Annotated in this window: 49 protein-coding genes (1 of these 49 only partly in view); 29 read left to right on the forward strand and 20 right to left on the reverse strand. The window is 62.0% G+C overall.

The window, feature by feature from the left end:
- Positions 1-1,025, reverse strand: the 5' portion of a protein-coding gene (locus ACOYJL_RS02795; protein ID WP_433568690.1) for a LacI family DNA-binding transcriptional regulator. 10 nt of this gene lie to the left of the window's left edge; only the first 1,025 of its 1,035 coding nucleotides appear in the window; it begins with the start codon at positions 1,023-1,025; its stop codon lies off the left edge, out of view.
- Positions 1,026-1,190: 165 nt separating this feature from the next.
- On the opposite strand from ACOYJL_RS02795, the gene ACOYJL_RS02800 reads away from it, so the two are divergent.
- Genes ACOYJL_RS02800 through ACOYJL_RS02810 form a run of 3 tightly spaced genes read left to right on the forward strand, consistent with a single transcriptional unit; the run spans position 1,191 to position 3,482 of the window.
- Entirely contained in the window at positions 1,191-2,351 is a 1,161-nt protein-coding gene (locus tag ACOYJL_RS02800; RefSeq protein WP_433568691.1) for an iron-containing alcohol dehydrogenase, read from the forward strand.
- Positions 2,352-2,381: 30 nt separating this feature from the next.
- Positions 2,382-2,885 carry a flavin reductase gene (locus ACOYJL_RS02805; protein ID WP_433568692.1) on the forward strand — a complete coding sequence of 168 codons (504 nt, stop codon included), beginning with the start codon at positions 2,382-2,384 and terminating at the stop codon, positions 2,883-2,885.
- Positions 2,886-2,903: 18 nt separating this feature from the next.
- Positions 2,904-3,482 (forward strand): sugar O-acetyltransferase, encoded by a 579-nt coding sequence (locus ACOYJL_RS02810; protein WP_433568693.1) that lies wholly within the window; start codon positions 2,904-2,906, stop codon positions 3,480-3,482.
- Here ACOYJL_RS02810 and ACOYJL_RS02815 read toward each other — a convergent pair.
- Positions 3,479-4,906, reverse strand: coding sequence for a PLP-dependent aminotransferase family protein (locus tag ACOYJL_RS02815; RefSeq protein WP_433568694.1), 1,428 nt, complete (start codon positions 4,904-4,906; stop codon positions 3,479-3,481). The two genes, ACOYJL_RS02810 and ACOYJL_RS02815, sit on opposite strands and share 4 nt — an antisense overlap.
- 185 nt (positions 4,907-5,091) lie before the next feature.
- Here ACOYJL_RS02815 and ACOYJL_RS02820 point away from each other — a divergent pair, with 185 nt between their 5' ends.
- Positions 5,092-6,339, forward strand: a complete 1,248-nt coding sequence (locus ACOYJL_RS02820) for a PTS transporter subunit EIIC (RefSeq protein ID WP_433568695.1) — start codon at positions 5,092-5,094, stop codon at positions 6,337-6,339.
- Here ACOYJL_RS02820 and ACOYJL_RS02825 read toward each other — a convergent pair.
- From ACOYJL_RS02825 to ACOYJL_RS02840, 4 genes are all read right to left on the reverse strand, one after another.
- Complete coding sequence (locus ACOYJL_RS02825; protein ID WP_433568696.1) at positions 6,317-8,248, reverse strand: subtype A tannase; 1,932 nt, start codon at positions 8,246-8,248, stop codon at positions 6,317-6,319. The two genes, ACOYJL_RS02820 and ACOYJL_RS02825, sit on opposite strands and share 23 nt — an antisense overlap.
- 884 nt (positions 8,249-9,132) lie before the next feature.
- On the reverse strand, positions 9,133-9,975 hold the full coding sequence (locus tag ACOYJL_RS02830) for an N-acyl homoserine lactonase family protein (protein ID WP_433568697.1): 843 nt from the start codon (positions 9,973-9,975) through the stop codon (positions 9,133-9,135).
- Complete coding sequence (locus ACOYJL_RS02835; RefSeq protein ID WP_433568698.1) at positions 9,972-10,817, reverse strand: SDR family NAD(P)-dependent oxidoreductase; 846 nt, start codon at positions 10,815-10,817, stop codon at positions 9,972-9,974. Before ACOYJL_RS02835 ends, ACOYJL_RS02830 begins: the two co-directional genes overlap by 4 nt.
- Before the next feature lie 78 nt (positions 10,818-10,895).
- Positions 10,896-11,537, reverse strand: coding sequence for a TetR/AcrR family transcriptional regulator (locus tag ACOYJL_RS02840; RefSeq protein WP_433568699.1), 642 nt, complete (start codon positions 11,535-11,537; stop codon positions 10,896-10,898).
- A gap of 163 nt (positions 11,538-11,700) precedes the next feature.
- On the opposite strand from ACOYJL_RS02840, the gene ACOYJL_RS02845 reads away from it, so the two are divergent.
- The 5 genes from ACOYJL_RS02845 (at position 11,701) to pflA (ending at position 16,061) form a co-directional block, all read left to right on the forward strand.
- Positions 11,701-12,471, forward strand: a complete 771-nt coding sequence (locus ACOYJL_RS02845) for a ChbG/HpnK family deacetylase (protein WP_433568700.1) — start codon at positions 11,701-11,703, stop codon at positions 12,469-12,471.
- A gap of 151 nt (positions 12,472-12,622) precedes the next feature.
- Positions 12,623-13,519 carry a pyridoxal 5'-phosphate synthase lyase subunit PdxS gene (pdxS, locus tag ACOYJL_RS02850; protein WP_433568701.1) on the forward strand — a complete coding sequence of 299 codons (897 nt, stop codon included), beginning with the start codon at positions 12,623-12,625 and terminating at the stop codon, positions 13,517-13,519.
- A complete protein-coding gene (gene pdxT, locus ACOYJL_RS02855) occupies positions 13,520-14,074 on the forward strand; it encodes a pyridoxal 5'-phosphate synthase glutaminase subunit PdxT (RefSeq protein WP_433568702.1) in 555 nt (184 codons plus the stop codon).
- A gap of 419 nt (positions 14,075-14,493) precedes the next feature.
- A complete protein-coding gene (locus ACOYJL_RS02860) occupies positions 14,494-15,201 on the forward strand; it encodes a Crp/Fnr family transcriptional regulator (RefSeq protein ID WP_433568703.1) in 708 nt (235 codons plus the stop codon).
- 104 nt (positions 15,202-15,305) lie between these two features.
- Positions 15,306-16,061 (forward strand): pyruvate formate-lyase-activating protein, encoded by a 756-nt coding sequence (gene pflA / locus ACOYJL_RS02865; protein WP_433568704.1) that lies wholly within the window; start codon positions 15,306-15,308, stop codon positions 16,059-16,061.
- A gap of 42 nt (positions 16,062-16,103) precedes the next feature.
- Here pflA and ACOYJL_RS02870 read toward each other — a convergent pair whose 3' ends face one another.
- Positions 16,104-17,144, reverse strand: coding sequence for an NAD(P)H-dependent amine dehydrogenase family protein (locus tag ACOYJL_RS02870; RefSeq protein WP_433568705.1), 1,041 nt, complete (start codon positions 17,142-17,144; stop codon positions 16,104-16,106).
- A gap of 288 nt (positions 17,145-17,432) precedes the next feature.
- Here ACOYJL_RS02870 and pflB point away from each other — a divergent pair, with 288 nt between their 5' ends.
- Positions 17,433-19,703 carry a formate C-acetyltransferase gene (gene pflB / locus ACOYJL_RS02875; protein ID WP_433568706.1) on the forward strand — a complete coding sequence of 757 codons (2,271 nt, stop codon included), beginning with the start codon at positions 17,433-17,435 and terminating at the stop codon, positions 19,701-19,703.
- A gap of 162 nt (positions 19,704-19,865) precedes the next feature.
- On the opposite strand, the gene ACOYJL_RS02880 is transcribed toward pflB, so the two are convergent.
- Positions 19,866-20,708 carry an arginase family protein gene (locus ACOYJL_RS02880; protein ID WP_433568707.1) on the reverse strand — a complete coding sequence of 281 codons (843 nt, stop codon included), beginning with the start codon at positions 20,706-20,708 and terminating at the stop codon, positions 19,866-19,868.
- A 150-nt stretch (positions 20,709-20,858) separates the two neighbouring features.
- On the opposite strand from ACOYJL_RS02880, the gene ACOYJL_RS02885 reads away from it, so the two are divergent.
- The 5 genes from ACOYJL_RS02885 (at position 20,859) to ACOYJL_RS02905 (ending at position 26,656) form a co-directional block, all read left to right on the forward strand.
- Entirely contained in the window at positions 20,859-21,629 is a 771-nt protein-coding gene (locus tag ACOYJL_RS02885) for an ABC transporter ATP-binding protein (RefSeq protein WP_433568708.1), read from the forward strand.
- Positions 21,619-23,718 (forward strand): ABC transporter permease, encoded by a 2,100-nt coding sequence (locus ACOYJL_RS02890; RefSeq protein WP_433568709.1) that lies wholly within the window; start codon positions 21,619-21,621, stop codon positions 23,716-23,718. Before ACOYJL_RS02885 ends, ACOYJL_RS02890 begins: the two co-directional genes overlap by 11 nt.
- Before the next feature lie 547 nt (positions 23,719-24,265).
- The gene (locus ACOYJL_RS02895; RefSeq protein WP_433568710.1) at positions 24,266-25,129 is read left to right on the forward strand and encodes a transporter substrate-binding domain-containing protein; all 864 of its coding nucleotides are present in this window, start codon (positions 24,266-24,268) and stop codon (positions 25,127-25,129) included.
- Positions 25,130-25,155: 26 nt separating this feature from the next.
- A complete protein-coding gene (locus tag ACOYJL_RS02900; RefSeq protein ID WP_433568711.1) occupies positions 25,156-25,935 on the forward strand; it encodes an amino acid ABC transporter permease in 780 nt (259 codons plus the stop codon).
- The gene (locus ACOYJL_RS02905; protein WP_433568712.1) at positions 25,925-26,656 is read left to right on the forward strand and encodes an amino acid ABC transporter ATP-binding protein; all 732 of its coding nucleotides are present in this window, start codon (positions 25,925-25,927) and stop codon (positions 26,654-26,656) included. The genes ACOYJL_RS02900 and ACOYJL_RS02905 overlap by 11 nt, the downstream gene beginning before the upstream one ends.
- Here ACOYJL_RS02905 and ACOYJL_RS02910 read toward each other — a convergent pair.
- From ACOYJL_RS02910 to ACOYJL_RS02940, 7 genes are all read right to left on the reverse strand, one after another.
- Complete coding sequence (locus tag ACOYJL_RS02910) at positions 26,653-29,187, reverse strand: excinuclease ABC subunit UvrA (RefSeq protein WP_433568713.1); 2,535 nt, start codon at positions 29,185-29,187, stop codon at positions 26,653-26,655. The genes ACOYJL_RS02905 and ACOYJL_RS02910 overlap by 4 nt on opposite strands.
- A 509-nt stretch (positions 29,188-29,696) precedes the next feature.
- Positions 29,697-31,001 carry a phosphopyruvate hydratase gene (eno, locus tag ACOYJL_RS02915; protein ID WP_433568714.1) on the reverse strand — a complete coding sequence of 435 codons (1,305 nt, stop codon included), beginning with the start codon at positions 30,999-31,001 and terminating at the stop codon, positions 29,697-29,699.
- A 207-nt stretch (positions 31,002-31,208) separates the two neighbouring features.
- Entirely contained in the window at positions 31,209-31,817 is a 609-nt protein-coding gene (locus ACOYJL_RS02920; RefSeq protein WP_433568715.1) for a DUF2200 family protein, read from the reverse strand.
- Positions 31,818-31,864: 47 nt separating this feature from the next.
- On the reverse strand, positions 31,865-33,376 hold the full coding sequence (locus ACOYJL_RS02925) for a DNA-3-methyladenine glycosylase 2 family protein (protein ID WP_433568716.1): 1,512 nt from the start codon (positions 33,374-33,376) through the stop codon (positions 31,865-31,867).
- A complete protein-coding gene (locus ACOYJL_RS02930; RefSeq protein ID WP_433568717.1) occupies positions 33,373-33,882 on the reverse strand; it encodes a methylated-DNA--[protein]-cysteine S-methyltransferase in 510 nt (169 codons plus the stop codon). The genes ACOYJL_RS02925 and ACOYJL_RS02930 overlap by 4 nt, the downstream gene beginning before the upstream one ends.
- 198 nt (positions 33,883-34,080) lie before the next feature.
- Entirely contained in the window at positions 34,081-35,247 is a 1,167-nt protein-coding gene (locus ACOYJL_RS02935) for an SPFH domain-containing protein (protein ID WP_433568718.1), read from the reverse strand.
- Positions 35,248-35,256: 9 nt separating this feature from the next.
- Positions 35,257-35,865, reverse strand: a complete 609-nt coding sequence (locus ACOYJL_RS02940; RefSeq protein WP_433568719.1) for a hypothetical protein — start codon at positions 35,863-35,865, stop codon at positions 35,257-35,259.
- Positions 35,866-36,050: 185 nt separating this feature from the next.
- Here ACOYJL_RS02940 and ACOYJL_RS02945 point away from each other — a divergent pair, with 185 nt between their 5' ends.
- Genes ACOYJL_RS02945 through ACOYJL_RS02955 form a run of 3 tightly spaced genes read left to right on the forward strand, consistent with a single transcriptional unit; the run spans position 36,051 to position 37,128 of the window.
- Positions 36,051-36,221 carry a hypothetical protein gene (locus ACOYJL_RS02945; RefSeq protein ID WP_433568720.1) on the forward strand — a complete coding sequence of 57 codons (171 nt, stop codon included), beginning with the start codon at positions 36,051-36,053 and terminating at the stop codon, positions 36,219-36,221.
- A 12-nt stretch (positions 36,222-36,233) separates the two neighbouring features.
- Positions 36,234-36,947 (forward strand): DUF6591 domain-containing protein, encoded by a 714-nt coding sequence (locus ACOYJL_RS02950; protein ID WP_433568721.1) that lies wholly within the window; start codon positions 36,234-36,236, stop codon positions 36,945-36,947.
- Entirely contained in the window at positions 36,910-37,128 is a 219-nt protein-coding gene (locus ACOYJL_RS02955) for a DUF6591 domain-containing protein (RefSeq protein ID WP_433568722.1), read from the forward strand. Before ACOYJL_RS02950 ends, ACOYJL_RS02955 begins: the two co-directional genes overlap by 38 nt.
- A gap of 64 nt (positions 37,129-37,192) precedes the next feature.
- Here ACOYJL_RS02955 and ACOYJL_RS02960 read toward each other — a convergent pair whose 3' ends face one another.
- The 4 genes from ACOYJL_RS02960 to ACOYJL_RS02975 are packed head-to-tail and all read right to left on the reverse strand — an operon-like array spanning position 37,193 to position 40,701.
- On the reverse strand, positions 37,193-38,095 hold the full coding sequence (locus ACOYJL_RS02960; protein ID WP_433568723.1) for an alpha/beta hydrolase: 903 nt from the start codon (positions 38,093-38,095) through the stop codon (positions 37,193-37,195).
- 3 nt (positions 38,096-38,098) lie between these two features.
- Complete coding sequence (locus tag ACOYJL_RS02965; RefSeq protein ID WP_433568799.1) at positions 38,099-38,665, reverse strand: YdcF family protein; 567 nt, start codon at positions 38,663-38,665, stop codon at positions 38,099-38,101.
- Positions 38,666-38,702: 37 nt separating this feature from the next.
- Positions 38,703-39,434 carry an HAD family hydrolase gene (locus ACOYJL_RS02970; RefSeq protein ID WP_433568724.1) on the reverse strand — a complete coding sequence of 244 codons (732 nt, stop codon included), beginning with the start codon at positions 39,432-39,434 and terminating at the stop codon, positions 38,703-38,705.
- Positions 39,435-39,486: 52 nt separating this feature from the next.
- A complete protein-coding gene (locus ACOYJL_RS02975; protein ID WP_433568725.1) occupies positions 39,487-40,701 on the reverse strand; it encodes an NADP-dependent isocitrate dehydrogenase in 1,215 nt (404 codons plus the stop codon).
- A gap of 246 nt (positions 40,702-40,947) precedes the next feature.
- Here ACOYJL_RS02975 and ACOYJL_RS02980 point away from each other — a divergent pair, with 246 nt between their 5' ends.
- Positions 40,948-42,909, forward strand: coding sequence for a heavy metal translocating P-type ATPase (locus ACOYJL_RS02980; RefSeq protein WP_433568726.1), 1,962 nt, complete (start codon positions 40,948-40,950; stop codon positions 42,907-42,909).
- A 374-nt stretch (positions 42,910-43,283) separates the two neighbouring features.
- On the opposite strand, the gene yfbR is transcribed toward ACOYJL_RS02980, so the two are convergent.
- Positions 43,284-43,847, reverse strand: coding sequence for a 5'-deoxynucleotidase (gene yfbR, locus ACOYJL_RS02985; protein WP_433568727.1), 564 nt, complete (start codon positions 43,845-43,847; stop codon positions 43,284-43,286).
- Between the two features lie 189 nt (positions 43,848-44,036).
- On the opposite strand from yfbR, the gene ACOYJL_RS02990 reads away from it, so the two are divergent.
- The 10 genes from ACOYJL_RS02990 to ACOYJL_RS03035 all read left to right on the forward strand — a co-directional run bounded on the left by ACOYJL_RS02990 (position 44,037) and on the right by ACOYJL_RS03035 (position 57,075).
- Positions 44,037-44,639, forward strand: a complete 603-nt coding sequence (locus tag ACOYJL_RS02990; RefSeq protein ID WP_433568728.1) for an N-acetyltransferase family protein — start codon at positions 44,037-44,039, stop codon at positions 44,637-44,639.
- A gap of 117 nt (positions 44,640-44,756) precedes the next feature.
- Positions 44,757-45,449: a TetR/AcrR family transcriptional regulator gene (locus ACOYJL_RS02995; RefSeq protein ID WP_433568729.1), complete on the forward strand. Its 693-nt coding sequence runs from the start codon at positions 44,757-44,759 to the stop codon at positions 45,447-45,449.
- Positions 45,446-50,143, forward strand: a complete 4,698-nt coding sequence (locus tag ACOYJL_RS03000; protein WP_433568730.1) for an acyl-CoA dehydratase activase-related protein — start codon at positions 45,446-45,448, stop codon at positions 50,141-50,143. Before ACOYJL_RS02995 ends, ACOYJL_RS03000 begins: the two co-directional genes overlap by 4 nt.
- Positions 50,144-50,593: 450 nt before the next feature.
- Positions 50,594-51,214: a bifunctional 4-hydroxy-2-oxoglutarate aldolase/2-dehydro-3-deoxy-phosphogluconate aldolase gene (locus ACOYJL_RS03005; protein ID WP_433568731.1), complete on the forward strand. Its 621-nt coding sequence runs from the start codon at positions 50,594-50,596 to the stop codon at positions 51,212-51,214.
- A gap of 25 nt (positions 51,215-51,239) precedes the next feature.
- On the forward strand, positions 51,240-51,704 hold the full coding sequence (locus tag ACOYJL_RS03010; protein WP_433568732.1) for a PTS sugar transporter subunit IIA: 465 nt from the start codon (positions 51,240-51,242) through the stop codon (positions 51,702-51,704).
- A gap of 79 nt (positions 51,705-51,783) precedes the next feature.
- Complete coding sequence (locus ACOYJL_RS03015; RefSeq protein WP_433568733.1) at positions 51,784-52,071, forward strand: PTS sugar transporter subunit IIB; 288 nt, start codon at positions 51,784-51,786, stop codon at positions 52,069-52,071.
- A 51-nt stretch (positions 52,072-52,122) separates the two neighbouring features.
- On the forward strand, positions 52,123-53,502 hold the full coding sequence (locus tag ACOYJL_RS03020) for a PTS galactitol transporter subunit IIC (RefSeq protein ID WP_433568734.1): 1,380 nt from the start codon (positions 52,123-52,125) through the stop codon (positions 53,500-53,502).
- 87 nt (positions 53,503-53,589) lie between these two features.
- Positions 53,590-55,230: a dihydroxy-acid dehydratase gene (gene ilvD / locus ACOYJL_RS03025; RefSeq protein ID WP_433568735.1), complete on the forward strand. Its 1,641-nt coding sequence runs from the start codon at positions 53,590-53,592 to the stop codon at positions 55,228-55,230.
- Positions 55,231-55,243: 13 nt separating this feature from the next.
- Positions 55,244-56,068, forward strand: a complete 825-nt coding sequence (locus tag ACOYJL_RS03030) for a Cof-type HAD-IIB family hydrolase (RefSeq protein WP_433568736.1) — start codon at positions 55,244-55,246, stop codon at positions 56,066-56,068.
- 26 nt (positions 56,069-56,094) lie between these two features.
- Positions 56,095-57,075, forward strand: coding sequence for a phosphoglycerate dehydrogenase (locus ACOYJL_RS03035; RefSeq protein ID WP_433568737.1), 981 nt, complete (start codon positions 56,095-56,097; stop codon positions 57,073-57,075).
- Positions 57,076-57,098 lie beyond the last annotated feature (23 nt).

The raw sequence follows: 57,098 nt of genomic DNA on the forward strand, positions 1-57,098 counted from the left end.
CTCAGCGTCTTCACGCTCTTGCGCTCCACGATGGTAGAGCCCACCGTGGTCACCGTGTGCGCCGCCATGGGGTAGCGTATGCGGCGCACGAGGGCCTGCATGGCGAGAAGCCCGCAGTCAGAGCGGTTGATGCGCGTGGTGGTAAGCGATGGCTGCGAGGCTGTCGACAGGGCGATGTCGTCATAGCCAATCATCGAGACGTCGTCCGGCACCGCATAGCCTGCCTCTTGCAGGGCGCGCATGGCGCCGATGGCGATGTAGTCAAGCTGAGCGATCCAGCAGGTGGGCATCTGGAAGGCGAGCGGCCTTCTCGCAAGCTGGGCGCGCATGGCCGTATAGGAGTCTTCCACGGTGTTCCCAAGCGTGATGAGGGGGCAGTCCTTGGGGGTAAGGCCATGCTCGCGCACGCCCTTGAAGAAGCCGTCGCGATGGTGCGCGAAGTTCTGGATGCGCGCGTCTCCGGCCAGAAAGCCGATGCGGCGATGGCCCTTGTCCCAGGCATAGGAGAACGCGCGATAGACGGCCGTGGTGTCGTCGAGCGTCACGGCATCGACGTTCTCGAGGTCGAAGTAGCCGTCCATGAGCACCATCGGAAGGTCGAGGCCCTTGTAGGCGTCAAGCTCCTCCTGCGTGAGCTCCGTTGCCTCGACGATGATCCCCGCAGCGTCAATGCCGCGCAGGTAGTCGAGGTACTCCTTGAGGTCTTGGCCCGGCACGTAGTGCGCAAGCGCCACGAGGTAGCCCTCGCGCATGGCCTCCTGCTGCACCGACTCGATCAGGTTTGCGAAGAAGGGCTTGTCGTCGATGATCTTGCCCGTCGACTTGTGCACCGACAAGATCACGGTCTGCGTCTCGTGACCGGCTCCCTCGACGCTGTGGTAGGCGCGCCCAGCCGCGTCGTTTGCGATGGCGAGCACCTTCAGCCTCGTCTCGTCCGAGACGCCTGGCTTGCCATTGAGAGCAAGCGAGACGGCGGTGGGGGATATGCCGAGCATGCGAGCGATGTCCTTGTTGCGCAGTCGCATTGAGTTCCTCTAAGTGCTTGGGCGTAGTGCCATCCATTGAATTATCAAATTGCCTTACTTACAAAAATAAAGTAACAAATGTATTGACGTAAGTAAAGAGGAAAGATATTTTGTAATCAAGCACTAACGCAGTGTCAGTAGACTTTCAAAAATTTAGGAGGAACCATGATCGAGCAGTTTGTCTTTGACATGCCCACCCGCGTCCTCTTTGGCGCAGGCCAGCTCAAGAACCTTCACAAGGAGCAGCTTCCTGGCAAGAAGGCGCTCATCGTTATATCCCACGGCGGCTCTATGAAGCGCCATGGCCAGCTCGCCGCCGTGGAGGCAGAGCTCGACAAGGCGGGCGTCGAGCACGTGCTCTACGAGGGCATCCGCCCTAACCCCACCAACACCTCCGTCGACGAGGCGGCCAAGATGGCAAACGACGAGGGCTGCGACTTTGTGGTTGCCCTGGGCGGCGGCTCTACGATGGACGCCTCCAAGGCCATCGCGCTCGTGGCGACCAACGAGGGCTCTTGCTGGGACTATAGCCCCAGCTCCACGGGTGGCCAGAAGACCCCGACGGAGAAGCCGCTCCCGCTGATCTGCATCACCACCAGCGCAGGCACCGGCTCTGAGGTCGACATGTGGTCAGTCATCACCAACGACCAGACCAAGGAGAAGACCGGCTATGCCTCGATGTTCCCCACCATGGCCGTCGTCGACTCCGACCTCATGATGAGCGTTCCTGCCAACTTCACCGCATACCAGGGCATGGATGCGTTCTTCCATGCGGCCGAGTCCGTCATCAACGTGAACGAGCACGTCGTGGGCGAGATGTTCGCCCTCAAGGCCATCGAGCTCATCGCCAAGTACCTGCCGCGCGCCGTTGCTGACGGCTCCGACAAGGAGGCTCGCAACAACATGGCCATCGCCAACACCCTGGCAGGCTACTACATGCTCTGCACCTCCGAGCACACGATGGAGCACGCCCTGGGAAGCGCCCATCCCAAGCTCGTGCACGGCGCGGGCCTCATCATGATCAGCCACGAGTACTTCAACTTCTTCGCGGAGCGCAAGGCCTGCGAGGAGCAGATGGTCAAGATGGCCAAGGCAATGGGCGTTGCTGACGCCACCAGCGGCAAGGACTTCGTCGCCGCACTCGACAAGCTGATTGCCGACGTCAACTGCTCTGACCTCAAGATGAGCGACAATGGCATTACCCGCGAGGAGCTGCCGGGCGTCGTTGACGTGTACCACAAGGTGTGGGGCGGCAACAATGACGCCGACCCCGTCAAGCTTTCTGACGAGGATGTTCTCGGCATGTTCCAGCGCTCCTACAAGTAAGTCACTGAGGACGTAAGAGAGGAGCAGGCCATGGCAATAATTACCGACAAGCACCAGATTGAGCAGATCCAGTCAGAGCTGGTGCCGCGACTGGTGAACGACTGGGCGTTGCTGACCGCAGGCGACGCAGACGACTGGAACACGATGACCATCGCGTGGGGCTCTTTGGGTGACATCTGGTGGAAGCCTGTCGTGGACGCCTATGTTGTGCCCTCTCGCTACACCTATGGCTTCATGGAGCGCCACGACTGGTTCACCGTGAGCTTCTTCCCGCCCGAGTACCGCGAGGACCTGCAGATTCTTGGCAGCAAGTCCGGTCGAGACGGCAACAAGGTGGCGCTCACCAAGCTGACGCCCAAGGCGCTCGATCATGGCGTTGGCTTCGAGCAGGCCGACACGACGCTCGTCTGCCGCAAGATCTACCAGCAGCCGCTTGACCCTGCGGCCGTTCCTGCAGAGGTAATGGCCTCTACGTATGCCAACATGGGCACTCACACGCTCTTCATTGGCGAGATAGTCGAAGTCGTTAGATAGGGGAGATAGGGGAAGGACATGGCAGACGTCGAGATGACCGAGCTGCAGAAGCTCGAGGCGGGGCTCGAGTACCACTACGACGATCCCGAGGTCGCCGCGCGCAAGACGCAGGCCGTTACCGCCTGCGCGCGCCTTGCGGCAACTGACCAAAACGACGCAGAGGCGTACGAGGCAGCGGCCCGGGCGATTTTGGGGTCGGCGGGCACGCACTTGGACATCCAGCCGGGTTTCCACTGTGACTACGGTAAGAACATCCATGTGGGAGACGAGTTCACTGCCAACTACAACGTGACGATCTTGGACATTGCCCCGGTCACTATCGGCGACCACTGCATGCTGGGGCCAGGCACGCTGATCACCACCGTTGGACATCCGGTAGACGGCGCGCGTCGTCGCGGCCACGTGGCGTTTGCCAAGCCCGTCACCTTGGGCGACGACGTGTGGGTGGGCGGAAGCGCCTCCATCATGCCGGGAATCACCATTGGCAGCAACGTGGTGGTCGGCGCCGGCGCGGTGGTCACCCACGACGTGCCCTCCAACTGCGTCGTGGCTGGCGTGCCCGCGCGCGTTATCCGGCAGCTCGAGCCCGAGGGCTAGCGCTCAAGGGCCCATCCAATCACGCGGGCAACCTCGCCTATGCGATCCTCCTCAAGGCCGTCGTACTGCATGACGAACCGTGCGCGACCGTCCTTGGGGAGGCTTTCTTCTCTCGCGGCATAGCGCGAGAGCGGGGCAAGCTTGACGCCTTTGCCCAAGGCGCGCGCCGCGAGCTCCTCCTCGCTTCTTTCGGACTCTACGGCGAGGACGAAATGCAAGCCCGAGTCAGCTTCCTCGGCCTCCATGCGCCCCTCAAGGCCGCTCGCGGCCAGGGCGTCAAGAAGCTTGTCTCGAACCATGCGCGACTGGGTGCGGTAGCGCGACACGTGCCTCTCGTAGTCGCCCGACTCCAGAAGACGGGCGAGCGCGATCTGGTCGATGGTGGGGACCGTGGCTGCGGCAAAGCCAAGCTCTTCTCGCCAGTCTTCCAAGGGCTGGTCGGGAAGCGCCATGAAGGCGATGCGCAGAGCGCTCGAGAGGCTCTTGGAGAAGGTGCTCACATAGATGACGCGACCCGCAGCGTCAACGCTCGCAAGCGAGGGGATGGGTCGCCCTGCCAGGCGAAACTCCCAGTCATAGTCGTCTTCGACGATCCAGCGGCCGGTCTCCGCGGCCCAGCTCAGGAGGTCGTAGCGGCGCGAGACGCTCGTCACCTTTCCTGTTGGGAATTGGTGCGAGGGCATGATGTGCGCCAGGGTTGCCCCGCTTTGCCGAAGCCCCTCGATGGACATGCCCTCCTCGTCGAGCGAGACGGGCGCAACAGAGACGCCGTGCGTGCGATAGACGCGCGATAGTGCCGGCCAGCCTGGGTCTTCGAGCGCGACGGTGCTGCCGCTTCCTGCGAGAAGCGCGATGCTTCCGTAGAGCAGCTGCGCGCCGGCGCCAACCACGATGTTCTCCTCGCGCACGTCCATGCCGCGGGCCCCGTGAAGGTAGGAGGCAATGGCGCGCCGAAGGCGACGCGTGCCCTGGGCTTCGGGCGGGGCGTAGAGCTCGTCTTGGGGCTCTTGCGCCAAGGCCTGCCTGAGCGCCTTGCTCCAGAGCGCGGAGGCCGGAGCGCCAGCGCGAAGCGACGGCCGCGAGAAGTCGGCGAGAAGCGCGCGGTCTTCTCTCTCGGAATGGGCGCCCCTGTCGCCGAGCGCCTTGGGCCTGGCCATCTGGGCAGGGCGCTCTTTTGGGAGTGAGAGCTTGGCCACGTAGTAGCCCCGGCGCGGCCGCGCCACAACGTAGCCTTCGGCGACGAGCTGCGAATATGCCCCATCGACGGTGATCAGGCTCACGCCAAGATGCTCGGCAAGCTTCCGACGCGAGGGGAGCCGGTCGTCTGGCGCAAGGCGTCCAGAGACGATGTCGTCGCGAATGCAGCGATACAGGTATTCGTAGAGGCTGAGCGGTCCGCGCTCGTTCATGTCGTAGCTCAGCATTTGGTCCTCCCCAGCATCATCTGGTTATAGAGAATATGCCACTACAGCGATAAGCAGGCATGCCAGTGACGCCATCTTTACTACGGCTTTACATGAATTTTCAACATGTTGAACCTATGGTGTTGTAAACAGCACACTGCGAGAAGGACTTTTCTTGCAGTCAGAAAAGAAACGGAGGCATGCCAGTGGGCGACACAGCTGAGTCTGAAGAGATGCAATCATCCAAGATCGACGAGAAGGAGCAAGGGCGAGGGCCAGTCCGCAAGGCCTTGCTGGCGGCGCTCGACTTTCTTTCCGGAGCCATGGCCAAGATGATTCCCATCCTTCTCGTCTCGGGAATGTTCAAGACCGCGCAGACGCTCCTTGGTCCTACGATGCTCGGCCTGACGTCGGAGGGAGACGACCTCTACGTCCTGCTGGGCATGGTCTATGACGCGGGATTCTATTTCATGCCCATTTACCTGGGCTATTCGTGCGCGCAGATGATGGGCGGCACGCCTGTCTTGGGCTCGCTTCTGGGTGGCATCATGATGGTTCCGGCGTTTGCCGAGCTAGCCGCCAATGGGTCGTCCTTCTCGGTGTATGGCATTCCCTGCACGCCTGTCGACTACAGCAGGACGGTCATACCCATCGTGCTCTCTGCCTCGCTGCTCGCGGCGCTTGAGGTGCGCCTGCGCAAGGCTCTTCCCGAGGTCCTCTCGTCCATGTTCGCCCCGCTTCTGGCCATGGCGATCACGCTGCCTGCGGCGCTCTGCGTTCTGGGTCCTTTGGGCTCGTGGTGCGGCGACGCGCTTGGCGCTGCCCTCTTCTCCCTGGGCGACGAAGGCGGTCTCGTGACGGTACTCGGCGTCGGAATCATTGCGGCTGGCTGGGAGTTCCTCGTGATTGCGGGCATGAGGTCGCTCTTGCTTGCGCTGGGCTTGGCAAACATGCTGGCCGTGGGCACCGACTCGTTCGTGCTCGTGGGCGCGGGAGTTGCCATCTGGGCTGCGTATGGAATGGCGCTCGGCGGTTTTCTGAGGCTGCGCAACACCAAGGAGGGCGGAACCGCCTTGGGCTATTTCATCTCTGGCATCGTGGGAGGAGTCACGGAGCCCGCGCTCTATGGGTTGGGGCTCCGCTATAGAAGGCCGCTCATCGGGCTTGCGATTGGCGGGTTTCTCGGCGGCCTTTGGGCGGGCGCCACAAACGTGACGGCCTATATCATGGGATCCTCGAGCTTCCTCTCCATCCTGGGATATGTGGGCGGAGGGGCGCTCAACACCGTCAATGCGGCGATATCCGACCTGATAGCGATGGGCGTCGCGACGGTCGTCACCTATGCCATGTGGCGCGAGCCGCAAGGAGAGGACGGCGACGGGCAGGGTGACCAGGCGCGCGCACAGGATGCCCTGGGGGATGGCGCTGCCGCTAGCCCTGAACGCACTGCTTAACCCAGCTGATGAAGTTGTCGTCCGCATCGCCCGTGCGCTCGGCGGTTGTGTGGCCGAGCCCCCAGACAGTTGCGAAGTCCACGTCGCTGACGGCGTCGTTTGCCTGGAGCGCCAGCGCAAGGTTGACCTCGGTCGTGAGCGCGGTGTCGCCCTGCTCGATGCCTGTCCGGATGCGCCAGTGCGGCGCGATGGTCGAGGTTCCGGCAAGCTTGTAGCAGCTGCAGAGGTAGCTCATGGGGTTGTAGGCAGAAACGCGGCTGGTGACTGTCTCGCCAAGAGCATCGGTCAGCTCAAGGTCTCCCGCGTAGGCGTCCGGCAGCGTCGAGTCCCAGTCGTCGCACTCGGCGTAGGAGTCCGCATTGGCGCTCAGGAGGTCGGAGAGCTCTTGGTCAAAGTGCAGGTAGTCAGAGTCGTCGTTGCCGAAGAGCTGGTTTTCCGCCTGGCTCCTGTCGGTTGCGTCAAAGGCGCCGACGTCCTTGCTCGCACTCTTGCAGGCGCTTACGAAGCCAGAAAGCGACGAGACCGTTGCGGTGTTGCTGGACTCGTCGTAGGCGATCCACTCCCCGTTGGCGTTGAGCGAGTCGATGTAGTCGGCCGCCGTTTCGTAGGTCGTGGAGTCGCTGCTCGAAGAGGCGCTTGTGGAGTCTGTGGGCGCCGTGCCGGAGGGGGCGCTTCCCGCATCCGACGGGAGCGACCCGCTGTCTGTGGGTGCCGAGCTGCTGTCGGTGGGCGCGCCGCTCGGGGCGCTGCTCGTGCTGTCGCCGGTCAGCCCGCCGCCGAAGCCGCCGTCTGCCATCGTGGAGGTAGACGGCGTGTAGGGAAACTCCGTGTCCTCGAGGAAGTTGTTGAGCGAGGTCTGGATTACCGAGACGATGTAGTCGTAGTAGGAGCCCGCGAGGTAGATGCCGTCATCGGAGCTCTCAAGTGCGAGCTCGTTTCCGTTCTCGTCCACAAGGCCGAGCTTGTCGATGAGCTCAGGGAAGCGCGCGGCGAGATCATCTGAGAGCAGCTTTGTCCATGTTCCGTCCGCGCGCGTCCCGCTGGTGGAGAATTGCCCCATGTTCCATTCGTAGGCGCAGTCCGCCACGTCGAGAGCCGTGATGGGGCACCAGCACATGCTGCCCGCTACGGCATCGGACAGGGCTGAGCCGTCGCTGTACGAGTCGGCCGCGCCGATGGACTCAAGGTAGGGCTCGAACTGGTCGGAGTCGCCGGTCGCCCCCATGATTGCCGACTGGGCGCCGCCGCCTGAGTGGCCGAACGTGTAGATCTGGCTCATGTCGCCCGGGAGAAGCGCCGCGTTGTAGCGCAGGTAGCGCACCGCGGCCTTGAGGTCGGTGGCTCCCCATGGGGCGCCGCCGGAATAGACGAGTGTTCCCGACGAGTCATAGCCGTTTGCGCGGCCGCGGCAGCCGGGGTAGGCGTAGATGAGCCCGGCCTCGAGGTAGGCGGAGAGCGAGTCGTAGGAGTAGCTGGTCGGCGCTTCCTGCGCCGAGTAACCCGCCGTATTGACGGGGATAACGATGGGCGCGGTCGTGGCGGTGTAGTCGCCGGCTGCGCCGTCCTGCGCGAGCTCGCAGGTGTAGGTGCCGTCGCCGTTGTCGGTCCCGGTCAGGTACGCGCCGGGAACGTAGAGCCCCATGGTCTCGTAGTCGGTCGTGGCGGGGCTCTCGCAATAGGCGATGCCGACCTGCCACCACACGTCGTTGCCGTCATCGTGGTTCCAAGCAGCCATGTCTATCGCGAGCGCGCCGGTGGGCTCGGGAGCGTTCGACGAGGAGGCCACAGAGATTGCCTCGGTGGCAGTGGCTGTCGAGTCTGAGGCAGAGCTCGTCTCTTCTCCGCTTGAGCACGCGGCAAGCGCAAGCGCCGCGACCCCCGCCGTGCCCATGAACGCCCTTCTCGTCATGCAGGTTTTCGTGCTCTGGCCTTCATGAAACGCGCTCTTGTTCCGCATAATGTGCCTCCGCTCTTGTTGTTGATGACGGGCGCATTATGCCTACTCGAACCTAAAGGTTTCCAAAATCCGTCTGTGCCGCTCAAGCGGGGGCTGCAGTGCCTCTCGACTGCCAGGTTGCGCGACCTTTGATGCCCACACAACGGCGCCCTGCCAAGTTGCGCGACCTCTGATGCCCGTTTTGCCAGGTTGCGCGACCTCTGATGCCCGACCTGCCACCTTCCGCGACTTCTGATGCTGCAAAAGTCGCGCAACCTGGCACCGGCGCGTCGTGTGGGGCTGCAAAAGAAATGATGACGCCATTGTGTGGGGCGCACTTCTCGCCCAGCTCGTCTACCTGCGGCTTCTTCTCGCTCGCAATTCTATCGTGTGGGTCTTGGCAAAGGGGACTGGGAGCCCCTTGCGTTGTGTGGGGATTCTCGCTGCCGAGAAGGACTTCCGGCGAGGGAGCCTCCGCAAAACCGCAGGTAGGAAAATGGCACATGCTCAGTAGCATCCAGAGCAGCCCCACACAATGGAGCTACGCCGCCCCGCGCTTCGGGCAGTCCCGCACTATGAGAAGCGCCACCTGCGGAAACGTTGCGGACCCCCACACTACAGGCGGGGTCACTTCGGCGCCGGTCCCACACTTTGGGAGCCAGCCCCTCTCCTGCTACCTTCCGCGACTTCTGATGCCGAAAAAGTCGCCCAACCTGGCAGCGGCGCGTTGCGCGGGTCGCCCAACCTGGCAGCGGCGCGTTGCGCGGGTTGCCCCAACCTGGCAGCGGCGCGTTGCGCGGGTTGCCGAACCCATCGTGTGGGACCGGAGCCGTCGCCACCATCGCGAGCGTTTCGGGCTACAGCTCAATCACGTGCGGCTTTACCTTCTGGTCGTGGTTGGCAAGCGACTCTACGCACTTGGGGTCGAGCGACTGCTCGCGAATCCACCTCAGCGACGTCATCTGGTCGGCTCGGTTGTTGGCAATGCCGCTGGGAATCAGCTCGCGCCAAGACTTCTCGCCGTAGCCGCCGTCGGAGAACAGCAGGACAAAGCGACCGTCGTCAGCGCTTACGCGCACCGCGCACAGGCCGTCGGAGTGTCCGGGGATGGCGATGCACACGATGGACCCATCGCCAAACAGGTCGTAGGACTTGTGGAAGGGGCCCTCCGTGCCGTTCCAGTCGAACGTCTTCAGGCCGCTTCCTTCCCACCACTTGCTCTGGTAGCGAATGCGGGCCATGACGTTCTTGTTAATTGAGGCAAGCTCGTCGGCCGAGGTGACGATGTGCCTGGCACCGACAATCTGGGGGACTCCGTTTGCGTGGTCGCAGTCGAGGTGCGTCAGAATCACATAGTCAAGGTCTTGCGGTTTTATGCCCATGGCCGCAAGCTGCTCGCCGATGGCCATCCCCTTGGCAATGACGCCTTGGTTGGTGAGGTAGAGCGCGCGCGATCCCAGCGACGCTATCTGCGCCTCCTTGTCCAGCGTGCCGTTAGGGCTCATCGAGCGGTCCCAGCCGGTGTCAACAAGCACGAGGCCGTGGTCGCTCTCGATGAGATAGGCGGAGACGGGAAGCCAGATTCGCTCGGAGCGCTTCTGGAAAATGCCCGACGCCTTGATTGGGTTGCAATCCTCGCCACCAAACGGAAGGTTGGGGGAGACGCAAACTGCGCCCGTGTGAAAGACGTGCACTCTCATGCGAGCCCTCCTCCCTTGCTTTCGGTGCCCTTCGCGGCGAACGGCTTCGGCTGTGGCTGGGACTTGGGCTGGGGCTTGCCGTCCACCTTGGCGGCGACTGCGGTCATGACGTTGCGCGGCAGGAGCCGGGCAAGCACGTTGGCGACGTGGGTGGTCGGCGAATGGTATGCCACCGGCTTTCCGGAAAGCATGGCGCGATACCCGTACATCGCAACGTCAGCTGCGCTCTGGGGGTGCGCCTGAAACATGAGGGAGCCTCCCATATGCGCGTTTCGCTCGAATCCCGTGGAGGTGGGCCCCGGGCACAGCGCCGTCACCGTCACGCCGGTCCCGCGCAGCTCGTAGGAAAGCGCCTCTGAGAATTGCAGCACATAGCCCTTGGTGGCGTAGTAGAGCGACATGTATGGTCCGGCCATGAACGCGGCGACCGATGACAGGTTGAGGATGTGCCCTTCTCCGCGCTCGCGCATGTCGCGCCCAAACTCGTAGCAAAGCTGCATGAGCGCGACGACGTTGAGCTGCACCATGGCGTACTGGCGGTCCCAGTCCGCGTCGAGAAACGCAGTCTGGTCTCCAAAGCCGGCGTTGTTGATGAGGTTGTCAACTTGGATGCCCTGCTCGCTGCACCACTTGTGGAGCTTGACGGCGGCGTCCTTCTCGGTAAGGTCCTGCGCGTAGCAGGCACATCTCACCCCAAAGAACGAGTTGAGCCCCTCGGCAATCTTCTCGATCTTGTCCTTAGAGCGCGCGACAAGGACGACGTCTTCTCCATGCACCGCCGCCTGCCGCGCAAGCTCGGCGCCGATGCCGCCCGACGCTCCGGTTACTAATGTCCAGCCCACGTTGTCTCCTTTCCTCGGCTTCGAGAAAAGTGTTCCATTCACGGAAATCCGAGGACCGGACATACTTGCCCAGAGTGTCTAGAGTCGCGTCTTCAGATCGTTGTCCAATGCGGAGAGAAACGACCTCACGACATTGAGCACCTGGTCCCGCGACACGCGGGTTGGATGGTCAAGGTAGTAGGCGTAACCTGCAATTACGGCCGATGACAGAATTTCAAGCTCAAAGTCGCTGGGGACGGCCGTGCCCCTTCGCTCCGAGCGGTCCCAAAGATGCATCTTGATGGCGGTTTTCCATTGCGTCGCGAAACGCTGGCCAGGGGATCCAGAAAGCAGCACGCGCACTGCGCGCCTATTGTCCGTGACGTAGTCGAAGGTTTTCTCGTAAAAGGAGAGGTCGTTGCTCGCTGCGTCGGATACCTTTGAAATCGGCGAGCTCAGGCGTGAGATGTTGGCAACGTGGAAGGTCTCGAGCTCCTGCAAGAGCTCATCCACTCCGTGATAGTGCGAATAGAACGTGGAGCGCGAGACGAAGGCTCGCGAGCAGAGCGCGACGACGTCCACATGCTCGTATCCTCGCTCGTCCATGAGCTCGACAAGGGCCTCGCGAAGCGCCAGCTGCGACGGGGCCAGGGGTTTGGGCCCTGCTGGTTCGAGCGCCTGCAAATATGGGTTGGCCATCTGGACCTCCTTTGCCTTGGTCCAGTGTAGCCCCCGGGGCATCGCTGCCCCTTATGCTGCTTGCAATGCCGGAAAAGGACTTGGCCTAAGGGGCAAGAAACTTCTGTGAGTAGAATATGCATAAATTGGTGGGGGTACCCGCTGATGAGGCTGCCGAACCTGGTGATGGGACCGACTCGCGGGGCGTACGGAAAGGGGCGGGACAATGAAGCTGATTATTCGTGCGGACGACCTTGGCTACAGCGAGGCTGTGAACCGCGGCATTGAGAAGAGCGTGCGCAGAGGACTGGTTCGCTCGGTGGGAGTCATGCCCAACATGGAGCAAGCGCAGCCCGGTCTTGAGATGCTTGAGGGCTGCGACGTTGCCTTTGGCCAGCATACTAACGTGTGCCTCGGTCGCCCTTGCGCAGACCCCGCTGCCATCCCGACTTTGGTGGATGAAAACGGTATGTTGCACTCTAGCAGAGAGTACCGCGCTGCCTGGAAGGAAGGTCGCGAGCTTGCTGCAACCGATGACCTCGTTCGCGAGATCGAGGCTCAGTACCAGCGCTTCGTTGAGCTGGTTGGTCATGACCCTGACTACTTTGAAGCCCATGCGGTGATGTCGAAGAACCTTCACGAGGCGCTGGCCATTGTCGCGGAGAAGTACCATCTGCGCTGGCTAGACACCTCCCCGGTGAGGTTTGAGGGGACGTTTGCGGGAAAGCCCATCGCAATGGCTCAGATGGGGTCGATGGATCCGGGCTATGATGCCCGCGCCTATCTTTACAAGACGGTCGGGGAGCTTCTTAATACCCAAAGCGCCGACGTGCCGGTTGTGTACGTTTGCCATCCCGGATGGCTTGACGAGTTCATCCTGACGCACTCGAGCCTTACGGTAAATCGCACCAAGGAGGTCGAAATGCTCTGCGATCCTGCGGTGGCTGCCTGGCTGCGCGATCGCAACGTCGAGCTTCTCGACTTTCGTGACGTGTAGCTCTCGGTGTCCCATCTCCAGCCTGGTCATAGGGGCTCTCGGCAATCTGGTCATGTTCTGGTCATAAAAAGCAGCAAGAAATTGGCTATTTCGAAGATGCCAGATGAGTCATAGCCTGTTGCGTCAGCAATACCGGACGCAAGGAGGACCAATGGCTGAGACCAAGACTGTCGATCGTGCGGAGCGCGCACGCCTGAACCGCCAACTGGCGCAGATGCTCAAGGGCGGCGTCATCATGGACGTCACGACTCCCGAGCAGGCAAAGATTGCCGAAGACGCGGGCGCGTGCGCCGTCATGGCGCTCGAGCGCATCCCGGCTGACATTCGCGCGGCTGGTGGCGTCAGCCGCATGAGCGACCCAGCCATGATCAAGGGCATCCAGAAGGCCGTGAGCATCCCCGTTATGGCCAAGTGCCGCATCGGTCACTTCGTCGAGGCGCAGGTGCTTCAGGCCATCGACATCGATTACATTGACGAGTCGGAGGTCCTCTCTCCGGCGGACAACGTGCACCACATTGACAAGACCGCCTTCGACGTGCCGTTTGTTTGCGGCGCTCGTGACTTGGGCGAGGCGCTTCGCCGCATTGCCGAGGGCGCGTCCATGATTCGCACCAAGGGCGAGGCCGGCACCGGCGACGTCGTTCAGGCCGTGAGCCACATGCGCAAGATCAACGAGCAGATTCGCCACGTTGCGTCGCTGCGCACAGACGAGCTCTTCGAGGCGGCAAAGCAGCTTGAGGTGCCCGTCGAGCTCGTTCGCTACGTGCACGACAACGGAAAGCTTCCCGTCGTGAACTTTGCCGCCGGCGGCGTGGCGACTCCCGCTGACGCTGCGCTCATGATGCAGCTTGGCGCCGAGGGCGTGTTCGTGGGCTCCGGCATCTTCAAGTCGGGCAACCCCGCCAAGCGCGCTGCCGCCATTGTCGGAGCGGTGACGAGCTACGACGACCCCGAGAAGATCGCCGCGCTCTCAGAGGACCTCGGCGAGGCCATGGTCGGCATCAACGCCGAAGAGATCCAGACGCTGATGGCCGAGAGGGGCAAGTAGATGGCCGTCGGCGTTCTCGCGCTGCAGGGCGCGTTCATCGAGCACGAGCGCATGCTTGGGCGCCTTGGCCAGACGTGCGTGGAGCTGCGCGACGCTTCTGATCTGCAGGTCGGCTTCGACCGCCTGGTTCTGCCGGGCGGGGAGTCGACCGTGCAGCTCAAGCTTCTGCGCGAGCGCGGCATGCTCGAGCCGCTGCGCGAAAGGATTGCGGACGGCATGCCCGTGCTGGGCACCTGCGCTGGGCTCATCCTGCTTGCGAGCGAGGTCGTGGGCGGAGAGGTTGCCTTTGGCACGATTGACTGCCGCGTTCGAAGGAACGCATACGGCAGGCAGCTTGCCAGCTTCCACGCGACGGCACCGCTTGCGGGAATTGGCGACGTGCCGATGACCTTCATTCGCGCGCCCTACGTGGAGGAGGTCGGCGACGGCACCCAAGTGCTTGCGACCGTGGACGACCGCATCGTTGCCGTGCGCTGCGGCTCTCAGCTTGGGCTGGCGTTTCACCCCGAGCTTGATGCCGACACGCGCCTTCACGAGCTGTTTCTCGCGCTCTAGCGCTGCTGCGCCGCTGCCGAGCCGCGCTGCGCTCCGCTCCGCGCTTCCACTAGCCCCCCTCACACCTCCACGTTCCGTAGCGTTTTCTAGTCCCTACGTGGGCCAAACGCTACGGTTCGTGGAGGTTTACTTGCCTGGCTGCACAAACCGCCACGTTCCGTAGCATTCTCGGGCTCCAGGGCGACTGAACGCTACGGTTCGTGGAGGTGTCGGCAGCGAACAACGTAAACCGCCACGAACCGTGCTGTTTGCTGGCTCTAGGCGGGTCAAACGCTACGGAACGTGGAGGTTTGCGAGAACGGCGGCGCATACCGCCACGGTCCGTAGCGTTGCACGGCCCGTAGCGTTGGTCCGTAGTGTTTGCGAGGAGGTCGCGCCTCTCGTGGTAGGCTTTTCGAACAACACCGAGAGGAGGGGCCATGGGCGCAGGCGGCTCGAGCACGTGCAAGCAGTGCATCCACAAAGGCGACTGCCTTGCCGGCGTGAGGCTCTTCTCGGGCTTCTCCGAAGAGGAGCGCAGGCAGTTTGCCGCCGGAGCTGTGCACTCAAGCTACCCTCAGGGCTCGTTGCTCGTGCGTCGCGGCGACCCCATCGATTCGATCCTCATTGTGCGCTCGGGTCGCATCAAGACGCTGCGCATCGACCAAGACGGCGAGGAAGTCGTGCTCGACGTCCTGCACGATGGCCAGGCTATCTGGCATGGTATCTTTCTTGATGACGCGGTCTACCACTATTCGGTTGTCTGCCTCACTACGGTCGAACTCTGCCGAATCAGGCGAACGGACTTTGAGGCGCTCTTGTCCAAGCATCCTGAGCTGCTGCCCGGTCTGCTCCGCATCGTGAGCGCGGAGCTGGACGACGCGGAGGAGAAGCTCGTGGCCATCAGCATCCGCGACCCGCGCCGCCGCCTTGCCGAGTTTCTGCTGCGGCGGGACGAGCGCTGCTTGGGCGGCGAGATTCATCTGAAGCTGAACGACATCGCGAGCTCGATAGGGCTGCGACCCGAGACGGTGTCGCGCATCATCTCTGAGTTTGAGAAGCAGGGGCTATTGCGCCGCACTGGTCGCGGCCGGCTCGAGCTCCTTGACCGCGAGGGTCTTCGCGCGCTTGCCGGCACTTCGTGGTAGCGCCCGTCCAACAGAGAAGTTTGCGCAACTTGATTCTGGTCATAGAACGTTTCCGCGCGTGCCGATAGCCTGCTTGCAGAAGGTCGCGAATCAGGGAGGCGCGCATGGTCGGAATGGTGCATTCGACAGAGTCGTTCGGGTCTGCTGACGGTCCGGGCGTCCGCTTCGTCGTCTTCTTGCAGGGCTGCGCCATGCGCTGCCGCTATTGCCACAACCCTGACACCTGGCGTCGTGAGGGCGGAACTCCTATGACGGCAGACGAGATTCTCGACCAGGCAGAGCGCTACCGCGCGTACTGGGGAAGCGATGGCGGCATTACCGTCAGCGGGGGAGAGGCGCTTCTCCAGGCGGAGTTCGTGGCAGAGCTCTTTGAGCGCGCCCATGCGCGAGGCATCAATACTTGCCTTGACACGGCGCTCCAGCCATATCGAGACGACCCCGCATTCATTTCAACCTTTGATAGGCTGCTGGAGAATTGCGACGTCGTTCTCGCTGACATCAAGCACATTGACCCCGCCGCACATCGCTCGCTCACGGGTCACGACAACGCCAATATCCTTGCGGGAATCCGCCATGTGGCGAGCCGCAGCGTGCCCATCTGGATTCGCTACGTGCTGGTGCCAGGAGTGACGGACGACCCCAACGACCTGCGTCGCGCTGCCGATTTCATCAGAAGCGTGCCCACCGTGGAGCGCGTCGACGTTCTCCCGTACCACACCCTTGGCGTCTACAAGTGGGACGAGCTCGGCATCCCCTACACGCTGCGTGACGTTGACCCTCCGACGGCAGAGGCAGTCGCATCCGCCGAGAAGATCTTGTGCATGCCAAGCTCTGCGCAGAAAAAGGGCGGCCGTCAGTGACGGCCGCCCTGCAATCACTCGCGTTGCATAAAGGCCGAACGATTAGAAGCCGTAGTCGTCAATCATCATCGGCTCGGTCAGATAGCGCAGCGGCTCGAGCTCGTCGAAGGTGTGATAGCCGGACGGCGCCGCAAGGACGGTCGGGATGCGCTGCACGATCGTGGCGCAGGTGTGCTCGACCGTGGCGGGCTTGTCAACATGGAACGTGGTGTCGGGCTCGCCGTAGATCTTCCAGTCGCACTGGTCGCCGTCTTCGGGGCCGTATACCTTGCCAATCTGCGAGGTCACGATGTCGATGCCCTGGTAGGTCTTGGTGGTGACGCGCGTGTTCATGCCGAGGACCTTGCCTGCCGGAATCGTGGACCCCATCGTCTCGGAATAGGTGTCCGCCTCGGCGATGTAGGGCACGTTCTCCTGAATGACCTCGCTGATCGTGAGGCCGAGAAGCTGCGCGAGCGACTCGTTCGAGTTCCAAACGTAGCTCGGCACAATCTCGTCCGGATGCGCCAGGGTCTTCTCGAACTCGTCAGGCGTCAGGCCGACGCCGTGGGCCTTCGCCAGCGCCAGGCCGTACTCCTCGACGTTGTAGCTGACAGCGCCCTCGATCTTGTCGATGCGCTCGACGGCGCCGGCGAGCAGACCGACGATATGGACCCAGAACACGTCTTCCATGCCGGCGCCGACCATCGTTGCCCCGGTCTCCTTTGCGATGGCGTCCAAGCGGTTGGTCGTTGCAGCGGAGGTGGTCCAGGGGAACGTGCACTCCTCGCAGGTCGTCACGACGCTGATGCCGCGCTCGAGGCACTTCTCGGCCATGGGCGCGATGTCGTCGATCAGCGAGAAGAGCGTGAGGATCGCAATGTCAGGGGCGCACTCGTCAAGGACCTTGTCGGCATCGTCCGAGATCTTGACGCCGAGCTTGATGGGCAGGCCCGCGTAGTCGCCTGCATCCATCCCGATGACGGCTGGGTTCGTGTCAATGGCCCCCACGAGCTGGGCTCCGTGCTCATGCAGGTAGCGAATCGTGTACTTTGCCATCTTGCCGCAACCGTACTGAACCACTCTGATTGGCCTACGACCCATAAGGTGCTCCCTTCTCGAGCGATTGGTGCCGGTCTTTGCCAGCGCACCGTTTGGTTTATTATACGGCTATGCCGAGAATCCACGGGGGATTTTTTCGCGGATGGGCGGGTTGGCGGCGGCGAGCCGCGCCAGGCCTCGCCCTCTCGCGACCCTTGCGTGGTTTTCCGACAATCTTGTCGCTGCTTGATTGGAATCAAAGAAGCGCGTCGACCCCTCGGCTACCGTCGGGCTTGTTCAAACGACGGAATGGCGGCTGCGCTGCAAGCTGCCAGCAGAGGAGGCACGCACATGGCACTTCGCGAGGAATGGCGCGGCTTTGCGCCCGGCCACTGGACCGACGACGTGAACGTTCGCGACTTCGTCCAGAGAAACTACAGTCCCTACGACGGTGACGAGTCGTTCCTTGCCGGCCCTACCGACGCAACCAACAAGCTCTGGGGTCGCGTGCAGGAGCTGCAGGCCGAGGAGCGCGCCCGCGGGGGCGTGCTTGATTGCGAGACCGAGGTCGTCTCTGGGCTCACCGCCTACGGCCCCGGCTACATCGACGAAGAGCATCCTGAGCTCGAGTGCGTGGTGGGCCTTCAGACTGACAAGCCGCTCAAGCGCGCCTTCATGCCGTATGGCGGAATCCGCATGGCGCAGCAGGCGGCCGAGAACTACGGCTACCACGTGAACGACAAGTACGACAAGATCTTCAACGAGTACCGCAAGACCCATAACCAGGCAGTATTCGATGCGTATACACCGGAGATGCGCGCCGCCCGCCACTCGCACATCATCACGGGGCTGCCTGATACGTACGGTCGCGGGCGCATCGTGGGCGACTACCGCCGCGTGGCTCTCTATGGCATCGACTTCCTTGTCGCCAAGAAGCGCGAGGACCTTGCCAACTGCGGCGACGGCACCATGACTGACGACGTGATTCGCCAGCGCGAGGAGCTCGCCGAGCAGATCCGCGCCCTTGGCGGCATGAAGCAGATGGCAGCCTCGTACGGCTTTGACATCTCCCGTCCCGCCCGCGACGCACGCGAGGCCGTGCAGTGGCTCTATTTCGGCTACCTTGCAGCGATCAAGACGCAGAACGGCGCTGCCATGTCGGTTGGGCGCATCTCCACCTTCCTCGACGTTTTTCTCCAGCGCGACCTCGCGGCGGGCACGCTTACCGAGTCCGAAGCCCAGGAGCTCATCGACCATTTGGTGCTCAAGTTCCGCATGGTCAAGTTCGCGCGCATTCCCAGCTACAACGAGCTCTTCTCTGGAGACCCCGTGTGGGCGACGCTCGAGGTGGCGGGGCTGGGGCAGGACGGCCGGCACATGGTCACGCGCACTGACTTCCGCTTCCTCCACACGCTCGAGAACATGGGCCCTTCGCCCGAGCCCAACCTCACGGTGCTCTACTCGCGCCGACTGCCTGAGGCATTCCGCCGCTACGCGGCGCGCATCTCTATCAATACTTCATCTATCCAGTACGAAAACGACGACGTGATGCGCCCGATTTGGGGCGACGACTACAGCATCTGCTGCTGCGTCTCGGCTACCGAGACAGGCAAGGAGATGCAGTTTTTCGGCGCGCGCGCCAACCTAGCCAAATGCCTGCTTTACGCGATTAACGGCGGAAAGGATGAGAAATTCCTGGATAAAAGCGGCAACCATATGCAGGTCGGTCCCGAGTATGCGCCCATCACCTCGGAGTACCTCGACTACGACGAGGTCATGCACAAGTTCGACCTCATGATGGACTGGCTTGCCGGCCTCTACGTGAACATCCTGAACCTGATCCAGTACATGCACGACAAGTACTACTACGAGGCCGCGGAGATGGCGCTCATCGACACCAACGTGCGCCGCACCTTCGCTACGGGCATCGCGGGCTTCTCTCACGTGGTGGACTCTCTTTCTGCCATCAAGTACGCTCGCGTGCGCTGCGTGCGCGATGAGAGCGGCCTGGTGGTCGACTACGTGCCCGAGGGCGACTTCCCACGCTACGGCAATGACGACGACCGCGCCGACGAGATTGCCGTGTGGCTGCTCAAGACCTTCATGACCAAGATCCGCAAGCATCACACCTACCGTAACTCCGAGCCAACCACCTCGATCCTTACCATTACATCCAATGTGGTCTACGGCAAGGCGACAGGCGCCCTTCCCGACGGTCGTGCCGCTTTCACGCCCTTCTCGCCCGGCGCGAACCCCGCCTACGGGGCGGAGAAGAGCGGGCTTCTCGCGTCGCTCAACTCCGTGGCCAAGCTGCCCTACGAGTACGCGCTCGACGGCATCTCGAACACCCAGACGATCAACCCCGGCGCGCTTGGCACCACGCCTGACCAGCGCGTGGGAAACCTCGTGAACGTGCTGGACGGCTACTTCGCGCAGGGGGCGCACCACTTGAACGTGAACGTCTTCGGCGTCGAGAAGCTGAAGGACGCGATGGAGCACCCCGAGAAGCCCGAGTACGCAAACTTCACCATCCGCGTCTCCGGCTACGCCGTGAAGTTCATCGACCTGACGCGCGAGCAGCAGCTGGACGTGATTGCGCGCACCTGCCACGACAGGATGTAGCTTCTCGATGCCGCCGCGCCACGACGGTTCGTGGCGGTGTCGGAGGCTACCTACGCACACCTCCACGTTCCGTAGCGTTTTAGCGCTCCAGGCGGGTCAAACGCTACGGTTCGTGGCGGTTTGCGTGCAGGCGGCAGGCGGCAGGCAGCGCGTCGGCGCCGGTTACAGGCTGGCGCCGAAGTCGACGAGCTGCTGCAGCATCGTGTCGCCGCGGTCGTCCTTGGTCCCGCAGTACTCGAGAAGCCCGAGCCCCACGACCTCGACCTTCTCAGCCACGCCGCGCACCAGCCCCAGCAGGGCCTCGCGCGTGAGCCCGTGGGGCTCGGGGACAGGCGTGAGCGAGAACTCGGCGGGGTCTAGCGAGTCGAAGTCAACGTGCACGTATGCATGCGAGAAGCCCTTCTCGGCAACAGCTCGTCCCACGCAGGCGGGGTCCGCAAGAATCTGCTCAACCGATAGGTCACAGACGTCGTTGTCCTTCTTGAAGCGAAGCTCCTCCGGATCAAGGTTGCGGTTTGCGCACATCACGAGCTGGTCGGGCGTGGCGGAGGAAGCAAGCCGCGAGATGACCTCCGGCGCTGAATCCCCAACGACCGCGCGCAGAGACATTCCATAGTAGAGCTTGGAGTCCGAGGTTTCGGGCGTGTTGAGGTCGCCGTGCGCGTCCACGTAGACGATGGCCATGTCAGCGCCATGGACCTTGTTGAGCCATGCCGCGCAGGGCGCATCTGCGTCGCAGCCACCGCCCAAGGTGAAGATTCGCCGGGGTTGGACGGCGCGGATCGCGGCGTTCACGCGGTCCATGTCGTTAAGAATGTCCTGGTAGCCAAGGATGTTCTGCTCGGTCGGCGCGATATCTCCGGTTGCGACCTCAACCGTGACGCTCGGCCGCTCTCCCAGGTAGTTGTCGCGGAGCGCATAGGCCCCGTGGAAGGTGTTCAGGTTTTGTCCGCCGCCCTGCCATTGCGGGACGACGAGGTTGATCTTCTCTATGCCTGCCGTCATGTAGCTGCTCCTTCGCCTGTGGGTCTCGGCTTGCGCGCCGCGGTTGCCTTACAAAATCGTAAGGCAACAGTAAGCTCCATCGATGGCGGCACGCGCGACCGAGGGGCACCATGGCATCGTACGATAGCCTTGACGAAAGGAGTGCGAGCAATGGAGAGCATCCTCACGGTATCCAAGCTCGTGAAGGTATATGGAGGCACGAGCGCGGCCAACGCAACGAGAGCCCTTGACGGCATCTCGTTTGGCGTCGAGAAGGGCGAGCTCGTCGCCATCATGGGTCCCTCGGGCTCAGGCAAGTCGACGCTTCTGAACTGCGTTGCCACGATCGACCGCCCCACGTCGGGATCCGTGCTGATCGGCGGCGTCGACGCCTCGCACATGCGCGCGAGGGAGCTTGCGCAGTTCCGCCGCGAGCAGCTGGGGTTCATATTTCAGGACTCCAACCTGCTCGACACCCTTACCTGCCGCGAGAACATCGCCCTTCCGCTGACGATTGGGCGCACGCCTGCGGCCGAGGTGGACGAGCGCGTGGAGCGCATCGCCGGCTCTCTCGGCGTGACCAAGGTGCTCGAGAAGTACCCCTACCAGGTCTCGGGCGGACAGAAGCAGCGCGTCGCGGCCTGCCGCGCCATGGTGGCTGGCCCCACGCTCGTGCTTGCCGATGAGCCCACCGGCGCGCTTGACTCCAAGAACTCCCGCGTTCTTCTCGAGCGCTTCGAGACCATGAACCAGCAGGCAGGCGTCACGATCCTGATGGTCACGCACGACAGCTTTGCCGCAAGCTTCTGCCAGCGCGTGCTGTTTATCCGTGACGGTCGCCTGTTCACGGAGATTCGTCGCGGGGACTCGTCGCGCCGCGAGTTCTTCGACCGCATCATGGAGGTTGTCGCCACGATCGGGGGTGGCGAGGATGCTCTTTAAGCTTGCGCTGGGTAACGTCCGCAAGTCGGCGCGCGACTACGCCATATACTTCGTCACGCTCTCGCTTGGCGTGGCTGTCTTCTACGCGTTCAACTCAATCGCCGACCAGGCCTCCTTCCTCTCCGAATCCACGAGCGAGCTGTTGCAGACCCTGAGCGACGGCATTTCGGGCATCACGGTGTTTCTCGCCCTTGTGCTGGGCTTCTTGATGGTCTACGCGAACAACTACCTTGTGCGGCGGCGTAAGCGCGAGCTGGGTCTCTACCAGGTGCTGGGCATGACGCGCGGGCAGGTGTCGGGCGTCCTCACGCTGGAGACGCTGATTGCGTCGGTCGGTTCGCTCGTTGTGGGGTTTCTTGCGGGCGTGCTGCTGTCGCAGCTTCTCGTCTTTTTGACCGCAGCGCTCTTCAATGACGCGGTGCGCAACTTCAGCTTCAAGCTCTCCGCGCACGCCTTCGTCCTCACCCTTGTGTGCTTTGCGATTATCTTTGTGGTGATGCTACTGTTCAACCTGAGGAGCCTTCGCAAGGTGAACCTCTCGGAGCTCATGGGCGCCGAGCGCGCAAACGAGCAGGTCAAGGTCAGGGGCCTTCCTGCCACGATTGTGCTGGGCGTGGCGGGGCTGGGCCTTATGGGGGTGGCCTATTGGCGGCTTTCCAAAGACGGCTTGCCCATCTCGGGTAGTGACGAGTATCGCGAGTTTCTCATCACAACCATCATGGTCTCCGCTGGCACAATTGCCTTCTTCTATGCGCTTTCGGGAATCATCCTGCGTTTGGGCCAGGCAAACCGAACTCATTACTATCGCGGCATCAACATGTTTACGCTGCGCCAGCTTGCGAGCCGGGTGAACACCGTGTCGATCTCGATGGGCGTGGTCTCGCTGATTCTGTTCCTCGCGATTACGATTTCAGCGTCAGGCTTTGGCATCCAGGCGGTCTACCGCACGAACCTCGAGGCGGCTGCTCCCTACGACGCGACGGTCTCGACTCTGTACTCCGGCCTCATCGGCGTGCAGGATGTGCGTGCGCTTCTCGAGGAGCAGGGGATGGATGTGAGCTCATTCGTCTCGGAGAGCTGTCAGGTGGACGTCTACGACTCCGCCGAGATTCCCGGCGGCGAGAGCCTGGGCCTCTCTGCGCTGTCTGAAGCCTCTGGCGTGGAGCTTCCCGAGTTCATTCGTTCGATGGACGAGAGCGGAAACCCTCAGCGGCTCAACGTCATGAGCGAAGGCGACTTCAACGAGATGATGCGCGCGCAGGGGCGCGATGAGGTGTCCTTGGGCAATGGCGGGTACCTGTTCTTGTGCAACCAGGGCGCTGATTACGCAAGCTTTCTCGGGTCGGTGGCCTCGCGGGGGACGAAAGTGGGCGTCGCCGGCGTCGAGCTCTCGCCGGTGATGGCAGACGTGCTTGACGACTCGTGTGCTAGCTATGCGAACAGCCCAATTGCAATGAACAGTGGCACGATAGTGGTGCCGGATTCAGTCGTGGAGAGCTTTGGCGTGAGCCCCATAGAAAGCAATCTCATCTTGACCTACTCGATGGACGAGGAGGCGGGGGACGCGGCCTTCAGGGATCTTTTCGAGGACGCTTCTGGTCGCTTGCTTGCAGAGGACGGCGAGAACGGGGCGCTTATTCTGTATGAGGCGTATACACGCACTGACGTTGCCGTCGCGTCGGTTGGTCTTGGCGGAGCCGTCGCCTACCTGGCCATCTACATCGGGTTCGTGCTGGTAGTCGCCTGCGCTGCGATTCTTGCTATCCAGCAGCTCTCTGCAGCGAGCGACGCTGCGCCAAGCTACCGGCTCCTCTCTGAGATTGGCGTTCCCCGGAAGATGGCAATGAGTTCGCTTTGTGCCCAGATTGCCTGGAGCTTCGCTCTTCCCATGGTGGTAGCCCTGGCGCACTCCGCTTGCGCAATGAACCAGATCTTTGTGGTGCTGCGCCAGCTGGGACGTGCCAGCGTGGTAGGGTATTCGGTGGCTGCCGTCGCCGTCTTTGTGGGCATCTACCTGCTGTACTTTGTGATTACCTATCAGACGGCGCGCGGAGTGGTGAGCTCTCGCACGCGCCTCGCGCGCGAGTAGGCGCGCTTCGCGCACCAGGCCATTCCCGCCGAGCCGGCGGGAATGGCCTTTGTTCTCTGACGTCAGATCGCAGGTCTCTATTGATGCCAGGACGGACCTCACAGGGCGCCCGGGGATGGTCTCCGTGCGCCAAACTCGCCTTAGTGCGAAAAAATCTCTGCCTTTTGCACCGAACCCGCCTTAGTGCAGGCCCTACTTGCGACCCTGAGGACAATGCCGAGGTTCGGTTTTCAAAGCATAGATATAAAACCGCAGGTAGACGCTGCGCGCCTTTAAGGAGCTCCTTCGTGATATGCCCCACGACCCTGGGAAGGGCCTGCACTAAGGCGGGTTCGGTGCAAGACAACGGAAAAATTCGCACTAAGGCGAGTTCGGCGCATTTCCTCGCTCAATCTGCTGAATTGCCCGCTTGTACGGCAAGAAAAGCGCCAAAGCCGGGCACGGTTATCGAGTGGCCGCGCGGTATGGGGCATGCCGTTCGGCGTGCCCGCCTTCGCAACGTGCGTTATCCTTTCTGGGAAATAAAGGTCACCTTAAGGAGGACACCATGACAACACGCCGCTATGGTCGCTTCGCAACCGTCCTCATTTGCGCGCTTGCATTTGTTATTACCCTCTCTGCCTGCGCCTCTTCCAGCCAGAGCTCGACGCAGGCCTCTTCGGACAGCGACAGCTCCTCGGACTCCAAGACCCTCACCGTAGCCATGGAGCTCGCCTACCCGCCCTTCGAGACCAAGGATGCCGATGGCAATCCCGATGGCGTCAGCGTCCAGTTCATGAAGGACTTCGGCGAGAAATATGGCTACGACGTGCAGATCGTTGACACCTCGTGGGATGGTCTTATCCCAAGCCTGCAGACGGGCAAGGCCGACTGCATCATGAGCTCGATGACCATCACCGACGAGCGCAAGGAGGCCGTCGACTTTACCGAGCCCTACGCCAACGCCCAGCTGGCGCTTCTGGCAAATGCCGACTCCGACATTAGCTCCATCGATGACATCAACCAGCCCGGAAAGACCATTGCCGTCAAGACCGGCTCCACGGGCGACACCTACGCCACCGAGCACCTCACCAACTGCACCATCACGCGCCTGTCCGACGAGAGCGCCTGCGTGACCGAGGTGGCCCAAGGCAAGGCCGACGGCTTCATCTACGACCAGCTTACGATTTACCGCAACCAGAAGGCCAACCCCGACACCACAAAGGCCATCTACATCCCCTTCCAAGAGACCGAGAAGTGGGGTATCGCCGTGCGCAAGGGTGACGACGAGCTTCTTTCGCAGCTGAACGAATTCATCGAGGAGTCCAAGACCGACGGCGAGTTCGACAAGCTGACCGAGCAGTACCTCTCCGAGGAGAAGGCCGCCTTCGACGAGCTGGGCTTCACCTGGTTCTTCGACGTGCAGGACTAGCGGTCGACAAGGATGGCGAGAATGGCATGACCAATCCGTTTGCAATCGCACGGGGAGAGGCCCCCAGCCGTCCCAAGGCGGCACTCAACTACCTGCTTGTCTGTGCGCTTGTGTTGGTAGGGCTGTGGGCTGCGCTCGGCGCGCTCGACTACCAGATGGACTTTTCCTTCGTGGACGGAGTGTCCTCGCGCATCGGCGCGGGCTTCGTCATGACGCTCGAGATTAGCGCGGCGTCGCTGGTGACCAGCCTTCTTGTGGGCGCGCTCGTAGCGGCAGGCCGCGGCTGCCGCGTGCTTCCCGTGCGCTACCTCTGCGACCTCTACGTGCGCATCATTCGTGGCACGCCGCTCATCATGCAGATCTACCTCTTCTACTACATCATCGGCACCGCGCTCGGCATGGAGGACCGCTTCTGGGCTGGCGTGCTGATCCTGTCCGGCTTCGAGGGCGCCTACATCGCCGAGATCTTGCGCGGCGGCCTCATCTCGATCGACGCCACGCAGCGAGACGCCGCCCGTGCCGTGGGCTTCACGCGTGCGCAGACGCTTCGCCACGTGATACTGCCGCAGATGGTCGCGCGCACGCTGCCTGCGCTCACGGGGCAGTTCGCAAGCATCGTGAAGGACTCGTCGCTGCTCTCGCTTATCGCCGTGGTGGAGCTCACGCAGACCATGCGCGAGATCAGCGCGGCCAACTTCCGCCTGTTCGAGTGCTACTTCTTGCTGGGAATCCTCTACCTGGTGATCACGCTGCCGCTCGACGCGGTCGGTCGCTATTTCGAGAGGAGGTTCGACTTTGAACATTAAGGTGTCGGACCTTTGCATGGACTTTGGCGAGAAGCGCGTGCTCGACCACGTGTCGCTCGACCTCGACCTCACGACGCTGGCGATCATCGGCCCGTCCGGCGGCGGCAAGTCAACGCTGCTGCGCATTCTCGGTGGGCTACTGGCTCCGACGTCCGGCACCGTCGAGGTGGACGGACGGCAGGTAATCTACGACGAGCGCACACTGCCTGCGTATCGTGCGGGCATTGGCTACGTGTTTCAGCAAGGCGGCCTCTTCCAGCACCTGAGCGCCCTCGAGAACATCGCGCTTCCGCTGCGCGAGGTGCACGGCCTGGGCGAGACCGAGGCCCACGACCGCGCGATGGAGCTGCTCGAGCGCTTTGGCCTTGCCGACGCGGCGAACCAGCTGCCAGCGCAGCTATCGGGCGGTCAGCAGCAGCGTGCGGCCATCGCCCGCGCCGTGGCGCCTCGTCCAAAGCTCCTGCTTCTGGACGAGCCCACAAGTGCGCTTGACCCCGTCTACACCAATGACGTGCTCGACCTCGTGGCCGACCTGCGCGAGGAGGGCCTGCGCTTCGTGATCGTGACGCACGAGATGGGCTTCGCCCGCCGCGCCTGCGACGAGTGCGCGTTCCTCTATGGCGGCCGCATCGTGGAGCGCGCGCCAAGCGACCAGCTGTTCTCGAACCCGCGCGAGCCAGAGACGCAGCACTTCCTCAGCCGCATGCTCGAGTGGCGCTAGCCCCGGCTCAGCCCCAGCTCCTCGGCAAGGTAGCGGCCGGTGACAGACTCCGCGCAGGCGCAAACCTCCTCGGGGGTGCCCGCGCAAACCACGCGCCCGCCCGCGCTCCCGCCGCCAGGGCCCATGTCGATCACGTAGTCGGCGTTGGCGATCATGTCGAGGTCGTGCTCAATCACGACGACGGTGGCGCCATGCTCCACAAGTCCCTGCAGCACGCCGAGAAGGACCTCGACGTCCAAGGGGTGCAGGCCGATCGTCGGCTCGTCGAAGACGAAGAGCGCGCCCGCCTGGTCGCGACCGATCTCGCTTGAGAGCTTCAGGCGCTGCGCCTCGCCGCCGGACAGCGCTGGCGTGGCCTCGCCCAGCGTGAGGTAGCCTAGCCCGATGTCAGAGAGGGTCTTGAGCTTGGAGGCAACCTTGCGCAGCCTCCCCAGCTTGGAAAGCGCCTCGTCCACGGTCATCTCCATGAGCTCGGGCAGGCTCACGTAGTCGGCCTTCTCGCCGTTCTTCTTGCGCGTCGTATGGCGGCGTACCTTCCAGGCCTCGTCGGAGTAGCGCGACCCGTGGCAGTCGGGGCAGTCGATCTCGACGTCGGGGAGGAACTGCACGTCGAGCGATATGGTGCCTGTCCCGTCGCAGGTAGGGCAGCGAAGCGAGCCCGTGTTGTACGAGAAGTCGCCCGCCTTGAGCCCCTTTTCCTTGGCGTCGGTGGTCTGCGCGAAGGCGCGGCGCAGGTCGTCCATCACGCCAGAGTAGGTGGCCACGGTGGAGCGCACGTTGGCTCCGATGGGCGTGGAGTCAATCAGGCTCACGCGGCGGATGCCTCCGGCGTCGCAGGCGCTGACGTGGGCGGGGAGGGGCTCGCCGGCGATGGCCGCCTGGAGCGCCGGTATCAAGCTTTCAAGTACCAAGGTCGTCTTGCCCGAGCCCGAGACGCCCGTGACGGCAACCATGCGCCCCTGGGGCACGTCGACCGAAAGCGGACGCACGGTGTGGATTTGCCCGGTCTCAAGGTGGATGCGACCTTGGGAGAACATCTCCTTTGAGTCGGCGCGCTCGCGCGTGCGGATCTTTCGCTCGCCCGACAAAAACGGCGCGATGCGCGAGGCGGGGCTCTGCTCGACCTCGGCGACGCTTCCCTGCGCGATGATCTGCCCGCCGCCCTTGCCCGAACCCGGCCCGACCTCTATAAGGTGGTCGGCATGGCGCAGCACGCGCACGTCGTGGTCCACCACCACGACGGAGTTGCCGTCGGCGAGAAGGTCGTCCATGACCCCGAGAAGCCCTTCGACATTTGATGGGTGAAGGCCGATTGAGGGCTCGTCGAGCACGTAGAGCACGCCCGTCGTGCGGTTGCGTACTGCGCGTGCCAGCTGCACGCGCTGGCGCTCGCCGTTGGAGAGCGTGGAGCTGGCGCGGTCAAGCGAGAGGTAGCCCAGCCCCAGCTGCTTGAGGCGCGCGATGGGCTCGCTCATCGAGGCGATGATCTGCTCGGCCATCGGGCGGACCTCGTCGGGAAGCGTCTCGGGAACGCCCGGCAGCCACGCGCCCAGCTCGTCCAGCGTCATGGCCGTGGCCTCGCCCAGGTTGATGCCGCGCACCTGCGGGTTGAGCGCGCGCTTTGAGAGGCGCGTGCCGTGGCAGTCGGGGCAGGGACCCTCGCGTAGGAACTTGGCCACGCGCTTCATGCCCTTCTCGTCCTTCACGCGGGCAAGGGCGTTTTCTACCGAGTAGGTGGCGCTGTAATAGGTGAAGTCCATCTCGCCGGCGGTGTTGGTCTTCTCGTTGTGGTAGAGCAGGTGGTGCTTCTCGGCGGGGCCGTGCAGCACGAACTCCTTCTCTTCCGGCGTCAAGTCGCGAAACGGGACGTCGGTGCGGACGCCGGAGTCGCGCGCGATGTCTGCCATGAGGCTCCACATGAGGCTTCCCCACGGCTTGACCGCGCCCTCGTCTATGGTGAGCGACTCGTCGGGAACCAGCGTCGACTCGTCCACCACGCGCGAGACGCCCGTGCCCTGGCAGGTGGGGCAGGCGCCGGTGGAGTTGAATGCCAGCTCCTCGGCGCCGAGGCCGTAGAACTTCTCGCCGCAGACGGGGCAGACGAAGGGCTGCTCAAGGGCCACGTTCATGCCAGGGGCCACGCGGTGGCCGTTGGGGCAGGCGTAGGAGCCCACGCGCGAGAAGAGCAGACGCAGGCCGTTCAGCAGCTCGGTCGAGGTGCCGAAGGTGGAGCGCACGCCAGGCACTCCGGGGCGCTGGCGCAGCGCGAGCGCCGCCGGCACATGCTCCACGAGGTCGACGTCAGCGCGCGCCGACTGCGTGAGGCGCCGGCGCGTGTAGGTGGAGAGCGCCTCGAGGTAGCGGCGGCTGCCCTCGGCGTAGAGCACGCCAAGCGCCAGGCTCGACTTGCCCGAGCCCGAGACGCCCGCGATGCCCACGAGCTCGCCGAGCGGCACCTGGACGTCGACGTTCTTCAGGTTGTGCACGCGCGCCCCGTGGACGTCTATCGTGCGCGGGCTTCTCTCTGCCATGCTCTGCTCCCTTTGTGTCGATGCTTGTCCGTACCATTATCGCCCTGGCTTGCCGGCATGCCACCGGCACCGCCCGCCGCGTTGCCTGCACCGCCCGGCGCGCCACCGGCACCGCCCGCCGCGCCACCTGCCGGCTCCGATTAATAAACACGACGGCGCGAAATCAGGCATTAAACTCGAGAATTGGCGTCGCCATGTTTATTAATCGGTGCGGCAGCGTGTTGTGTGGGGCGTGTCTGCGGCGTCGAGCATTGCGCGCCGTCCGGGTTAGCGAGCCGCCTGGGGGCCAAATAATAAACACAGTGGCGAGTGTCAGTGCGCTATCGCCTGTACTATCCCGTTTCGTGTTTATTATTTTCCGCGCAGCCTTGCCCCGCGGATCTGCCTACGCCGCCTTTCCTGTGGGGTCGCTCGGGTCGAATGCACCAAACGGCACAGGGGCGCCCGCGCGATGCGAGCGCCCCTGCGTCCAAACGTCTCTAGAGCGGCGACCCTAGCGTCGTTCGTCGTTACCTCAGGTTGTAGAACGCCTCTTTGCCCAGGTATTCGGCACTGTCGCCAAGGCTGTCCTCAATACGCAGCAGCTGGTTATACTTTGCCACGCGGTCGGTGCGCGCCGGCGCGCCGGTCTTGATTTGGCCGGCGTTTGTGGCGACTGCCAGGTCGGCGATCGTGGTGTCCTCGGTCTCGCCCGAGCGGTGGGAGACGACGGCCGCATAGCCCGCGCGCTTGGCGGTCTCGATGGCGTCGAGCGTCTCGGTCAGGGTGCCAATCTGGTTCACCTTGATCAGGATCGCGTTGCCGGCTCCCAGCGAGATGCCCTTCTTCAGGCGCTTGGTGTTGGTGACAAAGAGGTCGTCGCCCACCAGCTGGACCTTCTTGCCCAGGCGCTCGGTGAGCTTGACCCAGCCGTCCCAGTCCTCCTCGGCCAGGCCGTCTTCGATGGAGACGATGGGGTAGCTCTCGACGAGCTTCTCCCAGTAGTCGATCATCTGGTCGCTCGTGAGCTCGCGCCCCTCGCCCTTGAGCACGTAGACGCCGCGCTCCTTGTCGTAGAGCTCGCTCGTGGCGGGGTCCATCGCGAACATGAAGTCGCGGCCTGGCTCGAAGCCGGCAGCCTCGACGGCCTGCATCAGGTAGACGAAGGGCTCGGAGTTGCTCTTGAGGTCGGGCGCAAAGCCGCCCTCGTCGCCCACGCCGGTGGAGAGGCCCGCGTCCTTCAGGATGGCCTTCAGGGTGTGATAGACCTGCGTTGACCAGCGCAGCGCCGTCGAGAAGTCAGGCGCGCCGACGGGCATGATCATGAACTCTTGGAAGTCGACGTTGTTGTCGGCGTGCACGCCGCCGTTCAGGATGTTCATCATCGGGACGGGCAACGTGTGGGCGCCGGCTCCGCCAAGGTAGGCGTAGAGGGGCAGCCCCGAGCTCGCGGCGGCCGCGCGGGCGATGGCAAGAGAGCAGCCCAGGATCGCGTTCGCGCCGAGGCGGCCCTTGTTGGGGGTGCCGTCGAGGGCGATCATCGCGAGGTCAGCGCCGCGCTGGTCGAGCGCGTCGCGCCCCACAAGCAGGTCGGCAAGCTCGCCGTTCACGTGGGCGACGGCCTTCGAGACGCCCTTGCCCAAGAAGCGGCCCTTGTCGTTGTCGCGAAGCTCCACGGCCTCGAACTCGCCGGTTGACGCGCCGGACGGCACGATGGCGCGGCCGCGCGAGCCGTCGGCAAGCGTGACCTCAACCTCGACGGTGGGGTTGCCACGGGAGTCCAGGACCTCCCGACCCAAGACTTTAGTGATGGTGCTATAGGCTTCGGTGCTCATGTGAGTCTCCATTCACTCGTAGGTGCCTGTTAGAACGGTACCCACAAGTTTACTTAAGCTAGCAATTGGGAGGAGATTCACGAAACCTTGAGAAGTGCGAAGGAGCGCCCGGAGCGAGGTTCGAACAAGAAGCGCGCCGGTGAGTGGGGAGAAGTGTACCGGAACGGCGCCACGCGCGCGAGCAAAGACGTCCGGGAGAAGCGCGCCCTACGCGCTTGGCAACACTTTCTCCATAGGCTTGCCCTTTGCGAGCTCGTCCACGAGCTTGTCGAGCACGCGGACGCGGTGCATCGTGGGGTCCTCCACGGCCGCGACGTCGACGCCACAGACCTTGCCTTTCACCTTGCCCGCTGCGGGATTGTATGCCGGCGCCTCGTCGAGCCACTGGGCAAAGCTTGCGCCCTCGAGCCGCTCTGCGGTCAGATTGGCGGGGGAGTAGCCAAGCAGCCAGCAGATTGCCTGGTCGAGCTCCTCTTTGGTGCGCCCCTTGCGCTCGACCTTGTTCAGGTACGCCTTGTAGTAAAGCGAGGCGGGCCCGTCCACCTGCGCGCAGCAGAACTCGACCTCCACGCTGTCGCCCGGATGCTTGCCGAGCGCCGTGCGGATGTCCTTGCGAAGGCCAATCACGTAGTAGCGGCTGCCGTCGTCGTGCTTGTACGCCACGATGCTCCCGTCGTACGGCGTGCCGTCAAAGCGTGCGTGCACCTTGATGCGTCCCGCGCCGAACACGCGCGGCAGATCATAGGGCACCTCCACAAACGCGCCGTCGATGCCGTCGACCTTCTCGATGGTGGCTTTGAACTGGTACGACTTCATGGCAGCCTCCCTGATGAGCTTGGAACCAGTATACGGGAGGGCGCGCATCAGCTCTGCCAGAGATACATCACCGCGTAGCTGCGCCAGGGCGACCACGCCAAAGACCGCTCCTTGATCTCTCTTGGGGCAAGACCCTGGAAGGCGCACTTGACGGCATAGTCCGTCGCGGGCATGGCGTCGGGGTATCCGCAGGTGCGCATCAGCAGGTACTGCGCGGTCCACTCGCCGATGCCGGGAAGGCCGAGCAGCGCTTGGCGCGTGCGCTTAGGGTCAGCCCCCGGCCCAAGCGTGAGCTCACCCTCTTCTAGCGCCCTCGCGAGCGAGCAGATCGCGCGCTGCTTCTGGCGCGTCACGCCAAGCGTGCCTAAGCGTGCAGGGACGTCGGGTTCCAGCAGGTCGGAAGCCCGAGGAAAGAGCGCGTCCACGCCTTCCAGCGGCGTGTCGATTGGGGTTCCCAGCTCAGAGGCCACGCGGCCTGCCAGCGTGGTTGCCGCGCGTACCGTTATCTGCTGCCCAAGCACCGCGCGCACTGTCATCTCAAACGGGTCGGCGCAGCCCGCCAGCCTGACGCCCGGCGCCGTGTCGACCGCAGCGCCAGAGAGCTCTTGGAAAAACGCCTTCAGCCCCAAGGCTACGGCGTCGGGCGAGCAGCTCGTGTCAAAGATTCGCTCGACAATGGCTAGCACCTGCGGCAACGCGACTGCCAGCGTCTCTGACGCCCGGCAGACAAGACATGCGCGCTCGGGGTCGTTTGCTACAGAAAGCCATCCTGTGCGCTCTTCTCCCGTAGCGTCTACGACGCGAACGCTTCGCTGGTAGGTGCCGCCTGAGACGCGCTCCACTCCGGGGATGGCACGCGCCGACAGAAAGCGAAGCAGGCGCTCCCATTGAAGGGGCGGCCGGTAGCACACGCGAAAGCTGACGGTGCCGGTAGGAGCGGGCGCCTCTGCGCCATCTCTCGACGCCGTCTGCCGCAGCTTTGAGGGCGACAGACGGTAGCGCGCCCGAAACTCGTCGTTCAGCCTTCGCTGCGAGCCGAACCCCGAAGACAGCGCCACGGCCGACACCGGAAGCGTCGTGTCGGTAAGAAGCCGCTTGGCAAGCAGGAGGCGGCACGTTGAGCGGTACTCTGCGGGCGTCGTGCCAAAGGTCTGCTCGAAGATTCGCCTCAGCTGGCGCGAGGTGACGCCCACCGCTCGCGCAACCGACTCAACCGAGCGTCCCGCCTCGCCTGAGCGCAGAAGCTCCGCCGCTCGGTGGGCAATCGCGCTGGTCTCCTTGTTTGCCGGCGCGCCCGGTGCCAGCTCGGGACGGCAGCGCAGGCAGGGACGAAAGCCCGCCGCTTCCGCTGCGGCGGCCGTCCGGAAGAAGCGGCAGTTCTCAAAGCGCGGAGGTGGAGAGGGGCAGGTGGCGCGGCAATAGATGCCCGTTGTCGTGACCCCCATGAAGAAGAGGCCGTCGAACTTTGCGTCTTTTGCGAGGTAGGCCTCGTAGCAGCGCTCGTCGCTCAAGCTAGGCTTTGCGGGATTGCCTGCGGGGCCGGCGGCCTTGCGGGTCATAGCGCGACCCCCTCCAGCTTGAGAAGCGCGGCCTTTCGCTCGACGCCGCCGGCGTAGCCGGTCAGGCTGCCGTCTGCGCCCAGCACGCGATGGCAAGGGACGATGATCGAGATGCGGTTTCTCCCCACGGCGGCACCGACCGCCCGCGCCGACGTGCTTCGTCCCGTCGACTCCGCAATCCTTCGAGCGATGGCTCCGTAGGTGGTCGTCTGCCCATAGGGGATGGTCAGCAGCTCGTCCCAGACGAGCCTCTGGAAAGCCGTGCCATCAGGCGCCAAAGGCGGCAGGTCATCAAGGCTGGGCTTCTCGCCCGCAAAGTAGCGGTCAAGCCACGCGCGGGCGGATGCCAAGGCGGGAGAGTCGCCCTCCCCATGCGAAAAAAGCGTGCCGAGGTCGTACTTCTGTCCCACAAACCAAAGTCCGACAAGCGCATCCTCGCGCGCTGCGAGGGTAATGTCGCCCAACGGCGACGCATAGATGCAGGACGTCTCGCACGTCTCGTCCATGTCCGCTCCCTTCTCGTCCGTCCCACGCCTCAATGAAAGCGGATGACGCATCCCAGAGTAGCCATTTTCGGACATCGCTGTCTTGCTGTGCCCCAGCACCCTCAGAGTTCGCCTTTCTGGACTGAAAGCTGCTCTACTATTGCAAGCAGCGCGAAACGCAGCAATCCCAGACACATAGACGAAGACGACGAGGAAAGGTCATGCCACAGAAGGAGCGTCTGACAGAGGACTTGCTCGCGCGCCTTTTGGAGGCGCCCAGCATCGAGGAATACCTTGAGCTTCTTGAGGTTCTCCACCTGGGCGTCGATTGAAGCGATCTTGGAGGTTGCCCCCTCGTCCTGAGCCGTGTTGCTGCTGGTCGCGGAGGCGTTTTGCGGGTTGAGGGCGCTCGCGAGGTTCATCCCAAAGAGCATGTTGCCGCCCTCGCCCAGACCGTTGTCGCGCACGCCTTGGGCAATCATCTGCTGTGCGGAGATGTTTTGCAGCCTGCTGCGATATGTCCTCGTAGGCGCGCACGCCCATGCGCTTTTCGGAGAACTGCCGCACGAGCTCGCGCGACTGGTCCGAGAACTCGATGTCCTCGATGGCGACGGAGACGAGCTTGAGCCCGTAGCGCTCGGGCCAGGTTCCCGCGTTGTCCTTCTCCTCTCGGATTTTCTTGCAGATGGCGGTCGTCTGCGAGGGGAGCTGTGATACCCGAAACTCCGACGAAAGCGCATTGACCGAGGCGACAAACGAGGTCAAGAACTCGCCAGTGAGCTGTCTGCGGGCGCGCGGGTCATCGAGCGAGTAGGAAGGGCAGTTGGCAGGCACGAAGTTGCGTATGACAAACTCGGGGTCGCTTACCTGCACGCTGATCATGCCATAGGCATAGACCTCGAGGTCAGCACCATAGTAGCGGTCGTTGTAGGCAAGCGGACCGTGGGTGCCAAAGCGGATGCCGCGCAGCTCTCGAAGGTTGACGAAGGCCACGTGCTTGCTCTCGGCGGGCATTCCCGAAAAGGTGACCCTCTCTGCGGCTTGCTCGAGAAGCGACCGTCCGACTCCTCGAATCCCCTGGTCAAGGGCGTCAAAGACCGTAGCCTCGCCGTTGTTGTAGGTATGTCCTCCTGGCGTCGTGATGACCTTCTCGATGCCTGATTGGCTGAATATGAACGCCGCCGTGTGCTCGGGAACGTAGATGACCGAGCCGTTTGTGATGATGTCCTTGGTTCCCCGGTTGTTTCCGTAGCCGTTCTTCGAGTTCTTCCGCACTCCTGGCGCGACCAACTTGTGCTCGCTGAAGCTCCCTGCTGTGATGACGTCTCTCCATTGGTCGGAAAGGGCTTCTCCGATGGAGTCGAACGTTGCGTCGAAGATCCCCATAACGGCCTCCTAGAGCGTCTGCTTTGTGTCGCAATAGCTGCACGTGACGACCGATCCCTTGCGACCGACTAGCGGTGCATGGCAGCTGATGCATCGGGCGGTCACTGTGGCGGGCACCTTGATGGATGTGCCCTTCTTCTTTGGGGAAGGTCTTCCGCCTCCGAAGATTCCGCCGAATGCTCCCTTGGCACTCTCGACAAAGTCGCTGGCGGCATCAATAGTCTCGTTTCCCGAGCGGATGTCGGAGAGGTCGCCAAGAGCCGCGCTCGTGATGGAGGCCTCCCAGCGCTGCGCGGCGCTTTTTGAGCCTTGGGAGAAGCTCAGCGTCACCGAGTCATCTGCAATGGCAATGTTGAGGACGTCCTCATCGCGCACCCTCGAGACCAAGAGGCGCGGCACCCCGATGTCGTCCAGAGTCTGTTCGAGAGGAATCCGCTTGAGGTTGCGAGAAGTCTTGAAGAGCCCTTCGGAGACGTTTGCCACAAGGATGAGGTGCCTGTTGGTGAGGACGACCTCCGCGAGGGGGTCTTTGCCGTTAGCGGTGACGAGGCTTGCGTCACTTTGCTGCAGGACGATGAACTCGCCCTGCTCAAGGTTATATGAGTTGCCGGATTGCATCTGCGCCTCTGAGTTGTGGTTTTAAGCGACCAAACCACATGGTAGGGGGCCGATAAAAATTTTCCTCAGTTGCCAACTGAATAAGCGCCCCAATTCAGTTGGCAACTGAGGAAATCGCTTGATAGGTCTTCCAGAATTGACGCCGGCGGAATGTACTTGAGCGTTTGTGCAGAAGGGAGCCTTTCATGGAGTGGGAGAAAGCCGGGGAGTCCGGAGGAACAGGGGCAACTACAGGCGGAGGCGTCCCCAAGCCGAAGAGCCATAAGGGCAAGATCATTGCGCTTGTGGTAGTTGTGCTGATCGTTCTCTTTGCGGTCTCGAGGCGCAACTCTGATGAGAGCAAGAATCTCGAATGACCGACTACCGGCTTGGCTACGGTGCTTCCTGAGCCCAGCACGAAAAAGGGCGAGGTGATTTCCAATAGTGACACGCCCTTCTCTGCCGACCTTTACAAGTGCTCGAGCAGCGACTACTCGGACTATGTTGAGGCATGCAAGGAGAAGGGCTTTACGGTTGACGCCGAGACCAATACGACCTCGTATTCTGCGTACAACGAGGAGGGCTACGAGCTTCGTCTCTCGTACTACGAGAGCAGCGAGGAAATCTCTGTCAGTCTTGAAGCGCCGGTCGAAATGAGCGACCTTGCCTGGTTGACGAGCGCGCCTGGAGCGACTCTTCCCGCTCCGTCCTCAACGCGCGGCTCGGTTGTGACGGATAGCTCCACGAGCTATGTCGTGCTGGTTGGCGATATGGACCAGAACGCCTTCTCCGCATACGCCGATCAGTGCAAGGCTGCCGGGTTCACGGTTGATTACAGCAGCGGAGACACCTTCTATAGTGCGAGCAACGAGGACGGCGTGAAGATTCGTATCGACTACGAGGGCAACAACACCGTTCGAATCTCGGCAGACGCCTCGGATGCGAGCTCCACGAGCGCTTCTGTCACTTCTGACAGCTCTTCCGACTCGTCTACCGACACCTCGACCACGGATGCGTCGGCGGTGACGCCCGAGTTCAAGGAGATGAGACTCCTACGAGGAGTTCATGAACCAGTACTGCGACTTCATAGAGAAGTACGATGACGCAAGCTCAGAGGATCAGGCATCTATGCTTGCTGATTACAACAGCATGTTGCAGCAGGAGGCTGATTGGGCTCAGAAGATGGACGAGGTTGATGAGAGCACCCTCAGCGCGGCGGACGACGCCTACTACCTTGAGGTTACGGCTCGAGTAGAGCAGAGGCTTCTGGAGGTAAGTCAGTAAGCTCAACAAGCGCGGATAATACCCAGCCTTTGCAGCCTGGCGTGCCTGTGCGCGCCGGGCTGTTTCAGCTTGTGACCTCATCCAGCCAGGCGAAGAGCGCTGTGAGGGGCGCGCTCTTCTCGACCGAGTTGCGATGCAGCGTGACCGTGGTCCACATGTGCTGCCAGACGGGGTCATCTATCGTGTGGAGGCGCGCCGCGCTCGTGCCGCCCATGTGCTGCAGCTTTCGCACGAACGTGACCTCGTGTGCATAGGGGCTCATCTGGTCCGCGACGCCATGGATGGCAAAGAACGGCGGGAGCGGCGCATGTGCGGGTATTTGGTCTAGAAGCGCGATGGGCGAGTAGGGAAGCAGCGCCTGGTGGCGCTCCTCATGCGAGCTTCCTGCGGGAAGGCTGATGTAGTGCGGCCAGACGGGCGCAAGAAGCGGGTGCAAGAGCATGTCGTCAGCATCGGTGATGGCGGCGACTGAAATCACGCCGGCGACGCGCGCGGGGTCCAGGCGGTGCGCGCGCTGAAGCCACGTGCCGTACCCGACGAGCGTTGCCAGGTGGCCGCCGCATGAGGAGCCTCCCACAAAGAAGCGCTCGGCGGGCCGGCCGTGCTCGCCGAGCCACGAAAGAGCCGCGGCTATCCCGTCAAACGCGTCGTCTACCTGCGCGGGGAAGGGATTTGCCGGCATGATGCGAAACCCAACCGAGCAGAAGCGGTAGCCCTGCGAGTTGTACACGTCGGCTGCGTTGATCATCGACTCCGGCGTGCCCACCAGATACCCGCCGCCGTGGAAGTACATGACGGTCTCGTCGTGCGTCACGTGGTCTGGCTCCCACAGCACGCAATGCTGCAGGCGGTGGGAGCCAAAGGGAATCACGACGGCCTTGCTCGAGCGCCCGGCTTCTTTGGCTCCGACCTGCGCCCTCTTGAGGTAGGCAGCAGGCGTGGAGAGAATCTCGTATCCGTAGCCCATCGGTCAGCTCCTCTTGAAGTGCCGGTTGAAGAAGCCAAGCGCCAGGCAGCCGCACTCGCGAAGCAGATTGCTGACAAGCGACCGCCTAGACGAGGGGGCGGGGACTCCGCGAGCGCCCTCGATGCCCTCGCGGCGCGCGATGCCGAGCGCGCGGTAGAGGTGAAAGTTGCTGGTTACGATGCCTACGCGCTCGCCGGGCTCCAACAACGCCTTCGAGAAGCGCATGTTCTCGACCGTGGTCGTGGAGCGCTCTTCCAGCGTGATGCGCCCAGCGTCAACGCCTTGGGCGAGAAGCCCCTCGTTCATGCACGAAGCCTCCGACCTTCCCTCGGTTCCTACCTTGCCGCCCGAGACGATGCAGCGGCAGGCGGGATGAGCATGCAGATAGTTGGCTGCTGCATCGATGCGCAGCTTGAGCGTTGGGCTGGCCGCGCCGTCCGGCATCACCTGCGCGCCGAGCACGATGACGACGTCGAGGTCGTCCGGTGCCGTCCGCCTTCCGCGCGCCATGATGGTGCAGCTCAGCACCACTATCCAGGCGACAAAGACGACGAGCGCGAAGAGAAACACTGGCAAGACAGACCTCCGGTCGGATGCAACGATGAGTCTACGCGAGGGTGGGAAGCAGCCCTAGCAGCTCCTTCTCGCTTTCCACAATCCAATTTGGCACGGGGTCGCCTTGCCCGTCTGGCTCGTCACGGTGCCTGCGGTTAAACCACACGACGGGCATGCCCGCCGCAGCGGCTCCTCCCACGTCTGGCTTGAACGAGTCTCCTACGTAGAGGCATCTCTTTGGGCTGGTCCCGCACCTCTCGCACGCAAGGTAAAAGATGGCCGGATCGGGCTTTGCGACGCCCACAATGCTAGAGATGAAGGTCTCTTCCGGAGAAACCCATCGGTCGAGGCGCAGCGCCTCGATCTTCTTGAGCTGATGCTCCGCCGGTCCGTTGCTGATGATGCCGGGATGCGAGTTTTCACGGCACCAATCAAGCACTCGCGCCATGGTGGGCGATACCTCGATTGCGCTCTCCTGGCTCGCGGCGTAGATTGCCTGCATCCTCAGGCACTCGTCCGCGCTGACGCTGATGCCGAAGTCCTCGAATGCCTTCTGGATGCGATAGACGTACATGTCCTCCATCGACATCTCGCCGCGCTCCGAGGCAAGAAAGACCGCCTCGCTGTGTCGCCTGCTCGCGCTGAACAACGCTTCCACGTCTAGGGGAGAGGCGCCAGGTCCCGCGGTGTCAAACCGCGTGCCAAAGACCTTGCGGTAAGCGAACGCGAAGGGCTGCGCCTGGTCATAGAGCGTGTCGTCCAGATCGAAAAACACGTAGTCCATGCGCTGCCCTTCCGCCTTCCGCTTCGTCCGCTAGGTTTCTCGTGCCGACCCTTCACGCACCGAGCTCGCTGCGCAGCTCGTCTGCAACGGCCTGGATGAACTCCTCGGTGCCGAGCTTTACGGGGTTGGGGAGCGTCGTGATTCTCGCGAGGTCCCCGGTCATGCGACCTGACTCGATCGTGGCGATGGTGGCGTGCTCGAGCTTGTCGGCAAAGTCTTGGAGCTCGGGAAGCCCGTCCAGCTCTCCGCGCTTGCGCAGAGCCCCTGACCAGGCAAAGATCGTGGCCACGGAGTTTGTGCTCGTGGGCTCGCCCTTGAGGTACTTGTAGTAGTGGCGCTGTACGGTGCCGTGCGCGGCCTCGTACTCATAGTAGCCATGGGGCGAGACAAGCACGCTGGTCATGAGCGCAAGCGAGCCAAAGGCGCTGGAGAGCAGGTCGCTCATCACGTCGCCGTCGTAGTTCTTGCAGGCCCAGACGAAGCCGCCCTCGGTGCGCATGAGCCGCGCTGCTACGTCATCGATCAGCGTGTAGAAGTAGGTGATGCCGGCCGCCTCGAACCTCTCCTTGTACTCGCTCTCGTAGAGCTCGGCGAAGATGTCCTTGAAGCGGTGGTCGTAGGTCTTGGAGATGGTGTCCTTGGTGGCAAACCAGAGGTCGCGCTTCGTGGAGAGCGCATACTCAAAGCAGCTGCGCGCGAAGCTCGTGATGGAGGCGTCCAGGTTGTGCACGCCCTGTACCACGCCTGCGCCGTCGAACTCGTGGACGAGCGCGCGCTGCTCGGTGCCGTCCGCGGCGGTGTAGACGAGCTCTACCTTGCCAGGCCCGGGGATGCGCATCTCCGTGTTCTTGTAGACGTCGCCGTAGGCGTGACGGGCAATGGTGATGGGCTTCTTCCAGCACTTGACCTGCGGCTCGATCCCCTTCACCTGGATGGGGGTACGGAACACGGTGCCATCGAGCATGGCGCGGATGGTACCGTTGGGGCTCTTCCACATTTGCTTGAGGCCATACTCCTCCACGCGGGCGGCGTTGGGGGTGATAGTGGCGCACTTGACGGCCACGCCCAGGCGCTTGGTTGCCTCGGCGGAGTCGATGGTCACCTGGTCGTTGGTCTCGTCGCGATGCTTGAGGCCGAGGTCGTAGTACTCGGTCTTGAGGTCGACGAAGGGAGTGAGCAGGTCGTCCTTGATCATCTTCCACATGATGCGGGTCATCTCGTCGCCGTCCATCTCAACGAGCGGCGTCTTCATCTGAATCTTTGCCATTGCGTCCTCCGTAGCTGTCGGTGGCGGCGCCCCGTGGGGCTGCCCTAGGTGGCTCTTACCCGATTGTAGCGGCCATGGTTACCTGCGGCGGCGCCTGTCACCAATGCGTTACGCGTGATGGGACCGGCAACAAGCAGGCTCTGTGCATCTTCCCAAATTGTCTTGACGGGCACACCAAAGGGGTATATTCTCATCAATGAACATATGAGCAAACACTCATAAGCACTGCAAAGAAGGGAATTTACCATGGTCTGCGAAGCTTGCAAGCGTGATGAGGACCTTGAAGAGAGGGACGAGGGGGAAGAGGAAGAAGAGGACGAGGGCGACCCCAAGGTCAAGATCGTTCGTGCAATCATCTCCGCGGTCCTGCTCATTGTTGCGTATTTGATTTGTCGCAATGCGGACCTCCAGACGTGGCAGCAGCTTCTTCTGTACCTTCCGGCCTATCTCGTTGCGGGCTATGACGTGCTGCTTGAGGCCTTGGAGGCCGTTGTGCACGGCCATCCCTTCAACGAGGACTTCCTTATGACCGTGGCGACCATCGGCGCGCTTTGCATGGGCTTTGTGCCAGGCGGCGAGACCGAGTTCGCTGAGGCCGTCTTCGTGATGCTGTTCTTCCAGGTGGGCGAGGCCTTTGAGGGGTTTGCCGAGGGCAACAGCAAGAGGTCGATCAGCCAGCTCATGGACATCCGGCCTGACACCGCCAACCTTGAGCGCAACGGCGAGGTTGAGGTTGTCTCGCCTTCTGACGTGCATCCAGGCGATGTTATCGTGGTCAAGCCTGGCGAGCGCATTGCTCTGGACGGAGAGGTCATCGAGGGCACTTCCAGCCTTGATACCGTTGCGTTGACGGGCGAGTCCGTGCCACGCGACGTTTCAGTTGGCGATCAGGTGGTTTCTGGCTGCGTGAACCAAGCGGGGCTCCTGCGCGTCCGCGTGTCGAAGGAGTTCGGCGAGTCTACCGCCTCGCGCATCCTTGACCTTGTTGAGAACGCCAGCAGCGCAAAGTCGAAGTCCGAGCGCTTCATCTCTCGCTTTGCGCGCGTCTATACGCCTATCGTCGTCTTTGCGGCAATCGCGCTGGCGTTCATTCCGCCGCTGGCCTCTGGAGACTTCTCTGGCACCTTTTCGACTTGGCTGCTTCGCGCTCTGACGTTCCTCGTTGTGTCTTGCCCGTGCGCGCTGGTGATCTCGGTGCCGCTGGCTTTTTTCGGCGGAATTGGCGCGGCCTCCAAGCAGGGCATTCTCGTGAAGGGCTCCAACTATCTTGAGGCGCTTGCCAACGCGGACATCGTCGTGTTCGACAAGACGGGCACTTTGACGCGCGGCGTCTTTAACGTGACGGCCGTCCATCCCGAGAAGGTTAACGAAAAGCAGCTGCTGCATCTTGCGGCGCACGTGGAGTCGTATTCCACGCATCCCATCGGCGCCGCCCTTCGCGCGGCCTATCCCGAGACCGACGACGGATGCGAGGTTACTGGCATTCGAGAGATCGCGGGCAAGGGCGTCATCGCAAGCGTCAACGGCCACGAGGTGGCCGTCGGCAACGAGCGGCTCATGCGGGCCGTGAGCGCTGACAGCCATCCCTGCAAGCTTGTGGGAACCATCGTCCACGTGGCGTGCGACGGGACGTACCTCGGTCATATCGTGATCTCCGACGAGGTCAAGGAGGACGCAGCAGACGCCATTCGGCTGATGCACAAGGAGGGGGTTGAGCGCTGCGTCATGCTGACGGGCGACCGCGAGGAAGTTGCCGCCGACGTCGCGACGCGCCTTGGCTTGGACGAGTACCATTCGCAGCTGCTGCCGGCCGACAAGGTTTCGCAGGTTGAGGCGCTGATGGGGCAGAAGAGCGGGGACGGGACCCTCGCCTTTGTGGGAGACGGCATCAACGACGCGCCGGTGCTCGCCCGCGCTGACGTGGGCATTGCCATGGGAGCCATGGGGTCTGATGCAGCCATTGAGGCTGCGGACGTCGTTCTGATGGACGACAAGCCTTCCAAGATTGCCAATGGCATTCGGATTGCTCGCCGCACCAAGAAGATTGCGCATCAGAATGTCGTGTTTGCCATCGCGGTCAAGATTGCGATCCTAGTCATGGCGGCGTTCGGCCTGGCGCCAATGTGGCTGGCCGTCTTTGGTGACACGGGCGTCATGATGCTTAGCGTCCTCAACTCCACGCGCGTACTGCGGGTAAAGAAGCAATAAGATTGATTTGGCACCCCTTTCGAAAGCGGGGCGTCAGCGACCGAGAGGTCGCGGACGCCCCGCATTTTTTCTAACGTGAGTGCGCATAACCTTAATCATTGCAGGCACAAAGGCTGTGACGTTATAAAAGGCTATGCAAACAACCCGCTGGCGGCTGGTGGCATGACGGGAGACCGGAAAGTCAGCACCTGTTTTTACCTGCGGTTTTATTCCTTTGATGCCCGCTAGGCAGCTTATGGCAGATTCAAAACAACCTCAACATGGTCCCATCCCATGGGTTTTCTGGCTTGGTGCCGAACCGGAGTGCGCATAACCTCACAGACGAGGGCCCAATAGCCCCTTGTCTGTGAGGTTATGCGCACTGGCCTTGGAGCCTAACGCAGCAGCTCGTCCAAAGTCGAGCCATAGGGAGGCAAAAACTCCTCTAAGAAGTCTTGAACCTCTGGCAATTCTGCTGCCATTTCATCGACGGTCTTGCGCGTGCTAGCTTCTGCGTTAGCAAACTCGGTGTTTCCAGCCTGCGCCTCGTCGACGCACTTGATGAGCGCAGAAATCTTGTCCGCCGCCTTCACCAGCCGCCTCAGATAGCGGTCTTCATCGCTTCCGTCTGGATGAAACACCCTCGCGTAGACCGGTCTCAGGTCATCAGGAAGCGTGTCTAAAAGCTCGTCTTCCGCCTTGGCTTCTACGTCTTTGTATGCATCGCGTATGCGTCCATTTGCATACTTTACCGGGGTTGGCATGTCGCCGGTGATGATTTCCGACGAGTCGTGGAAGAGCCCTATCAGTGCGGCTTTTTCAGCGTCGAGGTCTTTCCCATAGCGCACATTTCCTATGGTTGCGAGCGCGTGGGAAATAATTGCGACGTCGAGGGAATGCTCGGACAGGTTCTCCGGTCTCGAGCTGCGCATGAGCGCCCAGCGATCGATGTACTTCATCCTCGAGACTATTGCGTAAAACGGCGAAGTTGACTGCTGCCCCATTGGTGCTCCTAGCCTGTGCGCTCCTATTTTTCGTTTCATCCTAGCGTTTTTATGCGACAAAAATCGATTCTATACTTGCTTGTAAAGTGGCTGTGCTATCACTCGTGTTGACTGAGTTGCCGTCCAACTTTAGGAGGGTGCGCAATGCCAAGCTTTGACAGTGGGGTCACGATTCGCCGCGCAACCAATCGCGATGCCGCGCAGCTGGTTGCAATCTATGCCCCCTATGTGGAAAAGACCGCCATCACCTTTGAGTACTCTGTTCCTAGCGTCGAGGAGTTTGCCGCGCGAATCGACGAAATCAGCGCTGGCTACCCCTACCTCGTCGCCGAGGACGCCAGCGGCGCTGCCCTGGGCTATGCCTACGCGCACGCCTACTACGGACGTGATGCCTATGCATGGTGCGTTGAGCTCAGCATCTATCTGCGGCAGGACGCTCGAGGCAATCACCTTGGCACGAGGCTTTACGGCGAGCTCGAGCGCTGCCTTGCGGCGATGGGCGTCATCAACCTGTACGCATGCGTCACCTCCACGGATAGGAAAGGCGACCCATACGTGACTCCGGCCTCCGTCCTCTTTCACCAAGCTCTTGGCTTTCACGAGATTGGCGCCTTCAAGAATTGCGGCATGAAGTTTGGGCGCTGGTACGACACCGTGTGGCTCGAGCGTGACCTCTCAAGCCACGAATCCGGAAACCTTTCCGCACCCATCCCGTTTCCGCAGGTAGCAGCTGGCGTTGGCTACTAATCGTCCAATTGTGAAATGACTGTGGCAGCCTGCTTTGTGCGTCAATACTACTCACATTGTGCAATACTTCACACGGCGTGAATTAGTTCTCACCGTGTGAAGAAATGGAGGCATGGTTTGAGTCAGGCTATCAGCGCTGCCTCGCAGGGCACTGACCGCCGTTCTCGGCGCACGCGTCTCGCGCTTCGAGATGCCCTCGCAGACGAAATCCAAGCGGCAGGCGACCTGTCGCGCGTCACGGTGACAGCCGTGACGGAGCGCGCCGGCGTCACGCGACGCACGTTCTACTCCCACTATAAAGACATTCCTGATCTGGTCTCCTGCATCGAGGACGACACCATTGCAGAGGTTCGGCCACTTGTGGCCAAGCTCTCCGAGGTTCACCTCTCCGAGCTCTCGGATGCCATCAACCACCAGGAGCCCTGCCCCGGCTCGGTCGAGATCCTGACCTACTTCAAGGACCGCGGCTCGTATCTGGTGCCGCTCATGGGAGATGGGGGAGACCCCGCCTTCTCTCAGCGCCTTCGCTCGATGATTCACGAAGTTGTGGCTGACCGGGCCCTTGACGGCATCGACCTTCGCGCCCTCGGCGCCTTCTTCGACTACTACCTCACGTTTGCCATTTCCGCCGAGGTTGGGGTCTTGCTACGCTGGATGGAAAGCGGCATGAAGGAAAGCGTCCACGACATGGCGCGCATCATGACCGCGCTCATGTTCGTTCGTCCTGGCGACCTGTATGACAACCCCATTGACCTTGACATTGAGAGCTTTGCGCTATCAGTCGCGTTCCCCGAGGAGGATCAGCAATGACCGAGAACACTTCAGCTATCCAGCTGACGCAGGACGGAGCCGAGCTCAAGCCGGCGAAGCATCTCGACCTCTCGAAATCCAAGCTGCGCCTGGGCATCGACGTTGGCTCCACCACCGTCAAGCTCGCCGTCATCGACCAGGACAACGACCTTGTCTACGCTAACTACGAGCGCCACCACACCGACATTCGCGCCACGGCGAAGGGCCTATTCGAGCGCGCCCGCGCGGCCGTGGGCGACGTGCCCATGCGCGTCTCCATCACCGGCTCGGGCGGCATGCTGCTTGCCAAGTGGCTCGACGTCGAGTTCGTGCAAGAGGTCATCGCCTCCAAGCGCGCCGTCGAGACGCTGATCCCCCAGACCGACGTGGCCATCGAGCTCGGTGGCGAGGACGCCAAGATCATCTACTTCGACAACGGCATCGAGCAGCGCATGAACGGCACCTGCGCCGGCGGCACCGGCGCGTTCATTGACCAGATGGCCTCGCTTCTGCACACAGACGCCGCTGGCCTGAACGAGCTGGCCAAGGGCGCCACGCGCATCCACCCAATAGCGAGCCGCTGCGGCGTGTTCGCAAAGTCCGACGTCCAGCCGCTGCTGAACGAGGGTGCCCGTGCAGAGGACGTTGCGGCGTCGATCTTCCAGGCCGTCGTCACCCAGACCGTGTCCGGACTTGCCTGCGGTCACCCCATCCGCGGTCACGTTGCGTTTCTCGGCGGCCCTCTGCAGTACCTCTCCGAGCTGCGCCATCGCTTCTATGTGACGCTTGACCTCGACGAAGAGCATCGCATCGTCCCCAAGAACGCCCACCTCTTCGTGGCCACGGGTGCCGCGCTCGCAGGCGAGTCCGACAAGGTCGTCACCTTCACCGACGTCATCAAGTCTTTGGACGACCTCAAGGACGTCCAGGGCTCTGAGGTCCAGCGCCTCGACCCGCTCTTCGCGAGCGAGGAGGACTACAAGGAGTTCAAGGAGCGTCACAACAAGGAGGTCGTGCCGAAGGGCAACCTCGCCGACTACCGTGGCCGCGTGTTCATCGGCATCGACGCCGGCTCGACCACGATGAAGTGCGCCGTCGTGGGCGAGGCGGGCGAGCTGCTCTACACCTGGTACGGCAACAACAACGGCGACGTCCTGGGCACCGCCCGCAAGATCATGGACGGCATCTACGACGCGCTGCCGGAGGGTTGCACCATCGGCCACGTGACAACCACCGGCTATGGCGAGCAGATCCTGATCCAGGCGCTGCGTGCCGACTCCGGCGAGATCGAGACCGTCGCCCACCTGCGCGGCGCCAAGGCGTTCGTCCCCGACGTCGAGTTCATTCTCGACATCGGCGGCCAGGACATGAAGTGCCTGCAGGTGAGAAACGGCGTCATCGAGCACATCATGCTGAACGAGGCCTGCTCGTCGGGCTGCGGCTCGTTCATCGAGAGCTTCGCCGTGTCTATGAACATGACGGTGCAGGAGTTCGCGCAGGCGGCCGTGAAGGCAAAGAGCCCCGTCGACCTCGGCAGCCGCTGCACCGTGTTCATGAACTCGCGCGTCAAGCAGGCGCAGAAGGAGGGCGCCACCATCGGCGACGTCGCCGCCGGCCTTTCCTACTCGGTCATCAAGAATGCCCTCTTCAAGGTCATCAAGCTGCGCGACTTTGACCAGATCGGCAAGTACTGCGTGGTCCAGGGCGGCACCTTCATGTCTGACGCGACCCTTCGCGCCTTTGAGCTCTTGACCGGCCGCAAGGTCATCCGCCCGGACATCGCAGGCTGCATGGGCGCCTACGGCGCGGCGCTTCTGGCCCGTGACCGCGCTGGCGCCAACGGCACCTCAACGATCCTCTCGCGCGAGGCAATCGACAACCTGCAGGTCAAGCGCACCAACGTGCACTGCGGTCGCTGCTCCAACAACTGCCTTCTCACGATCAACGACTTTGGCGACCACCGTCGCTTCATCACGGGCAACCGTTGCGAGAAGGGCGCGGGCAACACTGGCAAGAAGAAAAATGACGCCCCCAACCTCTTTGAGTTCAAGAACAAGCTGCTCTTTGATCGCCCGGTTCTTGACCGCGAGACCGCTCCTCGCGGCACCGTGGGCATCCCGCGCGCGCTCAACATGTACGAGAACTACCCCTTCTGGCATGCCTTCTTCACCAAGCTGGGCTTCTCGGTCATCCTCTCCGACCAGACCTCGGCCAAGACCTACGAGGCGGGCATCGAGTCCATGCCGTCCGAGTCCGCCTGCTACCCGGCAAAGCTCAGCCACGGTCACATCATGAACCTGCTGGAGAAGGACCCCGACTTCATCTGGATGCCCTGCATCCGCTGGGAGCGCAAGGAAGACGACACGGCGACCAACCACTACAACTGCCCGATCGTGATGAGCTATCCGCAGGCGCTTGGCCTCAACGTCGACGAGCTCTCCGACCCCATCGTCGAGTACCTCTCGCCGTTCGTCCCTTATGACGACAAGCGCGAGCTCAAGCGCCGCCTCTACGAGCTGATCTCCGTCCAGCGCGAGGAGGACGCAAAGAAGGGCAAGGGTCGCTTCAAGGGCGAGCACATCACGCGCACCGAGATTGACGAGGCCGTCAACTACGCCTGGCAGGCCGACCTCGACTACAAGGACGCCATGCACCGCGCCGGCGACGACGCGCTGCGTTGGATCGAGGAGCACAACGGGCACGGAATCGTGCTCGCCGGCCGCCCGTACCACAACGACCCCGAGATCAACCATGCCATCCCAGAGCTGGTGCATTCCTTCGGTTTTGCCGTGCTGACCGAGGACTCCGTCGCGCACAAGATGAGCCCGGAGCGCCCGATTCGCGTGGTCGACCAGTGGATGTTCCACTCGCGCCTGTACCGTGCCGCGCGCTTCGTTGCCAGCCGAAACGACCTTGACCTGATCCAGCTCTTCTCGTTCGGCTGCGGCCTTGACGCCCTGACAACCGACCAGGTGCAGGAGATCCTTGAGGCCTCGGGCAAGATCTACACCGTCCTCAAGATCGACCAGGTCTCCAACCTGGGTGCCGCGCGAATCCGCATCCGCTCGCTGATGGCGGCCCTGAAGGAGCAGCAGGAGGAGCTGCGCCGCGAGGTCGTTGCCGGCGACGCCAAGGAGGTGGAGCCCGTGGGCGTCCACCTTGCCGACGGCTCGCTGGAGCACGCGCGCAAGACCGACCTCTCGCGTCGCACGCCCGTCTACCGCGAGGCCAAGAGCGCGGCGTACAAGAAGGTCCGCTACACCAAGGAGATGCAGAACGAGCACTACACCATCCTGGCGCCGCAGATGAGCCCCGTTCACTTTGAGCTGGCAGAGGCCGTGCTCAAGGACTACGGCTACAACATGGAGCTGCTCCCGTCCGTCGACCAGGGCGCGGTGGACGCAGGGCTCAAGTACGTCAACAACGACATCTGCTACCCGTCCATCCTGACCGTCGGACAGATCATGGAGGCCATCGAGAGCGGCAAGTACGACCTTGACCATACGGCCGTCCTCATCTCGCAGACCGGCGGCGGCTGCCGCGCCACCAACTACATCGCGCTGATCCGAAAGGCGCTTCGCGAGAGCGGCCACGCCAACATCCCGGTCATCTCGATCAACATGGCAACCGGCCTGGACGAGGACAACCCCGGCTGGTCCATCAAGGACCCGGCGCTGCTCACCAAGGCAATCTACATCCTGCTCTATGGCGACCTCATGATGCAGTGCGTCTATCGCACTCGCCCCTACGAGGCGGAGCCCGGCTCGGTCAACGCCCTGCACGACGAGTTCATGGCGCGCGCCAAGGCAGAGGTCCACACGCTCAACAAGAAGAGCTATGAGAAGCTCTGCGCCGACACCATCCGCGCCTTCGACTCCATCCCGCTTCAAAACGACCGCTCCAAGCCGCGCGTTGGCGTGGTGGGCGAGATTCTGGTCAAGTTCCACCCGACGGCCAACAACCAGCTGGTCAAGGTCATCGAGTCGGAGGGCTGCGAGGCCAACGTGCCCGGCCTTGTCGACTTCTTCCTGTTTGGCCTCACGAGCCCCATCAACATGAAGCATGAGCTGGGCTCCAAGGCCTCCAAGCGCCTCACGCACATGGCCGGCATCAAGATCATCGAGGCCGCCCGCAAGCCCATGAACGAGATGCTCGCCGCCTCAGAGCGCTTCGAGCCCTACGAGGACATCTTCGAGCTGGCGGACAAAGCCGAGCAGGTGCTGTCGCTGTGCAACACGATGGGCGAGGGCTGGCTGCTGACCGCCGAGATGATCGACCTCATCGAGAACGGCACGCCCAACATCGTGTGCGCCCAGCCGTTCGCATGCCTGCCCAACCACGTGGTGGGCAAGTCGGTCATCAAGCGCCTGCGCCAGATGCACCCCGAGAGCAACATCGTGGCCGTCGACTACGACCCCGGCGCCTCCGAGGTCAACCAGCTGAACCGAATCAAGCTGATGATCTCCGTGGCAAAGGAGAACTTCAAGAACGAGAAGGACGGCACCTTCCGCCTGTCCAACCCCGACGACCCCACGTTGCGCGACGCCGTGGCGCCCTACGTGGACGAGTCTCGCTACCAGCGCGACTCCATCGTGACGGGCGAGCATGTGCCCGGAGTTGACGAGACGGGCGTGAGCTACGGCTCGGTGCACCTGTCAAAGGAGCAGCTTGCCCAGATTGAGGATGCCAAGCGTCGCGCGGGCGTGACCAAGTAGCGCACACAATTCAAGCGTCAAAACATGGCGCCGGACCTGCATCGTCAGGTCCGGCGCCTTTTTTGTTTGGCGTTGTCTGAGCCCTATTACAAATATGGAGGAAATATGGAGAGAATGACCAAAGAATTCCCTAAAATATGCAGTTTAAAATAAATTCTATACATCAAACAATAGGAAAAAATGTGTTCGAAGACCGCTTGATGCTTCTGTAATCACGATAAACAAATTAGTGATAACTTACCCTTTACAATAGAAATACCCTAAATTATCTGGAAAAATATGGATTTAATTTATAGCAATCGTGCAATTGCCATCGATTTGGTCTTAGTTCCCAAGAGAGAATGAGCATTTGATAAATGTGGAGAAGAGATGTGCAAACTCACGATTGAAAAAAATAAATATGCAGTCATAATTTGAGCCATAGGAACTCAGAAAAGGAAGGGAAGGGCTATGTCTGAACTCGTTCTGCCGAAGGTGACGGTTATTCTTCGCGGCTATGACACCAAGCAGGTGCTGTGCGTGGTAGAGCAGCTTGTTGGCACGCGTGCAAACTCCGTTGAGATCGCGAGCAACTCTCCTCACGCAATGGAGTCCATCGCGGCTGCAAAGAAGGAGTTCGGGAAAGACGTCCATGTGGGTGCTGGCACGGTCAAGAACGCCGACATCGCTCGTCGTGCCATTAATGCGGGTGCAGAGTTCATGCTGTCGCCCATCATGTTCACCAAGGACATCTTTGATATGGCGCGCGCGGCAAACGTCATCACTGTCCCCTCTGCGTTTAGCCCCTCCGAGGTCCAGCGCATGGTCGACATGGGCGCTGACATCGTGAAGATCTTCCCCGCCGGCAACATGGGTCCTGGCTACATCAAGGCAATTCTCGCTCCGCTTGGCAAGCTGCCAATCATGGTCGTCGGTGGCATCAATACCGCCAACGTTCAGTCGTACTTTGACGCCGGCGCAACCTATGCGGGCATCGGTTCGGGCATCTTCAATCCTGAGGACATCACAAATTGCAACTCCAAGGGTCTCGCCGAGTCGCTTCGCAAGCTCGAAGAAGCCGTCCGCTGGTAGTGGCGGGTTAAGGAAGGGACATCAGATGGCAGACCTTACGTTCAACAGCTCTTTGGTCATTCGCATCGAGGACGAGGGACTTACCTGCGAGGACGTCGAACGCCGCATCGCTTCGGTGCTGACCGAGCAGGGCTATGCCAAAGACTCCTACGCCCAGGCAATCGTCGATCGTGAGAAGAACTTCCCCACGGCGCTTGATATGGGCGGATACAACGTGGCAATTCCGCACTGCGACGTGGAGAACGTGAACAAGGCGGCATTCTGCATGGCAGTTCTGGCCCACCCCGTGGCGTGGCACAAGATGGACGAACCTGACGAGACGTGCCCGGTTTCCGTTGTTGTCATGCTTGCGCTTACCGAGGCGCATGCGCATCTTGAGATGCTGCAGAAGGTCATCGCGTTCGTGCAGGATCAAGAGCTTGTGGGCAAGGTCGTGGCGTCAAAGAGCGCCGACGAGATTTATGCGCTGGTAGCGCCGCATTTCAACTAGCTCATCAAGAAGTTTTTCATCACTGGGTCATCGGTCATTAGACCATGAAATAGCAATGCGTGTCGAGGAAGGAATAGAAATGGCTGCGAAAAGGGTTCTTGTTGCATGTGGTAATGGCGTGGCTACGTCTACGGTCGTCGCTTCTAAGGTTAAGGACTATTGCGCCCAGAAGGGCATCAACATCCAGGTCACGCAGTGCAAGATGCTCGAGCTTCACGGCAAGGCAAACGACTATGACCTCGTGATCACGTCTGGAAAGTTCTCTGATCCCGACATCAAGACCCCGATCATCATGGCCATCAACCTTCTGACCGGCATTAACGAGCAGGCAACGCTCGACAAGATCGTCGATGCCCTGAAGGACTAAGCGACTCTCACCCAAATTTCCCTGTGCGCGTAGAACGAAAGGAATTCCTGAATGGACGCGTTTATTAACGGTCTATACACTGTCTTTCAGGCGCTCATTAATGCTGGCGCCTACGTAATGCTCCCGATTATCATCACCATCTTGGGCCTTATCTTCCGCTTGAGCCCGGGCAAGGCTTTCAAGAGCGGCATCACGATCACCTGCGGCTTTGTTGGCATCAACCTGCTGGTCAACCTGCTCAAGTCCGCAGTCACCCCCGCTGCTTCCGCCATGGTCGAGAACTTTGGTCTGAACCTCGACGTGACCGACGTGGGATGGGGCGCCATCTCCTCCATCACCTGGGCATCTCCTATCGTTGCCCTTCTGGTTTTCGAGATCTTGGGCCTGAACATCTTGCTGCTGGTTCTGAAGAAGACCACGACGATGGACGTCGATATCTGGAACTATCACCACATGATGATCGCCGGAATCCTCGTCTTCTTCGTCACCGGCAACATTGTGTGGGCTCTGGTCGCAACCGCCTTTACCGCCATCATGACGTTCAAGTTCTCCGATTGGACCAAGCCGCTCGTCTCGCACTTCTTCGGCATCCCTGACGTTTCGCTGCCGACCATCTCTTACACGTCCTCGATCATCATCGCCGCGCCGCTCAACTGGCTCATCGACCGCATCCCCGGCCTGCGCGACGTCAACTTCTCGATCAAGAACGTCCAGAAGTACCTTGGAATCTTTGGCGACCCCATGATGCTTGGCTTCATCCTTGGTTGCGCCATGGGCGCCCTCGCCCTCATGCCCATTGACCAGATCTTCCTGACCGGCGTCAACGTTGCTGCCGTCATGGTCCTCATGCCGAAGATGACCGCAATGTTCGTTGAGGGGCTCATGCCCATCTCGCAGGCCGCCCAGAAGTTCACCTCCGACAAGTTTGGTGGCCAGGCGCTCTCCATTGGCCTTGACGCCGCCGTCGTTGTCGGCAACCCCGAGGTCATCACCACGGCACTCATCATGATCCCCATCACGATTCTTCTTGCCTTCATCCTGCCGGGCAACCGCATGATGCCCCTTGCTGACCTCGCTGTCGTCACCTTCCGCGTTGCTCTCGTCGTCGCCCTCTGCCGCGGCAACGTGTTCCGCTCCATCCTGATTTCCATCCCGGTCATGGCGGCAATCCTGTATGGTGGCACCTTCGCCGCTCCGTACCTGACCGCCTATGCAACTTCCACCGGCCTTACCTTTGACGGACTCATCGCCTCTATGGCTGGTCCTTCTCTTACCCAGACCGCAATCGTGTTCTGGTCGTGCATCTCTCAGTACGCGATTGTGATCGTGCCGGTCCTGTTCATCTGCTTCCTCGGCGTTTGGTACCTGATCGAGAAGAAGATCGGCATGGACAAGATCGAGGCCTATGCGGCCAAGTGCGACGAGCAGTAATCGCTCATCAGTTAAGAATTTGCTCGGGCGGGTGTTGCAGTCAAAGCTTCGATGCGGCATCCGCCCGAAAGTACAGAAAGGCAATCAATGATTCGGGCCATTGACAAGCTGGAGCCCTTCCAGCGCGCGATTTCCAAGGCTCACCTTGCATCTGCTGGCGTTTCCGTTGATTCTCTCGAGAATCCCGACAAGCCAATCATTGCAATCGCAAACAGCTGGAACGAGGTCTGCCCTGGTCACGAGCCGCTTCGCAAGCTTGCGGAGGAGGTCAAGAAGGGCGTCCTCGAGGCCGGCGGCGAGCCTATCGAGTTCAACACCATCGGCATGTGCGACGGCATCGCCCAAGGACATGCGGGCATGCGCTACTGCCTGCCTCATCGCGAGCTCATTGCCGACTCTTGCGAGGCGATGATCGTGGGCGAGGGCTGCTTTGACGGCGTCGTCTACCTTGGAAGCTGCGACAAGATCATCCCCGCGATGCTCATGGCTGCGGCGCGCATCAACCTTCCGTCGGCCCTGGTGACGGCAGGTCCTTGCTATGACGAGATAAAGCCCTCGGAGTCCAAGGCGCTTCGCGCTCGCTTCCTGGCCGGCAAGGCGACAGAGCGCGACGTCATCGAAGGCACGCTCAAGTACTATACGGGTCCTGGCGTTTGCCCGTTTTTGGGCACGGCCAATACCATGGCATGCCTCACCGAGGGGCTTGGCATGATGCTTCCCGACGGGGCGCTTCTCCCGTCTTCAACGAGCCAGCGCCGCTTCTCCGCCCGTCGCACCGGCGCGGCCGTGGTCGAGCTTGTCCGCAAGGGCGTGCGTCCTTCTGACATCATGACTCAGGGCGCCATTGACAACGCGGTCAAGCTGCTCGCATCCATCGGAGGCTCGCTCAACGCCCTCATCCACCTGCCCGCCATTGCCAACGAGCTTGGTCTTGAGTGCACTTGGGCGCAGGTTGCCGAGACCACGTCCAAGACGCCGGTCATCTGCAACGTGGTGCCCAATGGCGACATCTCGTGCATCAACCTCTACAAGGCCGGCGGCGTCGAGGCAGTGCTCAAGACCATCGAGGGAGACCTCGACACCTCCGTCATGACCGTGACCGGCAAGACGCTTGGCGAGAACCTCGACCGCGACGTTCCTATTGATCGCTCCGTCATTCGCACGCAGGACGACCCCGCCTCCGTTGCCAATGGCATCCAAGTGCTCTACGGCAACCTCGCTCCCGAGGGCGCGCTGGTCAAGACGAGCGCCGTGCCAGTGGACCAGCACGTCTGGAGCGGCCCCGCCCAGGTATTCAACTCCGAGGAGGAGGCCTTTGCGGCATACGACGCGCACGCCATCAAGCCTGGAACGGGCGTCGTCGTGCGCTACGAGGGACCCAAGGGCGGTCCTGGTATGAAGGAGCTGCACCGCGTGACCGAGATCATGAAGGGCATTCCCAACTCCGCGGTCATCACTGACGGTCGCTTCTCGGGCGCTTCGGGCGGTCTTTCCGTTGGCTATCTTTGCCCCGAGGCCTTTGAGGGAGCGCCCATCGCTCTTGTTCAGGATGGCGACATGATTCACGTTGACCTCAACAAGAACCTGATTGAGGTCGAGGTCTCTGACGAGGAGCTCGAGCGTCGCCGCGCCGAGTGGAAGCCGGTCATTCACGAAAATGGCGGACACCTCCTTGCGCGCTACGCCAAGCAGGTGGGCTCTGCAAAGAGCGGCGCAGTTATCGACTAGATTAGGGGACTCAATGGTCAGGATGGTTTTCGCCGATCTCGACGACACTTTCCTCACCCCTGATAAGAAAATCACTCACGAGAATGCACAGATGCTGGACGTCGCGTACCAACGCGGCGTCCAGTTTGTTCCCTGCACGGGAAGAAACATCGGGGACGTGCCTCGTGAGCTAATTTCTCATCCGGCCGTGAGGTATGCAATCTGCTGCAACGGTGCGCTGGTCGTCGACGCGCAAACGCGCCAGCCGGTGCACAAGGTACTTATGGAAAAGTCTGCGGTGTCCGAGCTCTTTCGAAAGGTACGCCATCTCAACGTCACATTCGACATCTTTGCCGACGGGCGCGTCTATTCTCAGCGCGAGCGTTTTGGGGGACTTATCAATTGCGTTGACCTCTCGGGTCCAACAAGGAGCTTCGTGGTTGCCGGTCGTACGCTTGTCAACGAGGGAGAGGAGCAAATAATCTCTTCTGTGCACGACATCACGCGCTTGAACATGTTCTATTTGACTGACAGGGACCGCGACGTTGCTTGGAATGCCATCGACTCCCTCTCGAATCTGAGCAGAACTCAATCGCTTAGTTGTAACATCGAGGTCATGAGTGCGGAAGCAAGCAAGGGGTCATCGCTTCTGTGGCTTTGCGAGCGTCTTGGCGTTCCGGTAAGCCAGACGGTCGCTTTCGGTGACAACGAGAATGACCGTTCGATGCTTGCTGCTGCTGGTGACGGCGTCGCCATGGCAAACGCTACCGATGGCTGCAAGGCCGCTGCTGACCACGTAACGCTCAGCTGCTCGGAGTCTGGGGTGGCTCGCTACTTGGATCCGCTACTCAGCGTGTAGGGGGAGGCGCATGTAAGGAGAGGTTGATGTCTGAGGCGTTTGTTGTCGCGTCATGCTCGGCAACTTTTGGCATCTTTAACGATGGACCGGTAAAGCGACTGACCGATGCTGGATGCGAGGTGCGGCTGAACCCATGGGGAAGGCCGATGAGCTCGCGTGAAATCCTGGAGCATGCGGATGGCGCACAGGCAATCATCCTAGGAAACGACCGGCTTGATGCCTCTACTATCGACAAGCTTTCTGACCTGCGACTTATTGCTCGACATGGCTCTGGCTTTGATGCCATCGATTTTGATGCGGCTACGCGTCATGGCATCGTGATTACCAATACCCCGGGCGCCAACAGGGAAGAGACTGCCGACCTCACCTTCGCGCTGATTCTTGACCTTGCAAGGATGGTCACGGAGTCGGTAACGCAGCTCAAAGGCGGCGTATGGAACAAGATTCCCGGGAGAAGCCTGTATGGAAAGACGCTTGGCATCATCGGCGTCGGGCAGATTGGCATGGCCGTTGCCCGGCGTGCAATGGGCTTCGGCATGGACATCATTGGCAACGACATCGTTCAAAGAGACGAGGCAGCGCGTCTGGGGCTGCTCTACACAAGCTTGAACGACCTTCTGAGCCGAAGCGACATCATCTCTATTCACGCTCCGCTGACCTCCGCCACGAGAAACCTTATCGGAGCGCGCGAGCTGAGGCGCATGAAGGATGGCGTGCTTCTCGTGAACACCGCCCGAGCGGGGATTGTGCGTAAAGAGGCCCTGGAAAATGCGCTCAAGTCTGGGAAAGTTGGCGGCTATGCGGTTGACGTCTATGAAAATGAGCCGCCCGAGCTTGACGGCGTCTGGCAGCTTCCAAATGTGCTGACTACTCCCCATATTGGCTCGGCCACATTTGAGGCCAACCAGCGCATGGGCGATATTGTGGTCGACAACATCCTCGCATTCAAAGACGGCTACGATCCGCCCAATCGCGTGACAGCGGTAGATCGCGTGCGCTTCTCATAGCTCTTTGCGGCTGTGATGGAACA

It is taken from the genome of Tractidigestivibacter sp., assembly GCF_050946515.1.
Classification (GTDB): Bacteria; Actinomycetota; Coriobacteriia; order Coriobacteriales; family Atopobiaceae; genus Tractidigestivibacter.

Bases quoted from the DNA above. Each gene is read 5' to 3' on its own strand.
- ACOYJL_RS02800 (WP_433568691.1), top strand. From the start codon at position 1,191: ATGATCGAGCAGTTTGTCTTTGACATGCCCACCCGCGTCCTCTTTGGC.
- ACOYJL_RS02805 (WP_433568692.1), top strand. From the start codon at position 2,382: ATGGCAATAATTACCGACAAGCACCAGATTGAGCAGATCCAGTCAGAG.
- ACOYJL_RS02810 (WP_433568693.1), top strand. From the start codon at position 2,904: ATGGCAGACGTCGAGATGACCGAGCTGCAGAAGCTCGAGGCGGGGCTC.
- ACOYJL_RS02815 (WP_433568694.1), bottom strand. From the start codon at position 4,906: ATGCTGAGCTACGACATGAACGAGCGCGGACCGCTCAGCCTCTACGAA.
- ACOYJL_RS02825 (WP_433568696.1), bottom strand. From the start codon at position 8,248: ATGACGAGAAGGGCGTTCATGGGCACGGCGGGGGTCGCGGCGCTTGCG.
- ACOYJL_RS02830 (WP_433568697.1), bottom strand. From the start codon at position 9,975: ATGAGAGTGCACGTCTTTCACACGGGCGCAGTTTGCGTCTCCCCCAAC.
- ACOYJL_RS02840 (WP_433568699.1), bottom strand. From the start codon at position 11,537: ATGCCCCGGGGGCTACACTGGACCAAGGCAAAGGAGGTCCAGATGGCC.
- ACOYJL_RS02845 (WP_433568700.1), top strand. From the start codon at position 11,701: ATGAAGCTGATTATTCGTGCGGACGACCTTGGCTACAGCGAGGCTGTG.
- pdxS (WP_433568701.1), top strand. From the start codon at position 12,623: ATGGCTGAGACCAAGACTGTCGATCGTGCGGAGCGCGCACGCCTGAAC.
- pdxT (WP_433568702.1), top strand. From the start codon at position 13,520: ATGGCCGTCGGCGTTCTCGCGCTGCAGGGCGCGTTCATCGAGCACGAG.
- ACOYJL_RS02860 (WP_433568703.1), top strand. From the start codon at position 14,494: ATGGGCGCAGGCGGCTCGAGCACGTGCAAGCAGTGCATCCACAAAGGC.
- pflA (WP_433568704.1), top strand. From the start codon at position 15,306: ATGGTCGGAATGGTGCATTCGACAGAGTCGTTCGGGTCTGCTGACGGT.
- ACOYJL_RS02870 (WP_433568705.1), bottom strand. From the start codon at position 17,144: ATGGGTCGTAGGCCAATCAGAGTGGTTCAGTACGGTTGCGGCAAGATG.
- pflB (WP_433568706.1), top strand. From the start codon at position 17,433: ATGGCACTTCGCGAGGAATGGCGCGGCTTTGCGCCCGGCCACTGGACC.
- ACOYJL_RS02880 (WP_433568707.1), bottom strand. From the start codon at position 20,708: ATGACGGCAGGCATAGAGAAGATCAACCTCGTCGTCCCGCAATGGCAG.
- ACOYJL_RS02885 (WP_433568708.1), top strand. From the start codon at position 20,859: ATGGAGAGCATCCTCACGGTATCCAAGCTCGTGAAGGTATATGGAGGC.
- ACOYJL_RS02890 (WP_433568709.1), top strand. From the start codon at position 21,619: ATGCTCTTTAAGCTTGCGCTGGGTAACGTCCGCAAGTCGGCGCGCGAC.
- ACOYJL_RS02895 (WP_433568710.1), top strand. From the start codon at position 24,266: ATGACAACACGCCGCTATGGTCGCTTCGCAACCGTCCTCATTTGCGCG.
- ACOYJL_RS02900 (WP_433568711.1), top strand. From the start codon at position 25,156: ATGACCAATCCGTTTGCAATCGCACGGGGAGAGGCCCCCAGCCGTCCC.
- ACOYJL_RS02910 (WP_433568713.1), bottom strand. From the start codon at position 29,187: ATGGCAGAGAGAAGCCCGCGCACGATAGACGTCCACGGGGCGCGCGTG.
- eno (WP_433568714.1), bottom strand. From the start codon at position 31,001: ATGAGCACCGAAGCCTATAGCACCATCACTAAAGTCTTGGGTCGGGAG.
- ACOYJL_RS02920 (WP_433568715.1), bottom strand. From the start codon at position 31,817: ATGAAGTCGTACCAGTTCAAAGCCACCATCGAGAAGGTCGACGGCATC.
- ACOYJL_RS02925 (WP_433568716.1), bottom strand. From the start codon at position 33,376: ATGACCCGCAAGGCCGCCGGCCCCGCAGGCAATCCCGCAAAGCCTAGC.
- ACOYJL_RS02930 (WP_433568717.1), bottom strand. From the start codon at position 33,882: ATGGACGAGACGTGCGAGACGTCCTGCATCTATGCGTCGCCGTTGGGC.
- ACOYJL_RS02935 (WP_433568718.1), bottom strand. From the start codon at position 35,247: ATGGGGATCTTCGACGCAACGTTCGACTCCATCGGAGAAGCCCTTTCC.
- ACOYJL_RS02940 (WP_433568719.1), bottom strand. From the start codon at position 35,865: ATGCAATCCGGCAACTCATATAACCTTGAGCAGGGCGAGTTCATCGTC.
- ACOYJL_RS02945 (WP_433568720.1), top strand. From the start codon at position 36,051: ATGGAGTGGGAGAAAGCCGGGGAGTCCGGAGGAACAGGGGCAACTACA.
- ACOYJL_RS02955 (WP_433568722.1), top strand. From the start codon at position 36,910: ATGAACCAGTACTGCGACTTCATAGAGAAGTACGATGACGCAAGCTCA.
- ACOYJL_RS02960 (WP_433568723.1), bottom strand. From the start codon at position 38,095: ATGGGCTACGGATACGAGATTCTCTCCACGCCTGCTGCCTACCTCAAG.
- ACOYJL_RS02970 (WP_433568724.1), bottom strand. From the start codon at position 39,434: ATGGACTACGTGTTTTTCGATCTGGACGACACGCTCTATGACCAGGCG.
- ACOYJL_RS02975 (WP_433568725.1), bottom strand. From the start codon at position 40,701: ATGGCAAAGATTCAGATGAAGACGCCGCTCGTTGAGATGGACGGCGAC.
- ACOYJL_RS02980 (WP_433568726.1), top strand. From the start codon at position 40,948: ATGGTCTGCGAAGCTTGCAAGCGTGATGAGGACCTTGAAGAGAGGGAC.
- yfbR (WP_433568727.1), bottom strand. From the start codon at position 43,847: ATGAAGTACATCGATCGCTGGGCGCTCATGCGCAGCTCGAGACCGGAG.
- ACOYJL_RS02990 (WP_433568728.1), top strand. From the start codon at position 44,037: ATGCCAAGCTTTGACAGTGGGGTCACGATTCGCCGCGCAACCAATCGC.
- ACOYJL_RS03000 (WP_433568730.1), top strand. From the start codon at position 45,446: ATGACCGAGAACACTTCAGCTATCCAGCTGACGCAGGACGGAGCCGAG.
- ACOYJL_RS03005 (WP_433568731.1), top strand. From the start codon at position 50,594: ATGTCTGAACTCGTTCTGCCGAAGGTGACGGTTATTCTTCGCGGCTAT.
- ACOYJL_RS03010 (WP_433568732.1), top strand. From the start codon at position 51,240: ATGGCAGACCTTACGTTCAACAGCTCTTTGGTCATTCGCATCGAGGAC.
- ACOYJL_RS03015 (WP_433568733.1), top strand. From the start codon at position 51,784: ATGGCTGCGAAAAGGGTTCTTGTTGCATGTGGTAATGGCGTGGCTACG.
- ACOYJL_RS03020 (WP_433568734.1), top strand. From the start codon at position 52,123: ATGGACGCGTTTATTAACGGTCTATACACTGTCTTTCAGGCGCTCATT.
- ilvD (WP_433568735.1), top strand. From the start codon at position 53,590: ATGATTCGGGCCATTGACAAGCTGGAGCCCTTCCAGCGCGCGATTTCC.
- ACOYJL_RS03030 (WP_433568736.1), top strand. From the start codon at position 55,244: ATGGTCAGGATGGTTTTCGCCGATCTCGACGACACTTTCCTCACCCCT.
- ACOYJL_RS03035 (WP_433568737.1), top strand. From the start codon at position 56,095: ATGTCTGAGGCGTTTGTTGTCGCGTCATGCTCGGCAACTTTTGGCATC.